At 34.0% G+C, this 57,671-nt stretch carries 53 protein-coding genes and 1 pseudogene (1 of these 54 running past the window's edge); 46 read left to right on the top strand and 8 right to left on the bottom strand.

Going from position 1 to position 57,671, the window contains the following annotated elements; genetic code table 11:
* Positions 1-229 carry the beginning of a DNA polymerase III subunit gene (locus tag V7Z48_RS03200; RefSeq protein WP_334111948.1) on the bottom strand. 935 nt of this gene lie to the left of the window's left edge, so the window shows 229 of its 1,164 coding nt (coding positions 1-229); its start codon is at positions 227-229; the stop codon falls past the left edge of the window.
* Between the two features lie 73 nt (positions 230-302).
* Here V7Z48_RS03200 and V7Z48_RS03195 point away from each other — a divergent pair, with 73 nt between their 5' ends.
* Genes V7Z48_RS03195 through V7Z48_RS03185 form a run of 3 tightly spaced genes read left to right on the top strand, consistent with a single transcriptional unit; the run spans position 303 to position 4,084 of the window.
* Positions 303-1,490 carry a phosphoglycerate kinase gene (locus tag V7Z48_RS03195; RefSeq protein WP_334111947.1) on the top strand — a complete coding sequence of 396 codons (1,188 nt, stop codon included), beginning with the start codon at positions 303-305 and terminating at the stop codon, positions 1,488-1,490.
* 60 nt (positions 1,491-1,550) lie between these two features.
* Complete coding sequence (locus tag V7Z48_RS03190) at positions 1,551-3,089, top strand: lytic transglycosylase domain-containing protein (protein ID WP_334111946.1); 1,539 nt, start codon at positions 1,551-1,553, stop codon at positions 3,087-3,089.
* Positions 3,090-3,133: 44 nt separating this feature from the next.
* Positions 3,134-4,084 carry a DUF4837 family protein gene (locus V7Z48_RS03185; protein WP_334111945.1) on the top strand — a complete coding sequence of 317 codons (951 nt, stop codon included), beginning with the start codon at positions 3,134-3,136 and terminating at the stop codon, positions 4,082-4,084.
* A gap of 51 nt (positions 4,085-4,135) precedes the next feature.
* On the opposite strand, the gene V7Z48_RS03180 is transcribed toward V7Z48_RS03185, so the two are convergent.
* Complete coding sequence (locus V7Z48_RS03180; protein ID WP_334111944.1) at positions 4,136-4,324, bottom strand: Sec-independent protein translocase subunit TatA/TatB; 189 nt, start codon at positions 4,322-4,324, stop codon at positions 4,136-4,138.
* A gap of 114 nt (positions 4,325-4,438) precedes the next feature.
* On the opposite strand from V7Z48_RS03180, the gene V7Z48_RS03175 reads away from it, so the two are divergent.
* From V7Z48_RS03175 to V7Z48_RS03055, 25 genes are all read left to right on the top strand, one after another.
* Entirely contained in the window at positions 4,439-5,305 is an 867-nt protein-coding gene (locus V7Z48_RS03175) for a M23 family metallopeptidase (protein ID WP_334111943.1), read from the top strand.
* A complete protein-coding gene (locus V7Z48_RS03170) occupies positions 5,306-6,808 on the top strand; it encodes a GH3 auxin-responsive promoter family protein (RefSeq protein ID WP_334111942.1) in 1,503 nt (500 codons plus the stop codon).
* 28 nt (positions 6,809-6,836) lie between these two features.
* Positions 6,837-8,525: a DUF6909 family protein gene (locus tag V7Z48_RS03165; RefSeq protein WP_334111941.1), complete on the top strand. Its 1,689-nt coding sequence runs from the start codon at positions 6,837-6,839 to the stop codon at positions 8,523-8,525.
* Between the two features lie 7 nt (positions 8,526-8,532).
* Complete coding sequence (locus V7Z48_RS03160; protein WP_334111940.1) at positions 8,533-9,627, top strand: hypothetical protein; 1,095 nt, start codon at positions 8,533-8,535, stop codon at positions 9,625-9,627.
* Positions 9,614-10,636, top strand: coding sequence for a dTDP-glucose 4,6-dehydratase (gene rfbB / locus V7Z48_RS03155; protein ID WP_334111939.1), 1,023 nt, complete (start codon positions 9,614-9,616; stop codon positions 10,634-10,636). Before V7Z48_RS03160 ends, rfbB begins: the two co-directional genes overlap by 14 nt.
* Entirely contained in the window at positions 10,633-11,490 is an 858-nt protein-coding gene (gene rfbA / locus V7Z48_RS03150; RefSeq protein WP_334111938.1) for a glucose-1-phosphate thymidylyltransferase RfbA, read from the top strand. The genes rfbB and rfbA overlap by 4 nt, the downstream gene beginning before the upstream one ends.
* Before the next feature lies 1 nt (position 11,491).
* The gene (gene rfbC / locus V7Z48_RS03145; RefSeq protein ID WP_334111937.1) at positions 11,492-12,040 is read left to right on the top strand and encodes a dTDP-4-dehydrorhamnose 3,5-epimerase; all 549 of its coding nucleotides are present in this window, start codon (positions 11,492-11,494) and stop codon (positions 12,038-12,040) included.
* Entirely contained in the window at positions 12,037-12,894 is an 858-nt protein-coding gene (rfbD, locus tag V7Z48_RS03140) for a dTDP-4-dehydrorhamnose reductase (protein WP_334111936.1), read from the top strand. Before rfbC ends, rfbD begins: the two co-directional genes overlap by 4 nt.
* 86 nt (positions 12,895-12,980) lie before the next feature.
* Positions 12,981-14,105, top strand: a complete 1,125-nt coding sequence (gmd, locus tag V7Z48_RS03135; RefSeq protein WP_334111935.1) for a GDP-mannose 4,6-dehydratase — start codon at positions 12,981-12,983, stop codon at positions 14,103-14,105.
* 9 nt (positions 14,106-14,114) lie between these two features.
* Positions 14,115-15,164 carry a GDP-L-fucose synthase family protein gene (locus V7Z48_RS03130; RefSeq protein WP_334111934.1) on the top strand — a complete coding sequence of 350 codons (1,050 nt, stop codon included), beginning with the start codon at positions 14,115-14,117 and terminating at the stop codon, positions 15,162-15,164.
* Positions 15,165-15,482: 318 nt separating this feature from the next.
* Entirely contained in the window at positions 15,483-16,610 is a 1,128-nt protein-coding gene (gene wecB / locus V7Z48_RS03125) for a non-hydrolyzing UDP-N-acetylglucosamine 2-epimerase (protein WP_334111933.1), read from the top strand.
* 2 nt (positions 16,611-16,612) lie between these two features.
* Entirely contained in the window at positions 16,613-17,827 is a 1,215-nt protein-coding gene (wecC, locus tag V7Z48_RS03120) for a UDP-N-acetyl-D-mannosamine dehydrogenase (protein ID WP_334111932.1), read from the top strand.
* A gap of 25 nt (positions 17,828-17,852) precedes the next feature.
* Positions 17,853-19,322 carry an MBOAT family O-acyltransferase gene (locus tag V7Z48_RS03115; RefSeq protein WP_334111931.1) on the top strand — a complete coding sequence of 490 codons (1,470 nt, stop codon included), beginning with the start codon at positions 17,853-17,855 and terminating at the stop codon, positions 19,320-19,322.
* A gap of 2 nt (positions 19,323-19,324) precedes the next feature.
* Positions 19,325-21,247, top strand: coding sequence for a hypothetical protein (locus V7Z48_RS03110; protein ID WP_334111930.1), 1,923 nt, complete (start codon positions 19,325-19,327; stop codon positions 21,245-21,247).
* A 28-nt stretch (positions 21,248-21,275) separates the two neighbouring features.
* Positions 21,276-22,517 (top strand): O-antigen ligase family protein, encoded by a 1,242-nt coding sequence (locus V7Z48_RS03105; protein WP_334111929.1) that lies wholly within the window; start codon positions 21,276-21,278, stop codon positions 22,515-22,517.
* A complete protein-coding gene (locus V7Z48_RS03100) occupies positions 22,510-23,694 on the top strand; it encodes a lipopolysaccharide biosynthesis protein (RefSeq protein WP_334111928.1) in 1,185 nt (394 codons plus the stop codon). The genes V7Z48_RS03105 and V7Z48_RS03100 overlap by 8 nt, the downstream gene beginning before the upstream one ends.
* 371 nt (positions 23,695-24,065) lie before the next feature.
* A complete protein-coding gene (locus tag V7Z48_RS03095; protein WP_334111927.1) occupies positions 24,066-24,875 on the top strand; it encodes a hypothetical protein in 810 nt (269 codons plus the stop codon).
* Positions 24,856-25,632 carry a LamG-like jellyroll fold domain-containing protein gene (locus tag V7Z48_RS03090; protein WP_334111926.1) on the top strand — a complete coding sequence of 259 codons (777 nt, stop codon included), beginning with the start codon at positions 24,856-24,858 and terminating at the stop codon, positions 25,630-25,632. The genes V7Z48_RS03095 and V7Z48_RS03090 overlap by 20 nt, the downstream gene beginning before the upstream one ends.
* Positions 25,632-26,852 (top strand): hypothetical protein, encoded by a 1,221-nt coding sequence (locus V7Z48_RS03085; RefSeq protein WP_334111925.1) that lies wholly within the window; start codon positions 25,632-25,634, stop codon positions 26,850-26,852. Before V7Z48_RS03090 ends, V7Z48_RS03085 begins: the two co-directional genes overlap by 1 nt.
* An 18-nt stretch (positions 26,853-26,870) precedes the next feature.
* A complete protein-coding gene (locus V7Z48_RS03080) occupies positions 26,871-27,902 on the top strand; it encodes a glycosyltransferase (RefSeq protein WP_334111924.1) in 1,032 nt (343 codons plus the stop codon).
* 55 nt (positions 27,903-27,957) lie between these two features.
* Positions 27,958-30,108: a Gfo/Idh/MocA family oxidoreductase gene (locus tag V7Z48_RS03075; protein WP_334111923.1), complete on the top strand. Its 2,151-nt coding sequence runs from the start codon at positions 27,958-27,960 to the stop codon at positions 30,106-30,108.
* On the top strand, positions 30,077-31,261 hold the full coding sequence (locus V7Z48_RS03070; RefSeq protein ID WP_334111922.1) for a delta-aminolevulinic acid dehydratase: 1,185 nt from the start codon (positions 30,077-30,079) through the stop codon (positions 31,259-31,261). Before V7Z48_RS03075 ends, V7Z48_RS03070 begins: the two co-directional genes overlap by 32 nt.
* The gene (locus V7Z48_RS03065; RefSeq protein ID WP_334111921.1) at positions 31,254-31,991 is read left to right on the top strand and encodes a WecB/TagA/CpsF family glycosyltransferase; all 738 of its coding nucleotides are present in this window, start codon (positions 31,254-31,256) and stop codon (positions 31,989-31,991) included. The genes V7Z48_RS03070 and V7Z48_RS03065 overlap by 8 nt, the downstream gene beginning before the upstream one ends.
* A 71-nt stretch (positions 31,992-32,062) precedes the next feature.
* Positions 32,063-33,469, top strand: coding sequence for a UDP-glucose 6-dehydrogenase (locus V7Z48_RS03060; protein WP_334111920.1), 1,407 nt, complete (start codon positions 32,063-32,065; stop codon positions 33,467-33,469).
* A 327-nt stretch (positions 33,470-33,796) separates the two neighbouring features.
* Positions 33,797-35,149, top strand: coding sequence for an undecaprenyl-phosphate glucose phosphotransferase (locus tag V7Z48_RS03055; RefSeq protein ID WP_334111981.1), 1,353 nt, complete (start codon positions 33,797-33,799; stop codon positions 35,147-35,149).
* On the opposite strand, the gene V7Z48_RS03050 is transcribed toward V7Z48_RS03055, so the two are convergent.
* Genes V7Z48_RS03050 through V7Z48_RS03040 form a run of 3 tightly spaced genes read right to left on the bottom strand, consistent with a single transcriptional unit; the run spans position 35,146 to position 38,732 of the window.
* Positions 35,146-36,312 carry a glycosyltransferase family 4 protein gene (locus V7Z48_RS03050; protein WP_334111919.1) on the bottom strand — a complete coding sequence of 389 codons (1,167 nt, stop codon included), beginning with the start codon at positions 36,310-36,312 and terminating at the stop codon, positions 35,146-35,148. The genes V7Z48_RS03055 and V7Z48_RS03050 overlap by 4 nt on opposite strands.
* A gap of 6 nt (positions 36,313-36,318) precedes the next feature.
* Entirely contained in the window at positions 36,319-37,413 is a 1,095-nt protein-coding gene (gene wecB / locus V7Z48_RS03045; RefSeq protein ID WP_334111918.1) for a non-hydrolyzing UDP-N-acetylglucosamine 2-epimerase, read from the bottom strand.
* Positions 37,410-38,732 (bottom strand): phenylacetate--CoA ligase family protein, encoded by a 1,323-nt coding sequence (locus V7Z48_RS03040; protein WP_334111917.1) that lies wholly within the window; start codon positions 38,730-38,732, stop codon positions 37,410-37,412. The genes wecB (V7Z48_RS03045) and V7Z48_RS03040 overlap by 4 nt, the downstream gene beginning before the upstream one ends.
* Before the next feature lie 84 nt (positions 38,733-38,816).
* On the opposite strand from V7Z48_RS03040, the gene purD reads away from it, so the two are divergent.
* A complete protein-coding gene (purD, locus tag V7Z48_RS03035; RefSeq protein ID WP_334111916.1) occupies positions 38,817-40,088 on the top strand; it encodes a phosphoribosylamine--glycine ligase in 1,272 nt (423 codons plus the stop codon).
* Here purD and V7Z48_RS03030 read toward each other — a convergent pair.
* Positions 40,083-40,310 carry a DUF6341 family protein gene (locus tag V7Z48_RS03030; protein WP_334111915.1) on the bottom strand — a complete coding sequence of 76 codons (228 nt, stop codon included), beginning with the start codon at positions 40,308-40,310 and terminating at the stop codon, positions 40,083-40,085. The two genes, purD and V7Z48_RS03030, sit on opposite strands and share 6 nt — an antisense overlap.
* 44 nt (positions 40,311-40,354) lie before the next feature.
* On the opposite strand from V7Z48_RS03030, the gene V7Z48_RS03025 reads away from it, so the two are divergent.
* Positions 40,355-41,281: a DUF6427 family protein gene (locus tag V7Z48_RS03025; protein ID WP_334111914.1), complete on the top strand. Its 927-nt coding sequence runs from the start codon at positions 40,355-40,357 to the stop codon at positions 41,279-41,281.
* Here V7Z48_RS03025 and upp read toward each other — a convergent pair.
* Positions 41,270-41,929 carry a uracil phosphoribosyltransferase gene (upp, locus tag V7Z48_RS03020; protein WP_334111913.1) on the bottom strand — a complete coding sequence of 220 codons (660 nt, stop codon included), beginning with the start codon at positions 41,927-41,929 and terminating at the stop codon, positions 41,270-41,272. The two genes, V7Z48_RS03025 and upp, sit on opposite strands and share 12 nt — an antisense overlap.
* Before the next feature lie 69 nt (positions 41,930-41,998).
* On the opposite strand from upp, the gene V7Z48_RS03015 reads away from it, so the two are divergent.
* Complete coding sequence (locus tag V7Z48_RS03015; protein ID WP_334111912.1) at positions 41,999-42,607, top strand: DUF4254 domain-containing protein; 609 nt, start codon at positions 41,999-42,001, stop codon at positions 42,605-42,607.
* A gap of 37 nt (positions 42,608-42,644) precedes the next feature.
* On the top strand, positions 42,645-43,673 hold the full coding sequence (locus tag V7Z48_RS03010) for a glycosyltransferase family 9 protein (protein ID WP_334111911.1): 1,029 nt from the start codon (positions 42,645-42,647) through the stop codon (positions 43,671-43,673).
* 22 nt (positions 43,674-43,695) lie between these two features.
* Here V7Z48_RS03010 and V7Z48_RS03005 read toward each other — a convergent pair whose 3' ends face one another.
* Positions 43,696-44,751 (bottom strand): ferredoxin--NADP reductase, encoded by a 1,056-nt coding sequence (locus V7Z48_RS03005; protein WP_334111910.1) that lies wholly within the window; start codon positions 44,749-44,751, stop codon positions 43,696-43,698.
* A 112-nt stretch (positions 44,752-44,863) separates the two neighbouring features.
* Between V7Z48_RS03005 and V7Z48_RS03000 the strand changes: the two genes are divergently transcribed.
* From V7Z48_RS03000 to V7Z48_RS02935, 14 genes and pseudogenes are all read left to right on the top strand, one after another.
* On the top strand, positions 44,864-45,196 hold the full coding sequence (locus tag V7Z48_RS03000) for a PadR family transcriptional regulator (protein ID WP_334111909.1): 333 nt from the start codon (positions 44,864-44,866) through the stop codon (positions 45,194-45,196).
* Positions 45,197-45,199: 3 nt separating this feature from the next.
* Positions 45,200-45,850 carry a hypothetical protein gene (locus tag V7Z48_RS02995; protein WP_334111908.1) on the top strand — a complete coding sequence of 217 codons (651 nt, stop codon included), beginning with the start codon at positions 45,200-45,202 and terminating at the stop codon, positions 45,848-45,850.
* Position 45,851: 1 nt separating this feature from the next.
* On the top strand, positions 45,852-46,577 hold the full coding sequence (locus tag V7Z48_RS02990; protein WP_334111907.1) for a hypothetical protein: 726 nt from the start codon (positions 45,852-45,854) through the stop codon (positions 46,575-46,577).
* A 55-nt stretch (positions 46,578-46,632) separates the two neighbouring features.
* Positions 46,633-48,114: a DUF5687 family protein gene (locus V7Z48_RS02985; RefSeq protein ID WP_334111906.1), complete on the top strand. Its 1,482-nt coding sequence runs from the start codon at positions 46,633-46,635 to the stop codon at positions 48,112-48,114.
* A gap of 11 nt (positions 48,115-48,125) precedes the next feature.
* Entirely contained in the window at positions 48,126-48,842 is a 717-nt protein-coding gene (locus tag V7Z48_RS02980) for an ABC transporter ATP-binding protein (protein WP_334111905.1), read from the top strand.
* A gap of 149 nt (positions 48,843-48,991) precedes the next feature.
* On the top strand, positions 48,992-51,547 hold the full coding sequence (porW, locus tag V7Z48_RS02975; RefSeq protein ID WP_334111904.1) for a type IX secretion system periplasmic lipoprotein PorW/SprE: 2,556 nt from the start codon (positions 48,992-48,994) through the stop codon (positions 51,545-51,547).
* A gap of 17 nt (positions 51,548-51,564) precedes the next feature.
* Positions 51,565-51,990 (top strand): bactofilin family protein, encoded by a 426-nt coding sequence (locus tag V7Z48_RS02970; protein WP_334111903.1) that lies wholly within the window; start codon positions 51,565-51,567, stop codon positions 51,988-51,990.
* A 327-nt stretch (positions 51,991-52,317) separates the two neighbouring features.
* The gene (locus V7Z48_RS02965) at positions 52,318-53,736 is read left to right on the top strand and encodes a T9SS type A sorting domain-containing protein (RefSeq protein ID WP_334111902.1); all 1,419 of its coding nucleotides are present in this window, start codon (positions 52,318-52,320) and stop codon (positions 53,734-53,736) included.
* Positions 53,737-54,131: 395 nt separating this feature from the next.
* On the top strand, positions 54,132-54,530 hold the full coding sequence (locus V7Z48_RS02960) for a hypothetical protein (protein ID WP_334111901.1): 399 nt from the start codon (positions 54,132-54,134) through the stop codon (positions 54,528-54,530).
* A 114-nt stretch (positions 54,531-54,644) separates the two neighbouring features.
* Entirely contained in the window at positions 54,645-55,745 is a 1,101-nt protein-coding gene (atpB, locus tag V7Z48_RS02955; protein WP_334111900.1) for a F0F1 ATP synthase subunit A, read from the top strand.
* A 19-nt stretch (positions 55,746-55,764) separates the two neighbouring features.
* The gene (atpE, locus tag V7Z48_RS02950) at positions 55,765-55,974 is read left to right on the top strand and encodes an ATP synthase F0 subunit C (RefSeq protein ID WP_334111899.1); all 210 of its coding nucleotides are present in this window, start codon (positions 55,765-55,767) and stop codon (positions 55,972-55,974) included.
* A gap of 77 nt (positions 55,975-56,051) precedes the next feature.
* A complete protein-coding gene (locus V7Z48_RS02945) occupies positions 56,052-56,546 on the top strand; it encodes a F0F1 ATP synthase subunit B (RefSeq protein ID WP_334111898.1) in 495 nt (164 codons plus the stop codon).
* Between the two features lie 7 nt (positions 56,547-56,553).
* Positions 56,554-57,090: an ATP synthase F1 subunit delta gene (gene atpH / locus V7Z48_RS02940; protein ID WP_334111897.1), complete on the top strand. Its 537-nt coding sequence runs from the start codon at positions 56,554-56,556 to the stop codon at positions 57,088-57,090.
* A 30-nt stretch (positions 57,091-57,120) separates the two neighbouring features.
* Positions 57,121-57,671: pseudogene (locus V7Z48_RS02935) on the top strand (F0F1 ATP synthase subunit alpha); the annotation flags it as partial.

Below are 57,671 nucleotides of genomic sequence, written 5' to 3'. Positions count from 1 at the left end.
CGGGATGCGAAAATTGTTTAAATTTTAAATTACAACTGTTATTCCCGTTGTTATTTTCGCCTTCAACATTATTGCAAATTACATATTGTGCGTATGCTATGGCCATTGCCAAGGTGCCAACACCTTCTTTCCCTACAAATAACTGCGCATGTGGTATCCTGCCATAATTAGCGCTGGTAGTAAGGTGATTTTTAATGTGAGTTTGCCCTAGAATATCTGAAAACAACATGACACAAAGATAACAGAAATCGACTGTTATAATAATGATGAAACACTTATATTTGTGTTTTAAATTATGGAAAATGACAACAATACACGATTTTAATTTTAAGGGAAAAAAGGCATTAATTAGAGTAGATTTTAACGTGCCACTTAACGATAAATTTGAGGTTACCGACGCCACAAGAATTTCAGCGGCTAAACCAACTATAGTAAAAGTTTTAGAAGATGGCGGTAGCTGCGTTTTAATGTCTCATCTAGGCAGACCAAAAGGCGTGGAAGATGAGTTTTCTTTAAGACATATTTTAAAAGAACTAGAGTTTCAAATTGGTATTAAAGTAGCTTTTGTTTCTGACTGTGTAGGACCTGAAGCCGAATCTGCGGCCGCTAATTTAAAACCAGGGTCCGTGTTGTTATTAGAAAACCTAAGATTTCATCCAGAAGAGGAAAAAGGTGATGAAGTATTTGCCGAACAGCTTTCAAAACTAGGTGATATTTATGTGAATGATGCTTTTGGAACAGCGCACCGTGCGCATGCTTCAACGACGATAGTAGCTAAGTTTTTCCCAAACAACAAATGCTTTGGAATATTACTTGCCCAAGAAATTAAGAGTATTGATAAAGTTTTAAATAATAGTGAAAAACCAGTTTTAGCAGTTTTGGGTGGTGCTAAAGTGTCCTCAAAAATTACCGTGATCGAAAATATATTAAGTAAGGTTGACCATTTGATCATTGGAGGAGGTATGACCTTTACTTTTATTAAAGCACAAGGCGGCAGTGTTGGCGATTCAATTTGCGAAGACGATAAATTGGATTTAGCTTTAGAAATCTTAAAGAAGGCCAAAGCACAAAATGTACAAATACATCTTCCTGTGGATGTAGTTGCAGCCAATAGCTTTTCAAATACAGCAGAAACACAGGTTGTAGATGTTACCAAAATTCCCGACGGCTGGCAAGGTTTAGATGCCGGTCCAAAATCTTTAAAAAACTTTGACACGATTGTAAACCAATCTAAAACTATTTTATGGAATGGCCCTTTAGGGGTTTTTGAAATGCCCAACTTTGCGAAGGGAACTATTGCGTTAGGTAATTCAATTGCTAATGCGACTAAAAACGGTACCTTTTCACTTGTTGGCGGTGGTGATTCGGTCGCCGCGGTTAAGCAATTTGGATTTGAAAAGAAAGTGAGTTATGTAAGTACGGGTGGCGGTGCAATGTTAGAAAGCCTAGAAGGCAGAACTTTGCCAGGAATTGCGGCTATTTTAGAATAAATATTATATTTGAGTTAATAATGTTGCATTTTGGAACGTTGTTATATAAAATTATTCATCATGAAACATTTGCCTCTGTGTATTGCTTTGTTTTTACTTTTTTCTTGTTCCGCCTATTCCCAAGCCGATGATAAGTCTCAAAAAAGAGACACCCTTGTAGACGGTAAGTTAACTGTTGATAAGCGTATTCCATCATTAAAAGATTCTATAGATATAAGAACTTTTAAGGACGACTCCCTGTCGTTGGCGTTAGATGAATTTTGGTTTAAGGAACTTTACAGTTTAGAGGCATTTGACTCTATTTACAACGATGTGAGTCAATTAAACTTTGAAGAAGTTGAGTATCCAGAATTATCAACCGATACTTTAAAAGCAAGACTTTCAAGACTTAACGCTAGAACCCCATTTAATGTAGAGTACAATCCATCTTTGGAATCGGTTATCAAGCGGTTTTTAAAAACAAGACGCAATTCGCTTCAAAATTTAATGGGCTTGAGTCATTTTTATTTCCCATTATTTGAAACAGAACTCGATAAACATGACATTCCGCTTGAAATAAAATATTTAGCAATAGTAGAATCGGCTTTAAAACCAAAGGCCAAATCAAGAGTTGGTGCCACTGGTTTGTGGCAATTTATGTTCACTACAGGGAAAATGTACAATTTAGACGTGAGCAGTTATGTTGACGAACGCAGCGACCCTATAAAATCAACAGAGGCTGCAGCAAAATACCTTTCCAAACTTTACGAAATTTTTGGTGATTGGGACTTAGCACTTGCGGCCTATAATTCAGGCCCAGGAAATGTAACCAAAGCTATTAGACGTTCCGGAGGTTATGAAAATTACTGGAATATCAGACACAATTTACCAAGAGAAACCGCGGGTTATCTTCCTGCTTTTCTTGCAACAATGTATGTTTTTGAATACGCAGAAGAACACGGTTTTAAACCCAATAAGCCTGAGTTTAACTTTTTCCAAACAGATACAGTCCATGTGAAACAAATGATTTCTTTCGATCATATTGCTGAAGTTACGGGTCTTAATATAGAAACCATTCAGTTTTTAAATCCGTCGTATAAATTAGATATTATTCCAAAAGTTGAAGGCAAGCATTACACCTTAGAACTACCTTTAGAGGCCTTGGGTGTATTTGTGGCGAATGAGGAAGCTATATATGCTTATGCTAAAGAGCAATTTGAAAAAAGAGAAAAACCACTACCACAATTTTTCGACAATGATACTAAGGTAACTTACCGTGTAAAAAGCGGCGATTATTTAGGTAAAATTGCTAGACAATACAGCGTTGGTGTTAACCAAATAAAACAATGGAATGGCCTGAGAAACAATAATTTAAAAGTTGGACAGCGGCTTACAATCTATCCCCGTGGCACTACTGCAGCTACAAAACCAGCAACAGTAACCAACACAGTAACCACAACAAACACCTCAGGAAAAAAAACTTACACGGTTAGTCAAGGCGATTCACTCTGGAGTATTGCGCAAAAATTCCCTGGTGTATCGGTAGACAATATAAAAGAATGGAATAGAATGTCAAGCAACAGCCTTAAAATAGGTACGGTTCTTGTGGTATCGCAGTAATTTTTTAAATCAATCAGTCTATGGCCAAATATTTAATTGCATGTATGTCTATTTTCCTTTTTTTCTCATGTGAAGAAGGGGAGCCTGGCAAAAAAACAGTTTCAGCATCTTCTGGAAACATTAACCATCTAAATGTAGTGACCTCTAATGATAATTGGGAAGGCAGCATCGGTGACGCCATAAGAGATATACTCGCTGCGCCATACGAAGGATTACCCCAAGACGAACCGATGTTTTCAATCAATCAATTACCACCAGAGGTGTTTAGTGGTTTTGCTGCCAAGAATAGATTGGTGTTAAAAATAGAGGTCGGGAAAAACCCTCAAACGGTTGTTGAATACAACCTATTTGCTAAACCTCAAACAGTAGTTATTGTAGGTGGCAAAAATGAAGCTGAAATTTTAGAACAACTTCAGACCAATGTAGGTACAATAGTGGATGCTTTTAAAAAACAAGAATTAGTAGAAAAGCAAGGACGCATTGGTATTTCACTTAAAGAAACCGCCAATATTGAACAGCAGCTTGGTATATCCTTAAATTTTCCTTCGGTTTATAGGTATGCAAAAAATGAAGATAATTTTTTCTGGATTAGAAAGACCTTGACTACCGGAACCCTAGATATTATGCTATATCAAGTGCCTTTAGAAAGTATACGACAAGGCGATAGTGCTGTTGTAGATATCATAAGCATTAGAAATGCTTTCGGACAAAAATATATTGAAGGTGAGAAACCTACTGCTTATATGACTACAGAAACGGCTTTTTCACCTTATGTATTCAAAGGTACTATAGATAATAAACCTGCTATAATAACCAAAGGGATTTGGCGAATGGAAAACGATTTCATGGGTGGACCATTTGTTAATTACGCCATTGAAGACAAGGCCAACAACCGTTACCTAATGGCCGAAGGTTATGTTTATGCACCATCGGTACAAAAGCGGGATTACGTTCACGAAATAGAAGCCATTTTAGAATCTGTTAAATTTAAATAAATAAAAAAACCAACTTGAACAAGTTGGTCTTTTAAAAACAGTTAAGTTTAATTATTTTTTTGCATCTTGTTTAGATGCGTCTTTGTCTTCTTTACTGGCGTCTTTAAATTCCTTAATGCCACTGCCTAAGCCTCGCATCAATTCGGGAATTTTCTTTCCTCCAAATAACAATAAAATAGCCACAACAATCAGTACAACTTGCCATGGACCCAGTGCTAAAAATATGCTTGATGCTATCATCTTTTATAAAATTTATTGATGCAAAGTTAACAATTATAGTTTAATCTAAACGTTTTCAACTAAACTTTAGCATTGCTATTATTACGCGTTTATTTTATTTAATTTTGTACAACTATGGCGAAAGTAAAGGAGAAAAAGCGATTTATTAAAAAACTATTCTCAAAGTACCGTTTGGTAATACTTAACGAAGACACTTTTGAAGAGCGCTTCGCCATCAAACTCACGCGACTCAATGTATTTGTTTTGGTCTCGCTTTCAGCCATTATATTGGTCGTTTTAACTACTTTGCTTATTGCCTTTACCACTTTAAGGGAATTTATTCCAGGATATTCTTCAACCGCACTTAAAAGACAAGCCCTAGAACTCAATTATAAAACAGACTCTTTACATCGCGTTATTTCTTTGAATGAACAATATTACGCCTCTATTAAAAAAGTGTTAACCGGTGATGTCGCAGCCGTAAATTTCAACAAAGATTCTATTATGGATGCCGTTAGAAAAGACGAATTAACAGAGATGGTGCTAAGAAGTCGAGAAGATTCTTTGCTTAGAGAAAAAGTGAGTAAGGAAGATAAATTCAATATTTTTGAAACCGAAGCCATCGCTTCAAACTTTGTGTTGTTTCCGCCAGCAAACGGAAAAATATCTTCTCCTTACAGCATTGAAGACAAACATTATGCAGTAGACATTGTGGTCCCTAAAGACACACCAGTGAAGGCAACTGCCGACGGTACGGTAATTTTTGCAGAATGGACCGCCGAAACGGGGTATGTTATAATTATAGAGCACAGACAAGAATTACTATCTGTTTACAAACACAATGCTTCTATAAGTAAAACCCAAGGCGACCTAGTGAAAGCCGGGGAAGTAATTGCCCTTGCAGGAAGCACGGGCGAATACAGCACTGGACCCCATTTACATTTTGAGCTTTGGAGCAAAGGGTATCCAGTAAATCCAACTAATTTCATCGATTTCGAATAAATGAGTAAACTCAAGTCTTTATTAGCAAAACCTTTTGCTAGATACATAGTTAGAAAAACTCAGAAATGGTCTAATAATCCCATTAAAACGCAAGAGAAGGTTTTTAAATCCCTGATCAAATCGGCTGCCAATACCAAATTTGGACGCGATCATCATTTTGAGGACATTTATAGTTTTGAAGATTTTGTGAATCGCGTTACTGTTAGGGATTACGAAGATTTAAAGCCCTATATTGATCAGGCGGTTGCGGGATCAAAAGACATTTTATGGAAAGGTAGACCTAAATATTTTGCTAAAACATCGGGCACTACTTCTGGTGCTAAATACATTCCTATAACCAAAGATAGCTTGCCGTTTCATATTAATGCGGCCCGCGATGCCATACTTCATTATGTTAATGAAACGGGCAACACAAAATTTATTAATGGTAAGATGATTTTCCTGCAGGGCAGTCCTATTTTAGAAACTAAAAACGGTATTCAATTAGGAAGATTATCAGGTATTGTCGCACATTATGTGCCAAAATATCTTCAAAAAAACAGACTACCATCATGGAAAACAAATTGCATTGAAGATTGGGAAACCAAAGTTTCGGCAATAGTAGACGAGACGATTAATCAAAACATGACGGTTATTTCTGGTATTCCTTCATGGATTCAAATGTATTTTGAAAAGTTAATTGAGCGCGAACAAAAACCTGTAGGTGATATTTTCAAGAATTTTGAACTATTTATTTTTGGTGGTGTAAACTTTGAACCCTATAAAGCTAAGTTCCAAAAATTAATTGGCCGCAATGTTGATAGTTTAGAATTGTTTCCTGCGAGCGAAGGCTTTTTCGCTTACCAAGACAAACAGTCTGAAAAAGGAATGTTATTGCTACTAAATTCAGGAATTTTTTACGAGTTTATTCAGGCTGACGAATTTTATTCAGAAGCTCCAAAACGTCTCACCATTAAGGAGGTGGAATCGAACGTAAATTATGTAATGATTATTTCCAGCAACGCAGGTTTGTGGGCTTATAACGTAGGCGATACTATTCAATTTACTAGTTTAAAGCCTTATCGTATAATCGTAACCGGTAGAATCAAGCATTTTATTTCCGCATTCGGCGAACATGTGATAGGCAAAGAGGTAGAACAGGCTATTCAAGAAGCTTCAGAGCGCCATAATGTTCAAATTTCCGAGTTTACAGTAGCGCCACAAATAAATCCAGATGCGGGATTGCCATATCATGAATGGTTTGTTGAATTTGAAAAGGCACCAAGCAATGAAGAAGCATTTATAGTTGATTTAGACAAATCGCTTCAACAGCAAAACAGTTATTATAAAGATTTAATTGTGGGTAAGGTGTTGACCAAGTTAAAATTAACAACCATTAAGCGTAACGGATTTCAAGATTTTATGAAGTCTGTTGGAAAATTGGGTGGACAAAACAAACTCCCAAGGTTGTCTAACGATCGCAATATTGCTGATGCTTTATACCGTTTACAATTAACCAAATAAATGTATATTTGCACGCTAAATATTAGAAATGACTAAGCAACGAACTTCCGGAAGGACTAGAGCACAGGAAAGTACAAATGCCATAGAACGCATGTACATAACGATGCGACATTTGTTCAATCGCGGTTTTTACAAACCTATGGGTGTTTCGGGTGATGCTTTAAGAGAATCACTCTTGTTACTCAGGCCAGAAATTTACGGTACTATTGCTGAAGAAAAAACAGAACTTGACGGGTTGCTATATGTTGTAGACAGGCTTCCCGAAGGTATTGAAGAGTGCAGATTTATAAACCTCACGAGTGATGAAGGTTATTCCAATTCTCATTTTAAAGCCATAATTCCACCAAAGAGAAGGCGAAATTGCTATAGAATTGATAGCGAACAAATGAACATTGAAATCACTAGAGGCAGATCGGAGATTTACGACATACTTACGCATCTCACATTTCTATTCATTGAGTCGCATAAAATAGCAAAAAAAGTTGTGATTTCAGACGATGGTTCAACCACTCGAGATTGGATCAAGTTAGAAGAAGCGGTAAAATCTGGTAAAAAGTTAAGCTTACAAGAGCGCGAAATAGCACTTACGCATACTGGTAATATTTTAGGCAGGACCTTTAGCGAATTAAAGCAAAGTCACACACAGTTCGCTACTAAAACAAAGCCCGAGAGATTTTTAGAAATTATATACTGGCTTGGTAAATTGGCGATTGACGAATTGGTTTATGATCAAAAACGAACGGTCACCTTCAGTCCAGTTTTACGAGAAAGACTAGGTCATCATATTCACGGTGAAATTTGGGCTGATAACATCAAAAGTATTTTAAAAAAGCAGGATATGTTAAAGCGCCCTATTCATATAATTAGCGCCAATATGCACAGTGTAATGAATACCTTATTTGCGCCAAATGCTCTTAAATCAACCTTGCCAAAACAACACAATTTTCAACTGTACGAAACTTTGAGTAATGAAGAAAATGAAGCTTTGCGCAATAAAGTAAAGAAAGAAGCGTTGCAGAAAGGAATGACGTTTATCCCCGATGCCTCTGGGACCAATATAGACGTTCAAATATTTGATATTACAAAAATTGACGCAAGTAAATTGGACATAAAGGTTGACCCAAAATTAATAAGCGAACAACAACCGGTTATTGTTGTTATGGACTATGCTTTTGGTGAGCAAGCTTATGAAACTATTGATGAGTTGTTAAAGCCTGTAAAAGCCAATGGAGAAAAAGTATATCTTAATATTGAATCTATTTCAATTATGGGAAAAGCTGGGATTTTAGATGGTAAAAAAGGAGATGTAATGATTCCTTCGGCGCATATATTTGAAGGAACGGCAGATAATTATCCGTTCAAAAACGAATTGTCTAAAAATGATCTTGAAGCTTGTGACGTAGATATTTATGAAGGCACCATGGTAACCGTTTTAGGCACCTCTTTACAAAACAAGGATATCCTTAAATTTTTTAAAGATTCTACCTGGAACGTGATAGGCCTAGAAATGGAAGGTGTTCATTACCAAAAGGCCATACAGTCAGCTTCAAAAATTAGAGGCAGTATCAATGAAAATGTAAAAGTGCGCTATGCCTATTATGCCAGTGATAACCCTCTAGAAACAGGAAGCACCTTAGCCTCTGGCGGCTTGGGCACCACTGGTGTAAAACCAACCTATGTAATAACCCGAAAAATTATAGAACAAATTCTTAACTAACATAATTATGAGTGATAAATTACCTGCGGAATCAAACAATAGTAAACCTATTCGTTCCTCAAATAACGAAGAAATAGATTTAATCGTAATTTTCAATTTAATAGGAAATGGATTTGATAGAATAGGGAGGTTTTTTAGCACGATTATTAAAGCTTTGTATGACATCATTATTCATGTATTAAAAGTTATATTTAAGAATATTAAAATCATTGCCTTTACCATGATATCTTTGGCCGTTTTGGGGTTTTTTTTAGAAAAATCACAAAAGGACATTTACAGATCGCAAATGCTTGTTAAGCCTTATTTTGACTCAAAATTTCAATTAGTCCAAAACATAAATTACTACAACGCCTTAATTGGTGAAAAGGACTACAAACAGTTAGAGAATATATTTGATATAGATATAGATGAAGCTAAAGATATTTTAAGTTTCGAAATTACACCTGGCCCTGAGACAGAAAATGACAGAATCAGAGAATATGACATGTATGTGAAGTCGATTGACAGTGTTAGGACGGAAGAATTAGATGTAAATTTCGATGATTTTATAAAAAATAGAAGTATATACAATGGAGATTTTTTTCAAATTGAAGTTCGGTCATATAAAAAAGATATTTTTAGAAGACTTGAAGAGGGATTAAACAGTACGTTTACCAATACCTATTCAATTAAAAAAATGCAAAAAAGAGATTCGTTACTATCTATAGAAAAGAAACAGATTCAAAATTCTATTAAACAAGTAGATTCTTTGAAAAAGGTTTATATGAGGGTAATGGAGGAAGAGTCTAAATCTGATAAAGGAATGGTCTCTTTTAAGGACGGAATGTCGGTTGTCTCTGAAAGAACTGTAACTAAAGAATATGAATTGCTAGAAAAGGAAATTCAGCTTCAAAAATTACTAAGTAATATAGAATCTCAAAAAGTTGAAGAGGATGTTTATTTTGACACCTTAGCTAGTTTTCAAGATGTAGGGTCACTATATCGGACTATTTGGATGAAATATGTAATAATCTTACCCGTGCTTGGATTTATAGGACTCGGTTTAATTTACCTAATCATTCGCCTTTACCAATATGTTATAAGATACGATGAAAAAGCATAAATGCATTTTAATAACCGGTGGTGCAGGATTTATAGGGTCAAATTTTATTATTGAATTCCTTAAAAAGCATCCAAGTATTGAACTTATAAATTTAGACAAGCTCACCTACGCCGGTGAGCTTTCTAATTTAGAAGATATTGAGGATTTACCAAATTACAAATTCGTTAAAGGTGATATTTGCGATCGATACTTGATTGAAGAGCTATTTAATAGGTATAAATTTGATGGCGTAATCCATTTTGCAGCCGAATCGCATGTAGATAATTCTATTAATAACCCAAATGCATTTATTCAAACCAATGTGTTTGGGACTTTTACTTTGATAGATGTGGCAAGAAACTATTGGATGTCGGCACCGCATCAACCTAAAATTGGTTGCGAGAATAATAGATTTTTACACATCAGTACCGATGAGGTTTATGGCACCTTAGGTGAAACTGGATTATTCACAGAACAAACCCCTTACGCTCCCAATAGTCCGTATAGTGCATCAAAAGCTTCATCAGATTTTGTGGTGAGAAGTTATTTTCACACTTATGGGATGAATGTTGTAACTACTAATTGCTCCAACAACTATGGCCCCAGGCAACACGATGAAAAGCTTATTCCAACCATTATAAGAAAGGCTATCAATAATGAGCCTATTCCAATTTATGGCGATGGTAAAAATATTCGAGATTGGTTGTATGTTTCAGACCATTGTAAGGGCATTGAGTTGGCTTTTTTAAATGGCCAATCCGGCGAAACCTATAATATTGGCGGCAAAAATGAAAGAAATAATCTTTATATAGCTCATAAGATCTGCGATGTTTTGGATGAGATAATCCCACAGGGAAAGCCCTATAAAGAACTTATTAAATTTGTTACTGACAGACCGGGCCACGATTTTAGATACGCGATAGATGCTTCAAAAATTGAAAATAATTTAGAGTGGAAGGCCAATGAAAATTTTGAGTCTGGAATAAAAAAAACGGTATCTTGGTATCTAAATAAATACAATAAGATATGAAAGGAATTGTCTTGGCAGGTGGATCTGGAACACGACTACATCCACTCACAATTGCAGTGAGCAAACAGCTTATGCCGGTATATGATAAGCCAATGATATATTATCCCATATCCACTTTAATGTCTGCAGGAATTAGAGAGATATTGATTATTTCAACCCCACAGGATTTGCCATTATTTCAAAAACTTTTAGGTGACGGAGCACAATTAGGATGTGATTTTTATTACGCCTCTCAAGAGTTTCCCAATGGCCTTGCAGAAGCATTTTTAATAGGTGAAGATTTTGTAGGTAATGATAAGGTTGCACTTATTTTAGGAGATAATATTTTTTATGGATCTGGCCTATCTACGTTGCTACAATCAAACAATAACCCAGATGGCGGGATTATTTATGCCTATCACGTCCAAGATCCAGAACGCTACGGTGTCGTTGAATTTAACGAAGCAGGTAAAGCTATTTCAATTGAAGAAAAGCCACAAAAGCCTAAGTCTAATTACGCAGTACCTGGAATTTATTTTTATGACAATGAAGTAGTAAATATTGCAAAACAAATAAAGCCAAGTCATAGAGGTGAATTGGAGATTACAGACATTAATAAATTTTATTTAGAAAGAGGAAAACTAAGCGTAAGTATATTAGATAGAGGTACTGCATGGTTAGATACTGGTACTTTTAATTCTTTAGTGCAAGCCACAAATTTTGTACAAGTAATTGAAGAACGACAGGGATTAAAAATTGGTTCTATCGAAGAGGCTGCTTTTAAAATGGGATTCATAAATAAAGCGCAACTAACTGCTTTAGCTCAACCACTGTTAAAAAGTGGTTATGGTACTTACCTACTAAGTTTAAAATAATATGATTATAGAACAAACAAGTCTTAAAGATTGTTTTGTATTAAAGCCCTTGGTCTTTCAAGATAGCCGAGGCTATTTTTATGAAAGTTATAATAAACACGATTTTTATAAACATACAGGATTGGGCATTGATTTTGTTCAAGACAACCAATCCCAGTCATCTAAAGGGGTTTTAAGAGGTCTTCATTTTCAAGTAGGAGATTATGAACAAGCCAAGTTAGTCAGAGTTATAAAAGGTAGCGTTTTAGATGTTTGTGTTGACTTAAGAGCAACTTCAGAAACTTATCTTAAGTATGCAGCCGTCATTTTATCAGAAGAAAATAAACATCAAATGTTTGTTCCAAAAGGTTTTGCTCATGGGTTTCTGGTTTTGGAAGACAACACTATATTTAGCTATAAGTGCGATAATTACTACAATAAAAATGCTGAAAGAGGCATTATTTATAGTGATCAAGATTTAAATATTGACTGGAATTTTCCATCAAATGACCTAATTATTTCGGAAAAAGATAAATCCCTACCAACTTTAGAAAATTATTTAAAGGAATGATCAATGTTTTAGTAACAGGCGGTAACGGACAATTGGCCTTAACCATAAAGCAACTATTTTCTTCAAATAAGGATGCTACTAATTTTATTTTTAAAACGAAAGCAGAATTAGATATTACTAAAAAAGAAGACCTTAACTTATTTTTTAATTCAAACCAAATACATTATTGTATAAATTGCGCCGCCTACACAAATGTTGAATTGGCAGAAACAAACCCTGAACAAGCGTTTCAGATTAACTCAAAAGCAGTTCAAAATCTTGCCTTGGCATGCAATGCGACAGGGGTTATACTAATTCATATTTCAACAGATTATGTTTTTGATGGCAACAGTTCTACACCTTATATAGAAACAGATATACCTAATCCCATTAATGCTTACGGCGAGTCAAAGTTGGAAGGAGAAAAGTTTGTATCAAGTATTTTAAATTCATACTTTATCATAAGAGCATCATGGTTATATTCAATTTATGGGCATAATTTTTTTAAAACGGTCATAAAAAAGATTGAAAATAAGGAAGCTATGAATGTTGTGAGCACACAAATAGGTACCCCAACCAGCTGTGAAGAATTAGCAAAATTTATATATTTCCTAATCAAAACGGACAATCAACAATTTGGAATCTATCATTTTTCACCTGTCGGTCAAACCTCTTGGTATGGTTTTGCGTATTATATTGCTAACTTTTTTAAAAGCAATGCAGTGAATCCTGTTTTATCTTATGAAACAAAAGCTGCAAGGCCAAACTTTAGTGTTTTAAATAATGACAAAATAAAACACTTGAATTTTGAACTATCAAAATGGGAAAAAAGTGTAGATACAACTATAAAACAATACCTTAGTGCCAAATTCTAATCCAGTCTTAATATACGAAATGGTTTGGTTTAAACAACAAAAGCAATACATTTGTAGATCACTAGCTCAGTTATAAATTTGAAACAATGAAAATCCAACAAAAAACAGCGCTCGTCACGGGAGTTACGGGTCAGGATGGCGCTTATTTAAGTGAGTTCTTACTGAAAAAGGGCTATCTAGTGCACGGTATAAAAAGAAGGTCATCAATGTTTAATACAGACAGAATTGATCACCTATATCAAGACCCACATGTAGAAAATCAGAACTTCTTTCTACATTATGGCGATTTAACAGACAGCACTAACCTAACAAGAATAATTAAGGAGGTACAACCGGACGAGATTTATAATCTAGCAGCTATGAGCCATGTCCAGGTGTCGTTTGAAATGCCAGAGTACACCGCCAATTGCGATGCTTTAGGGACACTGCGTATTTTGGAAGCCATACGCTTGCTTGGTATGGAGAAAAAAACGCGCATTTATCAAGCGTCAACTTCAGAGTTATATGGTAAGGTACAAGAAATTCCGCAAACAGAAACCACGCCTTTTTACCCGCGAAGTCCTTATGCCGTTGCCAAAATGTACGCTTATTGGATTACGGTAAATTATAGAGAAGCCTACGGTATTTACGCTTGTAATGGTATTCTATTCAATCACGAATCACCTATTAGAGGTGAGACTTTTGTAACCAGAAAAATTACAAGAGCAACGTCAAAAATAGCACTCGGTTTACAAGAAAAAATATATTTAGGAAATCTAGATGCCAAGCGAGATTGGGGTCATGCCAAAGATTATGTACGAATGATGTGGATGATTCTACAAGCAGACCAAGCTGAAGATTGGGTAATTGCCACGGGTACAACCACATCGGTTAGAGATTTTGTTAGAATGAGCTTTGCACATGTTGGCATTGAATTAGAATTTAAGGGCGAAGGTGTTGATGAAAAGGGCTATATAAAGTCTTGTTCCAAACCTGAATATTCATTAGAGATAGGCAGAGAAGTAGTAGCCGTAGACCCCAAATATTACCGACCAACCGAAGTAGAATTACTTATTGGCGATGCTACAAAAGCCAAAGAAAAATTAGGTTGGGTTCCGCAATATAATTTAGAAGATTTGGTTGAAGATATGATGTCTAGCGATTTGGTATTGATGAAGAAGCAGCAGTTTTTAAGAGATGGTGGGTACAGAATTAAAAATTATTTTGAATAATTATTTATAATGCATAAAAATTCAAAAATATATTTGGCTGGTCATCGCGGACTCGTAGGAAGTGCTATTCTAAAAACACTTAAAAACAAAGGATACGATAATATTGTCTATAGAACGCATACCGAGTTAGACTTAACCAATCAACAAGAAGTCCAAAATTTTTTCACTTCAGAAAAACCGGAATACGTTATTTTAGCAGCAGCTAAAGTTGGAGGTATTGTTGCCAATAATACCTATAGAGCAGAGTTTTTATATGAAAATTTGATGATTCAAAACAACGTGATTCATCAATGCTATTTAAATGGTGTAAAAAAACTACTATTTTTAGGAAGTACATGTATTTATCCCAAAAATGCAGCTCAACCGATGAAGGAAGCGGCACTTTTAACCAATACTCTAGAATATACGAATGAGCCATATGCTATCGCTAAAATCGCTGGGATTAAAATGTGCGAAAGCTACAATTTACAGTATGGTACCAACTTTATTTCAGTAATGCCAACTAATCTATATGGGCCAAATGATAATTTTGATTTAGAAAAATCGCACGTGTTACCAGCACTTTTACGAAAAATTCATCTGGCAAAGTTGTTAAATGAAAACAAAATCAATGAAGTTTTAAAAGATTTGGGCCTAGAAAATGTTCAAGAAGCAATGGAGTATCTCGCGAAATTTGGTGTAACCGCCAATAGCCTTGAGGTTTGGGGTTCTGGAAAACCTAAAAGAGAATTTTTATGGTCTGAAGACATGGCGGATGCTTGCGTATTTTTAATGGAAAATAGAAATTTTAAAGACACCTACGATTCGGATGAAAAGGAAATTAGGAATACACATATTAACATAGGAACAGGCGAAGATATTTCCATTAAAAATTTAGCCGAAACCATTAGGGAAATAGTTGGGTTTAAAGGTAATTTAGTTTTTAATACCGATAAGCCAGACGGTCCCATGAAGAAGTTAACCGATGTAACAAAGCTTAATTCATTGGGTTGGAGTTATAAGATAAACCTTGAAGAAGGTATAAAATTACAGTATGACTGGTATTTGAATCAGGATTGAATGTGATTATTTTACAAATAGGTAATAATGTTTTGGGGTATTAAGACATTGTAAATTTAAAATTTGGGTGATAAAATTAAAAAACTTAAAACTAAGCGCTGTGTTTAGGTAAAATTATTTATCTAAATAAAACCGGCTGCCAAGCACTTTAGTTATTAAGTTAAAATGAGAAAAGAAATTACAATAAATAAATCTACAAATAGAAAGCTTACGGTTTAAAGACGGACTGATTATTATACTTGCTTAACAATTATTTAATGCTATTTTTGCCCCAAACATCAATGATCAAATCTACTAAAAAGACATAAAGTTTAATTGATGAAGAAGAAAAACCTTATCATCTTTGGAACCAGACCAGAAGCAATTAAAATGGCGCCTTTGGTGAAAGAATTTCTAATAAACCAAGATAAATTCACAACCAAAATATGTATCACTGCTCAACATAGAGAGATGCTTGATCAGGTGTTGGATTTTTTTGAATTAACACCAGATTTTGATATGGATTTAATGAGGCCAAATCAAAATCTATTTTCTTTAACGGCTGATATCATAACAGGATTAAAGCCTATTTTAGAAGAATTTAAGCCTGATTATGTATATGTGCACGGCGACACCACAACCACTATGGCCGCAAGCATAGCCGCCTTTTACTCGGGAGCTAAAGTATGTCATGTAGAGGCAGGACTAAGAACTTTTAATAAACGTGCACCATTTCCAGAAGAAGTTAACAGAAGTGTTACAGGAAGCATTGCAGATTATCACTTTTCACCCACTGAGACATCAAAAAACAACTTACTAAACGAAAATATCAGTTCAAAAAATATTCTTGTCACAGGCAATACTGTTATTGATGCACTTCAGTATAGTATTACCAAGGTATCCTCAGCTAGTTTCCAGGATCAGGAAACCGAACTGGTGAAGGGAATTTTAAATCCCAAAAAGCGTCTTATTTTGGTAACTGGTCACAGACGAGAAAATCATGGACAAGGATTTATAAATATCTGTAATGCCTTAAAACAAATTGCTTCAGAGAATCAGGACACACAAATAATCTATCCGGTTCATTTAAATCCAAATGTGCAGAAACCAGTTTATGACATTCTTAAGGATGTTTCAAATATTCATTTAATTAACCCAATTTCGTATCCAGCATTCGTTTGGTTAATGAGTAAATCCTATTTAATTATAACCGATAGTGGTGGTGTACAAGAGGAAGCCCCAAGTTTAGGAAAACCAGTTCTTGTTATGAGAGATACAACAGAGCGCCCCGAGGCTGTAGATGCAGGAACGGTTTTATTGGTAGGGACAAATTCAGAAAAAATAGTTTCAAAAACGAATAAATTATTAAATGATAATGTGTTTTATAACAGCATGAGCATGTTACACAATCCATACGGTGACGGAACCGCATGTAGTAAAATAGTTGAATTTATATCAAAGTTATAAATATGAATACAAAACCCCAAGTAGTCATGATGGGCTTAGGCTATATAGGCTTGCCAACAGCAGCATTAATTGCAAAAAATAACACCTATGTTCATGGCGTTGATATCAACCCAAATGTTGTTGATACCATTAATGCGGGAAAAATTCACATCATCGAACCGGAGCTGGATGCTGCGGTGGCTAAAGCAGTGGCTAACGGATTTTTAAAAGCAGATACGAAACCAACGGAGGCTGATGTATATATTATAGTAGTGCCAACGCCATTTAAAGCTAAGAACGAGCCAGATATTTCCTTTGTAGAAGCGGCTACAAAAGCCATTATTCCATTTTTAAAGCCCGATGATTTATACATTATAGAATCGACCTCTCCAATTGGAACAACCGAGAAAATGATGCAATTCATTTATTCAGAACGCATAGACCTAAAAGACAAACTAAATATAGCCTATTGTCCAGAGCGTGTTTTACCAGGCAACGTGATGTATGAATTGGTTCATAACGATAGAGTAATTGGTGGCATCAACGAAAAATCAACACAAAAGGCTATCGAATTTTATAAGCAGTTTATAAAAGGCGATTTGCACGAAACTAATGCACGGACAGCAGAAATGTGTAAACTGGTTGAAAATTCATCGCGAGATGTGCAAATTGCTTTTGCGAATGAGTTGTCATTAATTTGCGACAAAGCCGATATTAACGTTTGGGAGTTAATTAAGTTGGCGAACAAACATCCGAGGGTAAATATATTACAACCAGGTTGTGGCGTTGGTGGTCATTGTATAGCAGTTGATCCCTATTTTATAGTGTCGGACTACCCTATGGAATCAAAAATTATAGGAACAGCCAGAGAAATTAATAATTATAAATCGTTTTGGTGTGCGGAGAAAGTACAAACCGCCAAACTTCAATTTGAGCTGAAACACGGTCGTAAACCAAGTATTGCATTAATGGGTTTAGCCTTTAAACCCAATATTGACGATTTAAGAGAATCCCCAGCAAAATATATTGTTCAGAAAGTATTACAAAATGCCAATAACGAAGAATATTTTATTGTGGAACCAAACATAGAATCGCACAAGGTATTTAAATTAACAGATTACAAAACGGCTGCTGATAAAGCCGACATTATTGTATTTTTGGTGGCGCACAAAGAGTTCAAGACTTTGAATATCCAATTAAACAAAGAGGTTTTGGATTTTTGCGGGGTTAACATTTAAAAGGATATAACCAAAAGAAGTTAATATGTTATTTAACTCAATTGATTTTGCGATATTTTTTCCCGCAGTATTCATTCTTTACTGGATTTTTGCTAAACATTTAAAAGCAAGAAATACACTGATTTTAATTTCGAGCTACGTATTTTATGGTTGGTGGGATTGGCGCTTTCTTTTTCTAATTATTATTAGCTCTTTTGTTGATTATTACGTAGGGAAATGGTTATATAGAACAGAAGATTCAAAAAAAAGAAAAGGGCTATTACTTATTAGCCTTTTTGTAAATTTAGGTTTTCTAATCTATTTTAAATACACCAATTTTTTTATTGAAACGTTTGTTGATTCGTTTAAACTGTTTGGTAGAGACCTCGAGGTATCAACTTTAAACATTATTTTACCAGTTGGAATTAGTTTTTATACGTTTCAGACCCTTAGTTACACAATAGATATATATAGAAAACAATTAAAACCTACTAGAGACTGGTTGTCCTTTTTTGCTTTTGTTGCATTTTTTCCTCAGTTGGTTGCAGGACCTATTGAAAGAGCTTCACATTTACTCCCACAATTTTATAAGACGTATAAATTTAATTATAATCAGGTTAAGTCTGGATTATTATTAATGGCGTTTGGTCTATTCAAAAAAATGGTAATTGCTGATAGACTGGCAATATTGGTTAATCAGGTTTATAATAATCCCTCTGATTATCATGGCGTAGAAATTGTGATTGCGACAGTTTTTTTCGCGTTTCAAATATATTGTGATTTTTCAGGATATTCAGACATAGCTATTGGTCTTGCTAGAACAATGGGTTTTGATTTAATGAAAAACTTTGATAGTCCGTATTTATCCAAATCTATTACAGATTTTTGGCGACGATGGCATATTTCCTTATCAACTTGGTTTAGGGATTATGTTTATATCCCTTTGGGCGGCAGCCGTAACGGAAAGTATAAAACGTATGTCAACCTGTTTATCGTGTTTTTAGTAAGTGGCCTTTGGCATGGAGCCGCGATGACTTTTATTATTTGGGGAGCTATCCACGGGTTTATTATTGTTTTTGAAAAGGCGTTTTACAAGCAACGCCTAGAACTTTTCCAATTATTAAAGATTAATAAAGACAGTTTTCTTAACAAAATAATATTTATACCTCTTATTTTTATCATTGTTTGCTTTGCTTGGATTTTTTTTAGAGCTAATAGTTTTGGAGATTCAATAATTGTTGTAAAACACCTTTTTGTAAATAACTTCTCAAATCTTTCCAACGACAAAATATATGAGCTAGGTTTAAATAAGCCCGATTTTTTACTTTCAATTAGCCTCATAGTTTTATTGGTTTTATTTGAATGGACCCATAAAAAGCTAAATATTCAAAGAAGGTTAAGTAATCAGTTTATAGCTGTGCGTTGGGCAACATATTTAATGATAGGTTTTGCAATAGTACTATTTGGAATTTATGGAAATGACCAAGTTTCTGAGTTTATTTATTTTCAATTTTAACCATGAAAAAATTATTTTTTAAAAGCATTGCCTTATTTGTTTTACTAGTTTTTTTAATAATGGTATTTAATGTTGCAGTCAACACCATTATTTCTAACAATGTTGATTTTAGTATAAACGATCATACAAAGTATGTGGTTTTTGGCCATTCTCACTCAGAAAGCGCTATAAATGATTCATTAGTTTCAAATTTAGAAAACCTGTCAAAATCTGGAGAATCATATTATTACATGTATCCAAAGGTTAAGAACGTGATAAACCAAAACCCCAACATCGAATATGTATTAATCGATTTTTCAAACAATCAAATCGATAGCGCGATGGATGATTGGATTTGGGGCGATAATTATCTTTCAAATAGATATTTAACTTATGCGCCATTTATTAGTAACACAGCTCAATTAACAATTTTAAAAAATAATTTCTTTGGTTTTTTGGAGTATTTTCCAGTTTCTTTAAAGAGAAATTTTAAAAGAGTTATTGATAATGAGTACTATTTTTCAAAATTTGAAAAGTTAGGCGGCTATAATTATCTTGTTAGGGATAAAACCGATTCATTAATTAATGCCGTAGGCAATAAAGCATATAAGCCAAATTTAAACAATGAGATCTCAAATTCAAATATTGAATATCTTGAAAAAATTATTTCATTTTGTGAAGCAAACAATAAGAAAGTCATTTTATTTAGAAGTCCTCAACACAAACTAAATCCGGAGCTTAGAAATGAAATAAAGTTTAAAGAGATATTGCAAACAAAGTTCTCCAACTTAGATTTTCTTGACTTTAATGACTTTCCACTCGACAACATAGAGTTTGGAGATTTTGGGCATCTTAATTTTAGAGGAGCCAAAATATTTTCCCTTTGGTTAGATTTAAGAATTAAGGAAGCGTTATTAGAAAAATCAAATAAAAATGAAATGGTTAAAAATCAAATCAAACAATTTGGCCTTCAAGATAGAACTAATTTAATGTCTTACTACGATCAAAAACTAGTTGAAAACAAAAAATTGTTAATGAACAATATTTTATCTAAAGGAAATTCATTTGACACTAAACATACATTTTTAGAAGGTTTTAAGTCGAACAAGTTGTTTTTTTATTCCGATAATAATTTTAGGTATATGGCAATTGAATTTTCTGGTGATAATCCTATGGAATTGCTAAAGGACAAATCTTTTGGAGTACATGGGATTATTTACGACAAGGATTTTGATTTACTCCCTAGTTGGGTTAAAGCTAAAAAGTCGAATAGACTCACTTGGAAAAGTGATTTTGAAATTTATAACATAGAAGACAAAAGCTATATGTTTTTAACATTAAAAAAGGATTGTGAAATAGAAGATTTTAAACAATTAAGAATTTTTTTAATGGATGAAATCGAATATAAAGGCACTATTGGTAATCCAATGGAAATTGAACATTACAGCTTTAAAAAGGGATTATTAAATAAAAATGAGAATTCAATAAACGAAGTTACTTCAAAAATGGAAAAACTACTTACTACTGCAGTTCGAAAGAAGCTTAGTTTGCAGCTACAACATGTATTTTCAGAAGAACTTAAAAGTGTTGCTTTAATACCCTTTTCGGACGAATCTAATCAATATATAGCAATAGAATACACTAATGAGTATCCTGAAGAATTTTTGAAAGACAAAGCTTTGGGGATTCAAGCTCTAGCGTATGATAAGGATTTTGATTTATTACCCGATTGGGTGAAGCAAAAGGACGGTGCTAAATTTCTTAGTTGGAAATCTGATCCTGAAAGAGAAAGCTTTAACGGTAAATACTATATTATTTTAACGCTAGATAAAAAATGCAAAATAGATAAATGGGAACAATTGCGAATTTTTCTTATTAACAGAGATGAATATAAAGGAACAATCGGGCAACCACTTGAGATAAACAATGTTGAATTTAAAGGTTAAAGACATTCACAACACATCACACCTATTGTTGAAAGAAAACTTATCAAAAGTGAGGTTTTTATCACTATTGATGGCCGTTTTCTTTTTGCCAATACATATTAATTTAAATAACATTTTCCTGTTAATCTTTATCATTACTAGTGTATTTATCGCATCATTAACCCCCAAGATGGCGTTAGAGAATATAGCTAAAAATAAAACCTTGTTATTTTTTATTTCCATTCCTTTTACCTTAAATTTTATGGGGCTTTTATATACTGATGAATTATCTCGTGGGATAGATTATACCGTTAGAGCCCTACCCTTTTTTCTAATACCATTAATCGCTATTTTAAGCCCACAAGTATTTGTAACTAATTACAAAAAAATGGGTTATGCTTTGATTTTAGGTTGTTTGATTGTGGCTATTTGGAGTTGGTTTTTTTCTGTTCAATCACTTTTAGAGGAAGGAAGGCCATTTAAGGAATTGTTTGGGCCTCTTTATTCTAACCATAATTTGTTAAGGAATTTGGATATGCATCCTACATACCTATCCATTTTTATTTACTCAGCGATAGGTTTTATAGTGTTAGAATTTGGACATTTTAAAAAATTCAAGAAAATATTTTACGGTATTATAATTTTTGTATTGCTGGCCTTTATGATTCATTTACTATCCAGAGTTGCAATATTTTATTTTATTTTTTCAAGTTTAGTATATTTTATTTACAAAAAGTATTGGGTACTATTAGCGGGATTTGCAATTATTTTCATACTTGTTTTTGCGTATGCCTATAGTACACCTCAAAATTATTTAAGGGATAGACTTATTTACAACCTAAATTTATTCGAGAAGAAAACGCAATTCAGTAAAAAAGATGACCGTTTTGACAGACTTTCTGCATCATATGAAATTTTTAAAGAAAGACCAATTATTGGCTATGGAACAGCTGCCGAAAGTAAGTACAGAAGAGCCATCTTCAAAAGAAACAAAGACACTGTGGCTTATAATGAGAACTACAATGCCCATAATCAATTCATGGAATATTTGAGCACTTTTGGAATAATAGGAGCTTTGGCTTATTTGCTGTTTTTCGGGAGGTTGTTTTACCTTGTTTACACAAATAAACAAGTATTTTTAGGGTTTTTACTCACGGGGGTTTTTTTAGCATGTGTAACCGAGTCTGTTTTTGAACGATCATGGGGTGTAATCTATACTTCATTTGTGATTGCTTTTATTGTTTCTTTTATATTGCATAACAATAGTCTAAAACAAAATCAAGTTGCTTAAAAAGCTAAAATCAAACAAGAAATATTTAGTTTACGGCTTATCTATAATTTTTAGTCGTGGCCTTGAATATTTCGTTTTGTTTTATGCTGCGAAGTATTTATCGAAGCAAGACTATGGAACCCTTGAATTTTATAAAAAAATTATAGAGTTAGGCGCTGTAGCTTTGGCATTTGGTTTACCTAGCCTACTGTTAAGCTATACGCGAAGTGTTGGTAGTAAAATCAACTTAACATTTTTGTCTTTTTTATTTATTTCTGCACTGGCTTTGGCGGTTGCGCCTGTGCTTTATTATTTCAACTATCAGTTTTTACTAGTTCCAATTCTGTTTCATGCAGTGTTTTTTAATAATGGTATATTGCCTGTATATTTTATTACCAATCGTGGAAGTACTGCGGCAGCCATATATAAATCAGTAATATCTATTGTATTTTACAGCATAGTTTTCACAATATTATTAGTGTCCGAAAACAAAAGTTTGGCATTCGTAAACGTGAACTATTTTATTTTACCCTTGGGCTTGCTGTATCTATTTAAAGTTTTTTGGAATGCAGATATTTCTAAGCGCTTTTTATGGAAATATTTTAAATTATTTCAAAAATTATTATTGAGTTCTTTAACCTTGGTGTTGAGCAATTTTGCGAACATTATGTTTCTTTATACCGATATTTTAATTATCGAGCTAATCTCATCTAATTCCAAAGTGGATATTGCAGATTATAGTTTTGCATTAAACTTATGCAATATGCTCATATTAATACCGTTAACTATGGTTCAGGTTGAAATAGAGACAATTAAAAAAACCAAAATGGTTAATGCGCTTAATTCAAAAATTCTAAAAAACATAACAATGTTTGCGGTTGTTGTTATAATAGGATACTTGTTTTTAATAAACACTTTTTACCAGAATTTCCAGTCTACATTATGGTTGTTTTTCGTAATATTAGTTGCAAAAGTGTTTCAGGCACATGGCGTTTTACTTGGATCGTATCTATTGGTTATTAAAAAATTCAGGCTTAATCTTTATATCAACATTTTTGCTCTTTTCTTTAATATCATAGCGAGTATTCTTCTGTTTAAATTCTTTGGTCTTATCGGAATTGCACTCGCCAGTATATTATCTTTATCTGTTAGATATGCTTTATTAAGATATTTTTCTAACTATTTTGGAGCAAAATGAAGAAGATTATTTCTATAACTGTTACTGTTTTTTTTCTATTAATTTTAGTAACAGATCTACATTATAAATTTCTTAAAAGAGAAGCTATAGAAAGTTTCAAGTTTACGCTTGTTTCAAAAGCTACAATAGGTTTAATATTGACAGTTTTTGTAGTTATGCTAAACCCTATTAAAAAGCATATAAAGAGTTATACTGTACTTATATCTCTTATTATTTGTGTCGGTATATCGAATTACTTTTCATATAAATCAGGAGCAGATATAAATCAAGCTATTTATATTCAAGCGCAATATCTGTTTGGCATTATAGTGATGTTTTTTTTCTTAAATAACTTTAATTTTTTGGATTTTAATTATTTGGAAAAAGTTGTGATGGCATTCATAATTATAAATTTCACCTGTATTTTAATCGGCTATTTTTATGATTATAATTTATTTAAAACTTATATGACAAGATTTGGTTATAACGGCATTTTTAAAAGCACCTCTGAAGCATCGTATTTTTACATGTTTACATTTATTTTGTATTTAAATAAAAAACAAAGTGTAAAACAACATTTTCTGCTGGCACTTATTATAGTATCTTCTTTAATGGTGGGAAGTAAAACACTTTACTTTTATTTATTTGTATCATTTATTTATATGCTTGTATTGTTTCTTACGCGACGAGTCAACCTTAAACCTGCGGCTTTATTTTCAATTATTTCTGGAATGTTTATAATTTCTGGATTTGTCATCATGAAATTTATTTTGCCGCTTAACTATAGACTCTATGCTCTTTACCAAGAAGATGGTTTTATTACCTTGTTTTTTTCTTTAAGAGATAAGCTATTGTTAAATGCAATTGAAATTATTGAGCAACATTACAGTTTGATAAATTACCTTTTTGGAGGCATGGCATTTGTTCCAAAAACCACTGAATTGGGCATTGTAGACCTGTTTATAACCTTCGGTGTGATAGGAATTATTATATATTTTTATTTCCTCAAGTTAAACTTTCCTAAATTGAATAATTCTAACGTGAAAGTTTTAGGAACAATTATTTTAGCCTCGATAGTACTGCGCGGCAATTTCTTTTATTTTCCCTCGGTTATATTCTTGTCTTTGGCTATTTTTGCGTTGATATTAAATCAATCAAAAAAAAAATTAATTCCAACAGGTTATGAAAGTAATTGCATATAGTTTTATTTTATTATTTGTTCTTCTTTCTTGTAAAAATGAAAATGCGGCAAAAACTATTAAAGAGAGCGCTCAAAACGCAGAGACAAAACAAGCATCTCTAAACGAATCTATGGTTTTAGAAATGAAATTGTTGTCAAGACCTTCTGAAAATATTGAATTAAAAAACCTTGATTTCAATAATGATGTGGCCACATTTTTTGGTAATCAAGAAGATTCTTATATAAAAATTCCTGAAGTAAACTTAGATCTCAGCAATCCTTTTAATGTTAGTTTTTCTTATAATACCAATAGTGAAGATGGTTCTAAACCTCAAACTTTCATTGCGTTTGTAGATAAATATTCTTCACCAGCAAGAACAATCCCATTGTATATTTACACAGCAGGTAAGAGAATTACTGGTGTTTATGGTGATCAAACCTTGTGGGCCAATAATTATGATAGAACTCAAGGAGAATCAAAGACATATTTTGATTCCTATCAACTTAGCGCAAACGAGTTTTATTTTATATCGATTAACTTTACAGGAAACACTTTAGAAGTCTATGTTAATTCAGAACTTTATACTTCTTTTAAAAACATTAATCCTCACGGGTTAAAATTCGAAAATGTGATAATTGGATCCTTAACTCAAGGTTCAGATTATGTGTCTCCGTTTAAAGGCATGCTCTATGGGCTTAAAATTTTTAATAAATCACTTTCGATGGCTGAAATCGTTGAGGTTTATAACGCACAACCCTACGTAGATGCCGTTAACTAATGAAAACAACTTTAAAGGTTAACCTTTTTAAACTTCACTTTAATGTTATTGTTGTTTTACTAGTAGTAAAGTTGTTGTTTTCTTATTTGTTGGTAAGGCTTAGTTATTTTCAGAGGCATTTAAAAGGTAATAGCGAATCATATAATTTTTTAGGGGTACCAACTGAGTTGTCAAACAGCATAGAGTATTTATTATTACCTGTTTTAATCTTGTTCGTTTTTTTTTATAGAAAATGGGCTAAATTCAGTGTTAGAATTATACTGTTTTTAGTAATAATGGCGGTCTTAAATATTATAACGGGATTAATTAATGATGTATCGTTTCTCGGATCCCTTACTTTTACTTTAAAAATTTTTTCGCCTATTCTCCTATTTTGTTCTTTAGTTATATACCACAATAAAACAGACTTGGACTTGAAAAAATTATTAATAAGGTTTTTCAAGCTTTGTATATTTTTAACAATAATTGCAATTTTTCAGTTTAACCCAACCTTTAATAGGCTTACTAATTATCTTCCTGTATATTTTGATAGCATTCATACTCACAATTATATTTTAGTGAGCATTTTTATAGGAGTCAGTTACTTTATATATCGCAACAATAAAAGTTATCAATTAATCTTATTTTTTGCAATTTCATTTGCTTTTTTACTTATCGGTTATAATGTTAGAACGGCACTTATTATGTACTTAATTTATATTATTGCAATGTTGTTTTTGGTTTCAGATTTATTTAAGTATTTGTTAGTTAAATTAGCAATTTTTGTTCCTCTTTTTATCATTTTAGGGTTTTTTGTGAAGTCTGAAGTAGATTTAACGGAAGTTTCCTCAGGACGAACAACTATGTATGCTGATAAGGTAGAACAACTTTCAACTTATAATTTAAAGGATTGGCTTTTTGGAAGAGGCTACGGTTCAGACCTGATCTATACCGATGTATGGTGGTGGGATAAAAAAGGAGCTCACAGCGATTTTATTACTTTTGTGGTTGAAAATGGAGTTATTTATTTGTTAATATTTATAGTTCTTTTTATGTATCTTATAAGTTTAACTAAAAAGATTAACATTATATATACTATTACAATTTTATCTGCTTTGTTTTCGGGAATTATTAGTAATGGTGTCTTAGTGCGGCCATTGGCAAATTACGTGTTGTTCATGGTATTAGCGTATATATATATTGATATCAAACAAAGGCAAAACTTAAATTATCAACATTAAAATTAAAGCAAGATAGTCTTGAAAAAAAATATTTTACTCATAGGACCTTACAGCGCTGTTGGTGGTGTGAGTATTCATATAAAAAGACTCTCAAATTTACTTGCAAGTAATTTTACTTGTTTATACGTGGATGAATCACCTATTAAAGAAGACGAAAATGAGGTCTTTAACCTAAGGAGCCTTAATTTAATTAAGTATTTTAAATTAGTCAATAGATCAGATTACGTCCACATTCATTCTGGCCTTTGGTGGTTAAGAGCGTTTCATGTTTTAGTGTCAGGATTTTTATTTGGAAAAACAACAATTCTAACAATTCATTCTTTAGGTAAATCTAGGGGAAGAATTTCTTTGTTTGCAACTAAAGTTTCTGCATACTTGGCTACTCAAACAGTTGTTGTTAGTGAAGAAATATACGCAATAATCAATTGCAGAAAGGCTTTAATAAAACCAGCATTTATTCCGCCAAATATGAAAGAGGAAGATGACCTGCCATTTGAGGTATCACAGCTCCTAGACAATAATAAGTCAAAAAAAATTATAATCGGTAATGCATTTAAATTATCAATGTATGATGGATTAGATCTTTATGGGCTAGACTTACTGTTAGAATTAGCAATCAAAATCAAGCAATTTTCCCTCAACTATAAAATCATTTTTGTTGTTGCATCAGTATCAGAAAACGATTCATTATTGATAAAATATAAGTTACTTATAGAAAAAAATACTTTGGAAAGATATTTAACAATAATCCCTTACAAAATCTCGTTCGTAAGATTAATTTTAAGAAGTGATTTGGTTGTGAGACCGACGTGTTCTGATGGGGATGCATTGACCATTCGAGAAGCACTATTTCTCGGAAAACCGGTAATAGCATCAGATGTAGTAATTCGTCCCGAGAATACAATCCTTTTCAAAAACAGAGATGTAGACGATTTGTTTTTAACCGTCACAAGAGTTTTAGGAAATTTAAACGATGAATCTAAGGGGCTGAATGCAAATAAACATAACTTTGAAATACTAAAACAAGGTTTTATCAGCATTTACAAATAAAACAATTAATTAAGTTATTTGTAGGACTTGATTATAAAACCTAAAAACAAAAAATATGCAACAACTCACCCAAAAACTAGGATCCGGCGATATGGTTATTCAAGAAATTCCATATCCGCAATTGGGAAAAGGCATGGTCATTGTCAAAAATCATTACTCCATAATAAGCGCGGGTACCGAAGGCTCAACTGTTCAAGCTGCTCGTAAAAGTTTAATTGGCAAGGCAAAAGAGCGCCCACAACAAGTGCAGCAAGTTTTCGACACCCTTAAAAAGCAAGGTCCGCTACAAACATATAGAGCTGTAATGAAAAAACTTGATGCCTATTCGCCTTTAGGTTACAGTTGTGCAGGTGAGGTCATTGAAGTTGGCGAAGATGTCTCAGGTTTTGAAGTTGGCGACTACGTAGCTTGCGCTGGCGCGGGCTATGCCAATCACGCCGAAGTTGTTTCTGTTCCAGTAAATTTATGTGTAAAGCTAAATCAAAAAACAAATTTAAAAAATGCAGCCTACAACACTTTAGGAGCTATTTCTATGCAGGGTGTTAGGCAAGCAGATTTACGACTTGGTGAAAGTTGTGTGGTAATTGGTTTGGGGTTGTTAGGGCAGTTAGCTTGTTTAATTTTAAAAGCGTCTGGCGTAAATGTTATTGGTATAGATATTTCTGAAAATGCAGTTGAACTGTCAATTAAAAACAAGGTTGTTGATGCAGCTTTCGCTAGAGCCACAAATGGATTAGAAGAAAAGATTAACAATTTAACTAATGGAATTGGTGCAGATGCAGTTATTATAGCTGCCGCAACAACTAGTTTAGACCCAATTAATTTTGCCGGTGCAATTACTCGAAAGAAGGGTAAGGTAGTGATTTTAGGTGCTGTACCAACAGGTTTTGATAGAGATCCTTATTGGTATAGGAAAGAATTAGAATTAAAAATGGCATGTTCCTATGGTCCAGGCCGATACGATTTAAATTATGAGGAAAAGGGATTAGACTACCCTGTAGCCTATGTTCGTTGGACTGAAAAACGAAATATGGAAGCTTTTCAACAATTAATTGAAACACAAAAAATAGATATAAATTATTTAACAACACATACTTTTAAATTTGACGATGCTCCGCAGGCTTTTGATTTGGTGGTTAATAGAGCAGAACCTTTTATTGGAATAGCCTTAGAATATGACAATTCAAAAAAACATTCTAGAAGAAAGATAGTCTTAAATAGTGTTCAAACATCCGCTACTTCTGAAGTTAATGTCTCATTTATTGGTGCAGGTAGTTATGCACAAGGTAATTTACTACCCAACATTCCACAATCTTCAAAAATCAACAGAATTGGAGTAATAACAAATACAGGAACAAGCTCAAAAAGAGTTGCAGAGAAATTTGCCTTTAGCTTTTGTGCTTCTGATGAGGCCGATGTTTTAGACTCAAATACCAATACATTATTTATTGCTACTAGACATGATTCTCACGCTGATTTCGTAATTAAGGGATTAGAGCACAACAAAAATATTTTTGTAGAGAAACCTCTTTGTTTAAAGCAAGATGAATTAGAAAAAATTAAAAAGGTGCAATCACGTGTTCAGAAACCAATAATGATTGGTTTTAACAGACGATTTTCACCATATTCACAAATCATAAAGAAAAAAATTGGTAACGGACCAATTTCAATGATTTACAGAATTAATGCAGGTAAAATACCTGCCGATAATTGGATTCAGGACCCAACTATTGGTGGGGGTCGCATTTTAGGAGAAGCATGTCATTTTATTGATTATTTAACTTTTTTAAACGGAAGTTTGCCAAGCAAGGTTAGTGCATTAGCATTACCAGACCCAAATAGCTTAAACGATACCGTAAACATCTTAATTCAATTTGAAAATGGTTCAACAGGGGTTATTGCTTACTATGCTAATGGGTCTAAAAACTTAAGTAAAGAATATGTTGAAATTTTTTCTTCAGGCACAACAATCGTGTTAAACGATTTTAAATCGGTTAAAATATTCGGGAAAGGAAAAACATTTTCTAAAAGCTCACTAAATCAAAACAAAGGACAAAAGGAAATGATGACTCAGTATTTCGATTCATTATTAAACTCAGGTAATCCACTAATTCCAGTTCAAGAAATATTCAGAGTTACAACGGCATCATTTATGGTTTTAGAATCGCTAAAAAATGGAGGGAAACAAATCGAAATCATTGATTAAAAGTTCATTTTTAAAACTCAAAACCTACTGTGAGAACGCGTCCTTCAAAGGCTGGGATCCATACGACGGTTTGAATAGCTGGGTTATTCAAAAAACTCCATTAGGTAAATCGAGATTTTTAAGACTTGCATGGATTCAACTCTTTAAAAGAAACCCCATTAATCTCAGAGTGGTTTTTGGTATTAAAAAAGACTATAACCCTAAAGGATTGGGATTGTTTTTAATTGGCTATTGTAATCTTTATAAAGTTGAAAAAAAGCAAGAATATTTAGAAAAAATAAATGCGTTAGGTAATGAAATCCTTAGGTTAAAATCAAAAGGTTATGCAGGAGCTTGTTGGGGTTATAATTTTGATTGGCAAGCTCGAGCATTTTTTCAACCTAAATATACGCCTACGGTGGTGGCTTCCACATTTATTGGAGAAGCCCTTTTAGAAGCTTATGACATTACCAAAAATCAAGCCTTTTTAGATAATGCCATAAGTACAGCAGACTTTATATTGAAGGACCTTAACAAGTCCTATGATGACGACAAGGATTTCACTTTATCTTATTCGCCATTAGACCAAACTCAAGTGTTTAATGCGGGTTTGCTTGGCGCGAAATTGCTTTGTTTAGTCTATAAGCACACCAAAAATCAAAATCTATTAGATCAAGCAAAAAAAATCGTGTCTTATGTTTGTAAAAAACAAAAAATTGATGGCTCGTGGGCTTATGGAACCTTGCCTTTCCATCAATGGATTGACAATTTTCATACAGGGTATAATTTAGAATGTATTAAAGTGTATCAAAATATTTCAAACGACAATTCGTTTGAGAAAATTCTTCAAACAGGAATGAACTATTATTTAAATACCTTTTTTACTGACGAAGGAATATCTAAATATTACAATAACAAAATGTATCCTATAGATATTCACGCGCCATCTCAGTTGGTTGTAACCCTGTACAAATATGGAAATTTAACTGAACAAAAATTACTTGTTGACCAAGTACTCAGTTGGACAATTAATAATATGCAATCTTCGAAAGGGTATTTTTATTATCAAAAAAAGAAATACTTAACCTCCAAAATACCATATATTCGGTGGGCACAAGCATGGATGTTCTATGCCTTCAGTTATTATTTTCTAGAATTTCATAAAGATGAATAAGGTAGACATACTTAACACCAAAGTCAATAATTACACAATGTTGGAAACACTTCAATTAATTGAAGGGGCCATCAACAATAATAAGCAAATCCACCATGTTGTAGTTAATGCTGGTAAAATTGTTGACATGCAAACCGACCTACAACTTCGCAAGAGCGTAAATGAATCCGATTTAATAAATGCCGATGGGCAAGCGGTGGTTTGGGCCTCAAAACTTCTAGGGAAACCTTTAAAAGAACGTGTCGCAGGGATAGATTTAATGATTAATTTAGTACAATTGGCTCACGAAAAGAACTATAAAATTTTCTTTTTTGGGGCTAAAGAAGAAGTCGTTAAAAAAGTTGTGGAAACTTACTCTAATAAATTTTCGCCAAATATTGTCGCTGGTTATAGGAATGGCTATTTCAAAAAGGATGAAGAGCATAATATTGCAAAGCAAATATCAGACAGCGGTGCTAATATATTATTTGTTGCCATAAGTTCACCAACCAAAGAGCACTTTCTGTATGAAAATAAAAGCTTATTGCAAAACGTAAATTTTGTTATGGGAGTAGGCGGAAGTTTTGATGTAGTTGCAGGGAAGGTAAGGCGCGCTCCACTATGGATGCAAAAATCAGGACTAGAATGGTTCTATAGATTCTTGCAAGAGCCAAAACGTATGTGGAAACGATATCTGGTAGGTAACACAAAATTTTTACTTTTGGTTTTTAAAGAAAAGTTTAAACGCTAATTTGCTTTTATCTTAATCTGTTTGCTGAAGCTGATATTTGTGTTAACTTTACCCACTGAAAATTTAAACAAATGAATATTAAATCAATATGCTGTATTGGGGCGGGTTACGTTGGTGGTCCAACAATGGCTGTAATTGCGCAAAAATGTCCACATATCAAGGTAACGGTTGTAGATATAAACCAAGCGAGAATTGATTCTTGGAACGATAAGGACTTAACTAAACTCCCGGTTTTTGAACCCGGATTAGATGACATTGTTAAAGAACGAAGGGACAAAAATCTCTTCTTTTCAACAGACGTTGAACAATCAATTAACGATGCCGAAATGATATTTATATCTGTAAATACGCCAACTAAAACCTATGGAAAGGGAAAAGGTATGGCGGCCGATTTAAAGTATATTGAACTTTGTGCGCGTCAAATAGCGAAGGTTTCTAAACACAACAAAATTGTTGTTGAAAAATCAACGTTACCTGTAAGAACAGCTTCAGCTATAAAAAACATTTTAGATAACACAGGAAACGGTGTGGCTTTTCAAATTTTATCAAATCCTGAGTTTCTTGCTGAAGGAACCGCAATTTCAGATTTACTATCACCAGATCGCGTCTTGATTGGTGGCGACCCAAGTAAAGAAGGTCAAGAGGCAATGGAGGCATTAATGAGTATTTATGCAAATTGGGTTCCAAGGGAGCGTATTTTAACCACTAATGTGTGGTCTTCAGAATTGTCGAAGCTTACCGCCAATGCATTCTTAGCACAACGCGTTTCTTCTATAAACGCCATCTCCGAACTATGCGAGAAAACAGGTGCTGACGTCGCTGAAGTATCAAAGGCCATTGGTATGGATAGTAGAATTGGTTCTAAATTCTTAAAAGCCTCTGTTGGGTTTGGTGGCTCTTGTTTTCAAAAGGACATTCTCAATCTTGTTTATATTGCTAAAACATATGGCCTTGATGAGGTTGCTGATTATTGGGAACAAGTGGTATTGATGAATGAACATCAAAAGCAACGTTTCTCGGATAATATTGTAAGCACGCTATATAATACAGTTGCTGGTAAAAAGATTGCATTTTTTGGTTGGGCCTTTAAAAAGGACACCAATGACACCAGAGAATCCGCTGCCATTAAAGTTGCTGATAATCTTTTAAATGAACAAGCAAACATCTCTGTTTACGACCCTAAGGTTGCAGAGGAACGTATTTATGCAGATTTAGAATATTTAAATTCTCGTAGTGAGGATGAGACTAGAAAGTTACTGAAAGCTCAAAACGATCCTTATAAAGCATCTAAAGACGCACACGCGATTGCCATATTAACCGAATGGGACGAGTTTAAAAATTACGATTGGAAACGTATTTACGACAACATGTATAAACCGGCTTTTGTTTTTGACGGCAGAGGCATTGTTGATGTGGAAGCACTAGAAGCAATTGGCTTTAGTTGCTACAAAATAGGCAGTGGTCGCAATAGGGAATAATACCAGTATTTAATGTTATTAGGATAGTAATTATTATTGTTCCTTTTTACCTAGAATGACAAATTTCACTTTATGTTTTCAAATTAATTAAAGACCATATTTGTTGTTTAATATTTTGTCTGCATATAAGATTGCCCAAACCATAAACAGAATAGAATTCATAGTTTTCTTGAAATTATTAAAGATCAAATTACACAATGATTGTAAAATTAATTGAAATGTTTATCTTCGATTAGCTGATACATTTAAACCTTTAACCCTTTCAATGAATCAGTAAAAAACTTAACTCAACTAATTAATTAGATATTTTAAATAATAATCGTGAGCTTGTTCAAACACGGCAGATATTCTGGATTTTTAAGGCCAATTTCATATGGAATTGATTTGCTGATAATCAATATTTTAGCTCACGAATTTTTATTTGATGATTTAAATTCTTTTATTTTTGCGGTTTTCATATCTTTTTCATGGGTTATCTTATCTCTTGGATCTCAATTTTATGAAGTTTATAGATATACGCGAGAAGTTCGCATTTTGTCACTTGTTTTAAAACAATTTGTACTTTTTTTATTAATTGTATATGCGTTTTCGGGCTTTTTTAATGAATATGAATTACCGCCTATAGCAGTTGTAAAATATGCATTGTCAGTTTTTTTATTTATATCACTTTTTAAATTTTCAATCTATTATTTACTTCAAAAGTATCGTACTGAGTTTGGCGGGAACTACAGAAAAACCGTTATTTTCGGTTCAAATAAAAAAACTTTGGCTCTTGAGAAATTCTTCAAACAAAAACAAGAATATGGCTACGCCCACCAAAAAACCTTTGACGTTCGTAAAATTAGTGATGCAGAATTTGAACAGTGTTTTCGATTTATATTAGATAATGGTGTTGATGAAATCTACTGTTCAATTTCAGAACTATCTAACAATCATATAAACGACATAATCGATTTCGCAGATAATAATTTAAAAATTCTAAAATTCCTTCCAGATAATAAAGAGATCTACAGCAAAAAACTTAAATACGAATATTACGATTACATTCCAATTTTGTCTATGAGAAATATTCCCTTGGAGGAACCCATTAATCAATTAATCAAACGTAGTTTTGATGTCTTTTTCTCTTGTATCGTTATTGTATTCGTACTGTCGTGGCTCACCCCTATTATTGCATTTCTTATAAAATTGGAATCTCGCGGCCCTGTATTTTTCAAACAGGCTAGAAATGGATTTAATTATAGGGAGTTTGATTGTTATAAATTTAGATCTATGACGCCCAACAAGACAGCTAATTTACACCAAGCAACAAGAGGTGACCAAAGGATTACCAAGGTTGGTAAATTTATTCGTAAAACAAGTATAGATGAGCTACCTCAGTTTTTTAACGTGTTCTTTGGCGATATGTCGGTTGTAGGTCCACGACCGCACATGGTGAGTCATACTAATATGTATGCCAAACGTATTGATAAATTTATGGTACGCCATTTAGTTAAACCTGGCATTACAGGTTTGGCTCAGATAAGTGGTTACAGAGGAGAAGTAGAGAGTGATAAGGACATTATTGGGAGGGTAAGATATGATATTTTCTACATCGAAAATTGGTCAATTTTATTAGATTTAAAAATTATTTTCAGAACATTCCTAAACGTCGTCAAAGGCGAAGAAAAAGCCTATTAAACAATATCTATTAACTCCTTTAGCTGTTTGCTAAAATCGAAATGCAAGTTACTGGTTTCACGCAATTTTTGTTTCATTTCTAAGTCCAGAATGGTTAAGGTAAGATTGTTTATTTTAGAATTGAGAGCCTCATAATCACCTGATTCGGCAACCCAGCCCAATTCAAAGCGTTTTATAATCTCTTCACCTTCACCTCCGCCAAAATACAGAATGGGCAGACCAAGTTTGGCGTATTCAAATATTTTTGAAGGCACACTCCCGTAAATTCTGTTTAGTAACGGCACAATGGTAAGGTCATATTTTAACAGCTCATGGTGTAATTCGTTTCTGGATAGTTGTCCGTGGTAATAAATATTTTGTTTCGTAGTGTGTTTTAAATAAGCAGTTATAGAATCTTTTTCTTGTCCAGAGCCGTAAATATGAAATTCAATATTGCTGGTATCAATATATTCACACAACTTTAAAATACCTTGTGCAACTCCTAACAAACCTGCGTATACCAATTTAATTTTTCTGTTAATTTTGATAGGCTCTTCAGGTAACGGAGGCAATATAAAATCTGGGAAGTTGCGATAAAGAAAGCAGGTTTGTTGAGGCACTATACTTTTCACATGCTGAATAATTTCGTTACTTTGTCCCAGAATCAAGTCGGCTTTACGATAGTTAAAGCGTTCTATTTTTTCTAAAATATCAAAGCTCAAACCTTTTTTCATTGCCCTTAATTCTAATCCAGCTAATGGCCACAAGTCACTCACGTTTAAAATTAATTCACGCTTCTTTCTTCTTAAAAAAAACATAGAAGTAAAGGCAACAAGTAAAGGCGGTGATTGCACAATTACTGTCTTTGGAATTTTATTGCTTATAAAAAACCAAATCAAACTTATGCTGTAAGAAAGCATAGAAAATAGTCTCACAAACTTATTTTTTGAATTACTTGGATAAATCCACAGGCGATTCACCTCAACTCCATTTTCAACTTGCTTTTTTTTGTTTTTTGTTTTGTAAGCTTTAAATATCTTTCCTGTTGGATAATTCGGTAGTGGCGTAGCTAAGGATACTTTAAACCCATTTAGTGCCAAACCTTCAGCCAAATGACAAATTCTATTGGCGGCAGCCCCGGTTTCTGGCGGATAATAGTGTGTAATTATTAAAACAGGTTTCAAATGGGCTTACAAGTTATATAGTTCAATTAAGTAGTTTACAATTCTTTCCGAAGCATTTCCATCCCACAATTCAGGGATTTTACCTTCTTGCCATTGCCCTGAGAATAATCTGTCGAAAGCATTTTTTATATTATTCGCATCAGTGCCAACAAGCATATTGGTTCCAACAGTACAAGTTTCTGGTCGCTCAGTATTTTCACGTAAGGTCATACATGGCACATTCATAACGGTTGTTTCTTCCGTAATTCCACCTGAGTCGGTTAGCACCGCAAGTGCATGTTTCACTAAATAGTTAAACTCTAAATACCCCATGGGCTCCACTAAATGTAAATTTTCAAAACTTATTTTTAATTGCTCCATCATTTTTTTAGTTCGGGGATGCACGGGAAAAATTATTGGAAGTTTTGCGCTTGATTTTACAATTTGCTCAATTAAAATTTTCAGCTTTTCAGTTTCATCTACATTACTTGGTCTATGCAGCGTCAATACTAAATAGCCTTTTTCTGCAAGGCTTAAATTGTTCCAAAGTGCTGGTTGTTGAAAACGTTTTTCGTTGGCGCGCAACGTATCAATCATTACATTACCTACGAAAAATACCTTACTATCATCAACACCTAGTTTTTGAAGATTATGATTGGCATGTTTAGAGGTGGTAAAAAATAAATCGGTTAAACTATCGGTGACAATTCTATTAATTTCCTCGGGCATTCTCATATCTCCTGAACGGATACCTGCTTCAACATGTGCCACATCAACACCTGCTTTTTTGGCCACAATAGTGCAGGCCATGGTTGAAGTAACATCGCCAACTACCAAAACCAAATCACAGGGGTTTAGTTCTAACTCCTTTTCGAAAGCCTTCATGATTGCGCCAGTTTGTTCAGCTTGTGTACCGCTTTTCACTTCAAAATTGGCGTCGGGATGCGGAATGTTTAATTCTTCAAAGAAGTGACCGCTTAAATTTTTATCGTAGTGTTGACCAGTGTGTATAAGTCTGTATTGAATATTAAATCCTTCATTTTGTTTTGCTTGAACGACATGAATGATGGGTGCAATTTTCATGAAATTTGGTCTTGCGCCCGCAATAATGGTAATTTTCATAAGGTAGTTTTAAGTTGTGATGAAAATTGTTTCAATTTTCCACGGCTGCTTCGGTTTAAGTTTGAGGTTTGTTCAAACAAAATTACCAAACCAGGCTCTAAATAGCGTTCCATTTCAATTTTAATTTTTTCTTCTTGGGCAGCTTCAAGTGGCTGCCGACAGGTGTAGGTGATTTTGAAAGTATCTATTTTAAGTTGTTCAATTACAAATTCTTTTATATTACCATCATCTTCAATTATACTTTTGGTGATGTAATAAAAAGTCAACCCAGCAGCTTTTTTTCCACTGGGTAAAACGGCAATATCGTTGGTTCGGCCTATTAGTTTTTTAAGTGTTGGTTTTTTAAGACTACCATCTTCCGATAAAATACCAATGTCCCCAATATCGTAGCGTATAAAGGGATGCGCTTTGTTGAATAAGGACGTGATAACGATTCTTCCTTCCTGTCCGTTTGGTAGCAAATTGTCGTTTTCGTCTAAAATTTCAACATATAAGGTTTCGCTATTAATTTGCCATTGCCTGTTGGGGTTTTCAAAGGCTATTAAATCCAATTCCGATGCGCCGTATTCGTTGATTACTGGAACGCCAAATACCTTTTCCATAAGTTTTTTGTCGTCTTCAAATAGCATTTCTGAAGTTACAACACAAGCCTTTAAAGTCGGACAAATGGTTTTAAGATGAAATTTACCGCGCTCCAGAAATTTGGCAAATTGAACAATAGCACTCGTGTAGCCATTTATATAATCGAAAGAAGTAGTTCTAAATTTTTTAAGATGTTTGGTAAAGGCTTCGTCACTTAAATCGAAAACCGAAAATCGTTGGCGACCACTCAAAGCATCTTTTATTTTTTCCTTGGTAAAACCAGCAAAATCTAGAGGAATACCATAAAATCTGGCTTGTTTGGAGCTATTAAAATCAATATCATACCAACTAAATCTCTGTTGGATAACGGCCCAGGTTAAGGCATGGCAAAATTTGTCTTTAGCAAAAATAAACGGGTCACCTGATGATCCAGACGTTTTATTGATGTAGGAATTCACTGATTTATGTCCGGTACTCAATCTATTTTGTAACGGTTGTTGTAAATCGGATTTTGTCATTACAGGAATGTCTTCCCAATGATCAAAATTGTTTTTCCCGTTTGTAAATTGAATGTAAAATTGGTTATTTTTTAAGTGAAAATCTAATATGTCCTGTTTTTGTTGATTTAGGAAATCACCAAAGTCGTCTTCGGTTTTTGCATTAATGCTTTGCAAATACCGCCGTGCCTTTTTTATAGGAAAACCTTTTAGTTGAAGAGTTAAATCAAATAGTTTCAAGACTTGTTGGCTTTATCAATGTTTTGGTAAATTAATTATATTTTAAGCCTAAAAGCAATTATTTTTGCTTAAACAACAAAAATTATGCGCATTTTAATTCTCGGTTCTGGTGGAAGAGAACACGCTTTTGCATGGAAAATTAATCAGAGTAATCACTGCACAAGGCTATTCGTAGCTCCAGGAAACTCTGGCACATCAACCATAGCCGAAAATATAAATATTAGTATAACCGATTTTGAAGCTATTAAAAGCTTGGTTATAGATCAAAATATTGACATGGTAATTGTCGGTCCAGAAGACCCTTTGGTTTTGGGAATTCACGATTTTTTTCTTAATGACCCTCAGCTTAAAAACGTGGCCGTTATTGGTCCAGAAAAAGCCGCCGCCCAATTGGAAGGGAGCAAGGAATTTGCCAAAGCTTTTATGATGCGCCATAATATACCAACAGCAGCCTATCAAGCGTTTCACAAAAACAATATTGAAGAAGGCTATGCCTTTTTAGAAACTTTAAAACCGCCATATGTTCTAAAAGCCGACGGTTTAGCGGCCGGCAAAGGAGTGTTAATTTTAAACGAATTATCCGAAGCCAAATCAGAACTAAAAAAAATGCTTCTCGACGCCAAGTTTGGAGAAGCCAGCAGCAAAGTAGTAATTGAGGAGTTTTTAGATGGAATTGAGCTGAGTTGTTTTGTGCTAACCGATGGTGAAAACTATAAAATATTACCAACTGCAAAAGATTACAAACGAATTGGCGAAGGTGACACCGGTTTAAACACTGGCGGTATGGGTGCTGTTTCTCCGGTGCCATTTGCCGACAATATTTTAATGCAAAAAGTAGAAGAACGTATTGTAAAACCAACGGTAGAAGGTCTAAAAAAAGACAATCTGCCCTATAAAGGTTTTATTTTTATTGGTTTGATAAATGTTAGAAATGAGCCGAAGGTAATTGAATATAATGTGCGCATGGGCGACCCAGAAACCGAGGTTGTGTTGCCAAGGCTAAAAAATGATTTGGTTGAAATATTTCAAGCTATTCACCAACAAACATTAGATGAAATATCTATTGAAATTGACAGTCGTGCAGCTACCACCGTTATGCTTGTATCGGGCGGTTATCCTGAAGCTTACGAAAAAGGTAAAGAAATTAAAGGAATTGACGATGTAGAAGATTCTATTCTATTTCATGCTGGCGCAAATCTAGTAGATGGAAAAGTTCTAACTACCGGTGGCCGCGTTATGGCAATTACAAGTTATGGAGACACTTACGAAGAAGCCATAAAAAAATCTTATCAAAGCATTTCAAAATTGTGCTTCGATAAGATGTATTTTAGAAAAGATATTGGATTTGATCTATAGAAAAGAATGTGCTGAAATACTTTTGTTTTCAGCTTCAGTTTTATTGAAAATTTTCAACTGTTTCATCCAAAACATAAAGAATGAAAATCCGATAAGTATAAACATCCAAGTTGCTGCATTTGCTGCCCACCAACTTTCCAATTCTAAAGCTCTAAGGGCGTCAAAAGGGGCAAACAAAACGTTGACAAATAAATCTTGAATGGCATAAAAGAAATCCTTCATCTTTTTATATTTAAATTTGTGAAGCAAATATACAAACAATAAACATGTTATCAAGTTTTTTTAGTAAATCTAAACCTATTCATCTGGCAATTATTTGCTTCTTGTTAACTTTAGTTTTTGTGTTGGTGAAAATGCCGTATTTTTCTGAAAACAGCAGTTCCCTCAATTGGTATGGCAAGCAAATAGTACTTTTAGGCCTGAGTTTATTCACCCTATTTGTACTTGATTTTTTGGCAAGCCGAAACAAACTCACTAAGAAAAACAGCTATAAATTATTGTTTTTTGCATTGTGCGTAATCGCCATTCCAAAGTCATTATTGAACTCCGATATTTTGGTAGCTAATGTTTTTTTGTTACTCGCCATTAGACGATTGGTAAGTTTAAGGTCTCAAAAACAAATTATGAAAAAGCTCTTCGACGCTTCCTTTTGGATTTGCGTTGCAAGCTTGTTTTATTTTTGGGCCATTTTGTTTATAGCATTAGTGTTTGCGGCATTGTTTTTATTCAAAATAAATATACCGAAGTATTGGTTAATTCCTTTTACGGCGGTTATTACGGTGCTGATTTTGTTTACTTGCTACGCTTTGATTTTTAATATGGACTTGGTTTCTTATTTTGAAGAAAAACTGGTTTATAGTTTCAATTTTACAGGAATTGGTAGTAAACGGACCATGTTTGCTTTATCCCTTATGTTGGCCTATTATGTTTGGGGATTATTTTTTTATTTTGGAAAGATTAGTCAAGTTTCCCGAAGTTTAAAGGCGCCTTTTTATCTGATTTTTTTATCTTCAGTAATCGCGATTTTACTAACCATTTTAGTTCCTAATAAAACAGGAGGCGAATGGTTATTTTTCTTCACACCTTTTGCAATAATAATTACTAATTATTTAGAAGAAATAACAGAAAAATGGTTTAAGGAATCTTTGATTCTTGTATTTTTAGTAGTGCCGTTTTTAGCCTTATTGTTGTAGTTTTTCGCCATATGCAAGATCGCCAGCATCACCTAATCCTGGAATAATATATCCCTTATCATTTAATTCTTGGTCTACAGACGCAATCCACAAGTGCGTGCTGGAGTCGAAATACTTTGCAATAAAATCGATGCCTTGTTGCGCGCCTATGGCACAAACCAAATGCACTTCTTTGGGTTTTCCGAAGGGCATTAATGCTTCAAACGTTGCAACCAATGATTGCCCCGTTGCCAGCATCGGATCGGCCAAAATAAGTGTTTTGCCTTCAAGATTCGGGCAGGCTAGATACTCAACCAAAATCTCGAAACTCTCAGGTTGTTTTTGATGTTGCCTGTAAGCTGAAATAAATGCATTTTCGGCATGGTCAAAATAATTCAGTAAGCCGTGATGCAATGGTACTCCAGCGCGTAAAATGGAACACAAAACAATTTCGTTTTGCGGCTGTTCCATTTGGCAAAACCCCAACGGTGTTTCTACTTCTGAAGGTGCATATTTAAGAACTTTACTCATCTCATAACCCAATATTTCTCCAATACGTTCAATATTACGTCTAAAACGCATTCGGTCTTTTTGCTGTGTTACAGACCTAATTTCAGCAATAAAGGTATTTAGAATGGAATTCTGTTCAGAAATGTTATGTGTTTGCATAAGGCTTGACTTAAATGAGTCGTAAATTTAACTATTTACAAGTATATTTGTGTTTTAAACTTTATCATTATGTTTTCTACCAAAGCCAATACAATATTTCAAGACGTTATTAAAACCTATCATATTAAAGACAGCGTAGACCAATCTTTCAAGAATATTTACAACGATAAAACACATTTGTTGGAGCATTTACTTTACAGAAAATGTTGGATAGATACCGTACAATGGCATTACGAAGACATAATCCGAAATCCAAATATCGATCCAGTGGCGGCTTTAAAATTGAAACGACAAATTGACGCTTCTAACCAAGACAGAACGGATATGGTGGAATATATTGACAGTTATTTTTTAAGTCTATACACCGATGTAAAACCAAAGGAAAATGCTACTATTAATACCGAAAGTCCAGCTTGGGGCATAGACCGGTTATCAATTCTAGCTTTGAAAGTATTTCATATGGAACAGGAAGCCACTCGTGTTGATGCTACTGAAGCACACAGATCGGCTTGCCATCAAAAATTAACCATTTTGTTAGAGCAACGTACCGATTTATCAACCGCTATCGATACTTTATTAGAGGATATCAAAAATGGCGACAAGTATATGAAGGTGTACAAACAAATGAAAATGTACAACGACGAGGAGCTGAATCCAGTATTGCGTTCGCAGAAATAATCCCCGCGGAAGCAGGTTTATCATCAATTAAATTGCAATGTTCAAACCAAAGCACATTCTGATAATTAGATTGTCGGCCATGGGAGATGTAGCTATGTTGGTTCCCGTTTTAAGCGCTTTACGATTGCGGTATCCCGATTTAAAAATTTCGGTACTTACCAAAGGTTTTTTTGCGCCATTCTTTAGGAATATTGAAAACATCAATATTATAAACGCCGATTTGAAAGGAAGACATAAAGGTGTATTGGGACTTTTGAAACTTTCTAAAGAACTAAAAAAGCTGAATATTGATGCTGTAGCCGATTGTCATAATGTGTTGCGCAGCAAAATTTTGAAGGTGTTTTTATCAGGATATCCATGCGTGCAAATCAATAAAGGTCGCGCAGAAAAAAAAGCACTCACAAGCGGTGAGAAATTCCAACAACTCAAAACTACGCATCAACGTTACGCTGATGTTTTTGGCCAATTAGATTTTCCTGTCGATTTGACAAATCCTGTTTTTCCAAAAGCTGCCGATTTAAATCCATCTACAAAATCATTAATTAATTCAGAAAAAAAAGATTGGATAGCCATTGCGCCATTTGCGGCTTTTGAAAGTAAGAGCTACCCATTAGATCAAATGAAAGAAGTAATATCGAAACTTTCAAAAGAGTATGCAGTTTTGCTGTTTGGAGGCGGTGAAATAGAAATAGCACTCTTAAACTCGATTGAACAGAAAACCGAAAATGTTACCAACTTAGCCGGCAAACTTTCGCTTTCACAAGAAATGGATGTGATTTCCAATTGCAAGTTAATGATTTCCATGGATTCTGGTAACGCACATATCGCAGCCATGCTTGGTGTAAAAGTGTTGACTTTATGGGGCGTGACACATCCCTTTGCAGGCTTTTTTCCATTTAATCAAGATATTGGAAATGCTTTATTGGCAGATAGAACTTTATACCCAAAAATACCGACTTCGGTATATGGCAATAAATTTCCAAAAGGTTATGAGCATGCGATAGCTTCGATTTCTACTTCCACTATTATCGAAAAAGTCAACAGTTTATTGACTAAAAATTACTAAAAGCAAAAGTGCTCGTCAGTAATTAAATATCATCATAATCTACAAAAACAACTGGGCTTGTCGGTTGTGCTTGACACGTGAGTATCAAGCCTTCGGCGACTTCGCTTTCAGTTAAAATATTGTTTTGTCGCATTTTGGCAGTCCCTTCAGTCAGGCGCGCCACGCAACTACTGCAAATACCACCTTGACAGGAATAAGGCGCGTCTACATTTTGTTTTAGGGCAGCCTCTAAAATGGTTTGAGATTGCGACATTGTAAATTCAGTTTCCTCATCGTCCACCAGTATTTTTATTTTAGTCTCACCCTCTACACCTTCGGTAATGGGGGTTTCAGTAATGGCCGAGGCTGTAAACAGTTCAAATAAAATTTGTTTGGGTTTGATGTTATTTTCAGTCAAAACCGATTTCACGGTTTCAATCATTTCCTCAGGTCCACAGAGATAAAAGGATTCAATCGTTACATCTTTGTACTTATTTTTTAAAATGAGGTTCACGGTACTTTTTTCAATGCGTCCAAACAAGGCATTTTCTGCTCTTGCTGCACTGTACACATATTGAATATGAAGTCTGTTTCCGTAACGCGATTTCAATTGCTGAAGTTGTTCAAAAAACATGGTTTCTTCAGGAGTTTTATTACCAAAAACCAGAATGAAATTACTAAAAGGCTCGTCTTCTAACAGGGTTTTGGCAATACTTAAAATTGGTGTGATGCCACTGCCAGCTGCAAAAGCCGCAATGGTTCTGGTTTTATCAGCATGTGGTTCAAAAGTAAAACGGCCATTAGGCGGCATAACCTCGATTGATTCACCTACTTGCATTTTGGTATTCGCATAATTTGAAAAAGTGCCGTTTTCAATTGCCTTAACCGAAATACTCAAATCACCACTTCCAACAGACGAACAGATGGAATAATCGCGTCGTAATTCGTTACCATTGATGGTTGTTTTGAGGGTGATATATTGGCCAGCTTTAAATGAAAACTCTTGTTTTAAGGCTTCGGGAATTTCAAATGTTAGTTTTACAGATTTATTTGTAAGACGCTCAATTGCTTGAATTTTTAAGGTGTAAAATTGTGACATAGCAAATTTTTACTGCAAAAATAAGGAAGGGATTGTTTTATTTAGATAAATAAAAACTTAAATTTTACTTAAGACTTATATGCATAAGAAATTTATGTATATTTGTTTTGTCATGAGTAATTCAAAATTATATAAGGGAAGTTTAAATACCATTATTTTAAAGTTGTTAAGTCAGCATGATAAAATGTACGGTTATGAAATTACGCAGAAAGTAAAGGCCTTAACAAAAGGTGAGTTAAATATTACAGAAGGCGCTTTGTATCCTGCATTGCACAAACTCGAAGCCGGAGGATTGTTGGATGTGGAAGTGGCAAAAGTTGACAACCGCATGCGAAAATACTACAAACTCACCGAAAGCGGCACTAAAGAAACTGTTATTAAAATGGAGGCTTTGGCCGATTATATAAATACCATGCAGGCACTTTTACACCCTAAATTGGCCTAGGATATGATGAAGTTGAATCCTACTGAAATAAAGTTTATTGACACCTATTTAGAAAATTCTGAGGTGAATTTTGCCGATATTAGAATGGAGATGGTAGACCACGTCGCTTCCGATATAGAGTCTGAAATTAATGCTGGAGACTCCAGATCATTCTATGATATTTTCAAAGATTATATGCTGGCAAATAAAGCCACACTTTTAAAAAACAACAAACAATTTATTAAAGCAACGGACAAAAAATTGATAAAATTAGTATTTAAGACGATGTTGTCGTGGCAAAGCTTCGGGTTTTATTTAATATCCTTTATGTTTCTCTATATATTGGCAATCAACTTGAATCAACAAAAACTTCATCAATGGTTTTCAGTATTACCGTTAATTACATTTTTAACACTTGGCGCATTATATTTTGGTTATTTCAGAATTTTAAAACTAGATCGATTTTCAGCAATTGAACGCATGGGATTTGTTTATTTTATGTGTTTTCATGCGTTTCATTTGGTATCAATGATTACCGAAAATGCTTTTGAAAAGCTAGATCAGCTCTATTTACTGTTGTTTGTTAATTGTGGAATGGTTATCATGTTTAGCATATTATTAGTTACAGTTAGGTTAATTCAAGAATACAAACGAAACTATAAAATGGTTGCCTAGTATGTTTAAGCTTTCAGAAAATCAAATACAGCAGCTTTATAAATTTACTGAACAACATTATGTGGAATGGTATGATGTACAAACCGAGTTGGTAGATCATTTGGCCAATGGTATTGAACATCAAATTGGTCTAAATCCAGAATTGAGTTTTGAATCTGCTTTAAATAATGAGTTTAAAAAATTTGGCGTGCTTGGTTTTTCTGAAGTGGTAGAGCAAAAAACCAACGCTCTGAACAAGCATTATAGGCGATTGGTGTTGCAGAGTTTTAGAGCGTATTTTAAACTTCCTAAAATCTTATTGACTATTGTTTTGGTCTTGGCATTATGGCAGATTTTATACATTTCTGATTTTAATTTTAAAATGTTCATTATAATTGGCTTTCTGATTGTTTTTCAATTTATTTTGATTCGTTATTTATACATTAAATCTCGAAAAAATAAAAAAATGGTAAAACTAACAGGCAAAAAACTGCTCATAAATAAAACCTTATTAGGCTTAGGTGATTTACTGCAAATTGCTAATACATTTTTAGTATATCCCATTTCTTTTGCGAGCATTCACAATAGTGATTTTTTGTTTTTAGAAAATCCCATTTATCAATTTACAATTACCGCTTCGATGGTATTCTTAACTATTATTCTTTTTGTTAGCATAAAAGTTGTCCCCGAAAAACTTCTCCATATTGTAATTCAACAACATCCACAATATAAATCTATGCTTTTGTAACATTTTCTACTACAAGTATACCAATAGTTGTTTTAATGTCAATAATTCTACAAGTATGACGATTAAGCATTTTTTAAACCTCGAGTGGAAGCAGTTTTTCAGATCTTCACATTGGCAAAAAAGCATTGCATTAAACATAGTTTTGGTGTTTTTTGCTTTGTATTTTATGCTATCATTTTTGGTTCTAGGGTTTGCAGTAGTGCCACTACTAGTAAAATTTGCGCCAGAGCAAGAGGTGTTTGTTGTGCTAAACAGTTATTTGTTTTATTGGATTCTCGCCGAATTATTTATTAGATTTTTCTTTCAAAAACTGCCAGTTATGTCGGTTAAACCTTTACTTACTTTAAATGTGAAACGCTCTAAAGTGGTGCATTACGTTTTAGGGAAATCGGCGTTATCATTCTTTAATATTTTGCCCTTATTTGCAACCATTCCCTGTGGTATCATGCTGATGGTAGAAGGTTATTCAGTTAGTCTGGCTTTAGCTTGGATTGTAATCTTACTGTTAATTTCGTTAACTATAAACTTTATCAATTTTATTATAGAAAGCTATTCGGCAGAATCTGAATTGTCGTTTTTACCAATAGTAGTGCTTTTAAGCTTGTTGTTTGGGCTCAATTACTTCAACATCATCTCATTTACTAGCATTATTGGAAGCGGTATCATCTATTTGGCTAACAATCCAATTTTTATTTTAGTGTTATTGGCCTGTTTGATATTGGTATATAACTTCAATTTTAAAATCCTTAGGCAAAAACTGTATTTAGATAGTTCATTAAAATCAAAAGTGCAAGAAGTTAATGCGGCAAACCTAGCATGGACCGAACGCTTTGGAGATATTGCACCCTTTATGCAGCTCGATTTAAAACTAATTTGGCGAAACAAACGCACTAAGTCTTCAGCCTTATTAATGGTGGTTGGGCTTTTGTACGGTTTGTTTTTTTATCCTCAACCAATGTATGCAGACATGGTTTACATTTTCCCCTTTATAGGCATTTTTGTTACGGGCATATTTTTAATCAACTTCGGCCAGTTTATTCCAGCTTGGGACAGCGGATATTACAAATTGCTGATGAGTCAGAATATAAAATACGAGCAGTACCTACGCTCTAAGTTTGTGCTGATGTCTTTGAGTGTAATCGTAATGTTTGTGTTAAGCATTCCCTATGTATTTTTTGGTTGGAAAATTTTAGTGGCACATTTTGCGGCTGCTATTTACAATATTGGTGTTAACACACATGTGATGCTTTATGGGGGTTCTTTTAACCGAAAAAAAATAGACCTTAATCAGCGCGCAGCATTTAATTATCAAGGCACTGGCGCGGTACAGTGGATTATTGGAATTCCGTTAATGATACTGCCCGTGTTGATATTTGCACTGTTTTATTTGCTGATTAATTTTGAAGCCGGTATTGCTGTGCTAATTTTATTGGGGGTTTTAGGCTTAGTATTTCACAAAAAATTGATGAAATATATAACCCAACGATATATCAATTCAAAACACGTTATGATTAATGCATTTAGTCAAGAAAATTAATACCACAAATTATGATTTCAACCACAAACCTTTCAAAATCATATAACGGCACAACCGTTTTAAAAATAGACCAATTAGAAATCCCAAAGGGTCAAAGCTTTGGTTTGGTTGGTAACAATGGCGCAGGAAAAACCACTTATTTCTCATTGCTTTTAGACTTAATTAAACCAACAACCGGTAGTATAACTTCCAACGAAATTGTGGTTTCAGAAAGTGAAGATTGGAAACCATTCACATCGGCATTTATCGATGAAAGCTTTTTAATTGGATACCTAACTCCTGAAGAATATTTTTATTTCATCGGCGATTTAAGAGGTCAAAACAAAGCCGACGTGGATGCAACTATTTCAAAATTTGAAGATTTTTTTCATGGTGAAATATTAAATCAGAAGAAATACTTACGAGATTTAAGTAAAGGGAACCAGAAAAAAGTTGGTATTGTAGCGGCACTTATTGGAAATCCTGAGATAATTATTCTAGATGAACCTTTTGCAAATTTAGATCCAACAACCCAAATTAGACTTAAAGGCATTATTAAAGATTTAGCTCAAAAACAAGGTGTAACAGTTTTAGTGTCTAGCCATGATCTGCTTCATGTTACAGATGTTTGCGAAAGAATTGTTGTGCTTGAAAAAGGTGAAGTAGTTAAAGACCTCGAAACCAACGAGGCTACATTAAAAGATTTGGAAGCACATTTTTCTGGCGCTTCAGCCGTTGAATTGGAGTAGTTTTTGGGGTTTTTTAATTGATTTAAGGTGTAAATGTTAATCTGTAAATTGAATTTTTCAAGTCATAATTGAAAAAGATGCTTATTTTTACAGCAAAACATACTAAAACAGGTTACTTTTAGTTATATAAACACCAATTAATATCTACATTGAAATCATCATTAAAACTCATATTGTGTTGTTTGTCTCTTATTTTGGCGGTGCAAAGTTGCTCTCGTAAAAAAGACAAATGGCTTAACCGTAACTTTCATGCCATGGGAACGAAATACAATGTGCTTTATAATGGAAACATTGCGCTACAAGCAGGTATTGACGGTGTAAACGACGCCTATTCCGAAAATTTCTGGGAGATTTTACCAGTGGAACGCATGCAAGTTACCGACGAAATTCAAAAACCAGGCGAATCTAAAAATGCCGACTTTGAACGTGCCGAAGAAAAAGCCATTAAAGCCGTGCAAACGCACGATATGGTAATTAAAGGCAAAGAAAAAAATCCTCAAATTGATGAAGCTTATTTGCTTTTGGGACAAGCCAGATATTACGACCAGCGTTTTATTCCAGCGTTAGAAGCATTTAATTATATTCTTTTTAAATATCCAACCAGCGATAAAATTAATACAGCCAAAGTATGGCGTGAAAAAACTAATATTAGGTTAGACAATAACGAACTGGCTATTAAAAACCTAAAGCAACTTATTGACGAAGAGCCATTAAGTCAACAAGATCTAGCAGACGCCACCGCCATTATGGCTCAGGCCTACATGAATATGGATGCTAAAGAATTGGCATTAGAGCAATTAAAAATCGCATTAAGTAACACAAAGAGTCACAACGAAAGGGCGCGGTATTATTATATTTCGGCTCAGTTATATGAAGAATTTGAGCAAATAGACAGTGCCAATGTTAACTATGATAGAATCATAGAAATGCACCGAAAAATTCCTAGACCATTTTATATCAACGCCCATTTATCTAAAATTCGACTCACGGATTTGGACAATTATAACCGTTTAGAATTTCAGGAATATATTGAAGACCTTGAAGAAAACCGCGAAAACCGTCCGTTTCTTGGTAAAATATATTATCAAATTGCTCAATACTACCAAAACATTGAATCTGATTCGATAGCGGAAGTTTATTATAACAAATCCTTAAGGTCACCTACTACCGAGCAAAAGTTAAAAGCTTTAGATTACAGCATACTAGGCGACATGAATTTTGATCGTTCACAATATAAAATAGCTGGCGCTTATTACGATAGTACCTTAGCAAATTATGAACCCAATACAAGAATTCATAGACTTTTTAAACGCAAAAGAGATAATTTAGAGGATGTAATTTTTTATGAAGACATAGCCCAACGCAACGATAGTATTTTGAATCTCGTTTCACTTTCGGAAGCCGATAGACTTGCTTTATTCACCGAAATGGTTGAGAAAATCAAGCAAAAAGATGAAGCCTTAAAAAGGGAACAAGAAGCTTCTAAACGCGATAATACAGGAATTACCCAATCTATAGCCGGAGCACCTCAAGGCAGAGCAGCTGTAGATACAGAAAAACAAGAAAGCAGCTTTTACTTCTATAATCAAACTTCGGTTGCCTTCGGAAAAAATGAATTTTTAAAAATTTGGGGAGAACGAAGTCTAGAAGACAATTGGCGTTTATCAACTAAAGGCGGCGGAGCAGCTAGCAGTATTTCTGCTGAAGACGAACTGGCCGCGAGCGCAACTGATGAAGAGCGTTACGATGTGAATTTTTACTTGTCTAAAATCCCTTCAGAAGAACGAGAAATAGACAGTATTGCTAAAGACCGTAATTTTGCCTACTACCAACTAGGCATTATTTATAAGGAAAAGTTTAAAGAAAATTTGCTTGCTAAAAATAAACTTCAACAATTACTTGAAAACAATCCAGAGGAACGTTTAGTCTTACCAGCCAAGTATAACCTGTTCAAGATTTACGAAGAGCTTAATTTAACTGATGAAGCTGCTATTGCGAAGGCCGATATTTTATCTAAATACCCAGACTCTAGATATGCTGAATTATTAAGAAATCCACGTGCAGCCTTAGGTATTGACGAAAATAGTCCAGAGAACGTTTACGAAAATTTATACACCTTGTTTAATGATCAAAAATATGCCGAGGTAATTACCAAGTGCGAAAAGGCGACTTTTGATTTTGACGGTGGCGACATGGTGCCAAAATTTGAAATTCTAAAATCAGCAGCAAAAGGCCGATTAGAAGGATTTGAAGCATATAAAGAAGGCGTGAATTATGTGGCACTAAATTATCCAAACACCGATGAAGGCAAGCGCGCTGCTACACTCATGCAAACTGCCATTCCAATACTTGAAAAAAAGGAATGGAAAAACGAAGAAGAAGCCACCAATTTTTATGTTGTTTATCAAATTGAAAATGCCGCAGACCAAGAAATCGAAGATTTTATGGCCTTGTTAGACAAAAAGGTCGCGGGAATCAATTACTACAATCTTACCACTTCAAAAGACGTTTACAACAGAAACACTACCTTTGTGGTAGTACATGGTTTAAAAAGTATAAATGGCGCAAAAGGGTTTACACAAATTTTAAATGATGATAAAAAGGAAAAGCAGAAAATAACCAAACCATATTTTGCCATCTCCTCAGAGAACTACGCCATTTTGCAACGACATAAAAACCTGAATGCTTATTTAGAATTACCTTAATTATAAGATTTTAATACATGTTTTCCTCTAATTCAAAAAAACCAACAGCCATGGAAGTAACCACTCAACAAAACATAATTGCTGAAGGAACCACAATAATCGGTGATATTGTTAGCGAAGGACCATTTAGAATAGATGGTAAAATTGAAGGCAATATCAAAACGAACGGAAAAATTGTAGTAGGGAAAAGCGGATTTATAAAAGGCACTTTAGAAGGCGATACAGTCGATTTTGAAGGTAAATTTTCTGGGAAGCTAATCCTTTCGGGGACACTTTCGTTAAAATCCACTGCGCATATTGAAGGTGAAGTTATCGTTAGCAAGCTTGCGGTAGATCCCGGCGCAACCTTTAACGCTACGTGTAGCATGAAAGGTGCTGTGAAGGCCTTAAATAATGAGAATTTAAAACAAACTACGAATTCAGGTTCCGAAAAAACAGCTTAAAATTGCTTATTTCAATTTGTTGTTTGATAATTGTATAACACTGCAATAATTAACACGCATTTTTCTTTATTATTTTTTTTAAAAGTTGATATTTTAAAAGACCGTTCTTTAAAAATTGTTGCTAAAAACCAAACACTTCTTCAAAATATATAGGTCTCTCTTAAGTTCATTTTATTGACCAAATCTGATATTTCACCTCTTTTTTGATAAATTTTATTGTATCCTGGGCAATTTGCTTGTATTGTGTGATTTGAAATTCTCAAAGCAGCATGATGACATTTTCATTTTCATCCGATAAGATATATAACTATAAAAAATTATTAAAAGATGAATAGAAAATTACTGTTATGTCTATTGCCAATTTTGAGTCTTGGTCAACCCGGAAGTCTTGATACTTCCTTCGATCCCGGGACAGGAGCTAATAATTGGGTATGGAGCAACGCGATTCAAAGCGATGGAAAAATTCTTATTGGCGGAGATTTTACTTCTTATAGCGGAACGGCATCAAACCGACTTGCACGACTTAACGCGGACGGAAGTCTTGATGCTGATTTTGATGTGGGAACTGGTGCGAATAATAGAGTTCAGATGATAGCAACGCAAAGCGATGGAAAAATTCTTATTGCTGGATATTTTACTTTATATAACGGAACGGCAATAAACCGCATTGCACGTTTAAATTCAGACGCAAGCCTTGACACTTCCTTTAATTTAGGAACAGGTGCAAATTTACCAGTCTTCGCACTTACTATTCAAAACGATGGAAAAATTCTTATTGGAGGGCAATTTACATCATTCAATGGGACAGCAATAAACCGAATTGCGAGAATTAATGAAGATGGAAGTCTTGACGATACTTTTGACCCTGGATTAGCAGCGAATTTTCCAGTGGAGACAATCTCTGTTCAAAATGATGGAAAGATAATTGTGGTAGGAGGTTTCACTATTTTTAATGGAATATCAAGAAACAGGGTTGTAAGACTAAATTCAGATGGTAGCGTAGATGATTCTTTTAACCCTGGTATTGGGGCGAATGCATGGATTTATTCGTGCTCTATTCAAAGTGATGGGAAAATTATCCTTGGAGGAGAATTCACCTCTTTTAACGGAATTGAAAGAAACCGTATCGTACGTCTTAATTCTGATGGTGGCCTTGATAATGATTTTGTTCCTGGAACAGGATCTAACGATTGGGTTTATAGAACACTTATTCAAAGTGACGACAAAATTATTATTGGCGGACCTTTTACTTCTTTTAATGGAATTTCAAGAAGCCGTATTGCACGACTTAATTCAGACGGCAGTCTAGATAATTTATTTGACCCTGGTACTGGAACAAGTAATACCGGTGCTATAAACTGGGTTTTTACTATTTCCATTCAAAACGATGAAAAAATATTTATTGGAGGTGCTTTTATTTCTTATAACGGTACAACCAGAAACAATATCGCGCGTATTTTTACAGAAGATAATTTAGGAATAAATGAGTTGACAAACGATACTAAAAAGTTCATTCTATATCCCAATCCATTTAGCGATGTTGCTACATTAATCACAAAAAGTGAATTAAATAATGCAACATTGACACTTTACAATTCTGCTGGGCAAATTGTGAAGGAAACAAAAAACATTTCAGGACACACAACTCTTTTAAATCGGGATCATTTGCCTGCCGGATTGTATTTCATTAAAATGTCTTGTGACAATCAAATATTGATAACTGATAAAATTTTAATTGTAGATTAAATGGTTGTGGAAACATAAAGAGACTTTGTAATTGCATCTCAATAAATGAAAGTAGTAAAATTCAATTAAAGTAAGTATATCAGTTGAATTATTATGACAACAATTCAGTTTTAAAAAGAATTGCAAAAGCTTATATCTGTTTTTCAATTAATTCATCATAATTTACGATTCTCTGCAAAAGGGGGTAAATAAATATCGTAAATCATTTTATAGAACCATATCCGAAATTTAAGTTAAGACCTCTGGGTAAAAAGTATAAATAATATTGAAATAATTACCGGTTCAATAAATTATAAGCTTATAATATTATGGCAAGAGTTAGTATGTGAAATGCGTTTATTTGAGATTCGTTATCTATAAATTGTATTTTTGCAATTGCAACTCAAATATCTGAAATGAATCCCGACTTTAAAAAACGCCAGTTAAGCTTTCTTCTTCAAATAATTTCAATTTCAGTTTTGCTTTTTACGGTTCATCAATATATACTGCATTATTTTGCCAGTTCGGTTTTTTTATTTTTTCCACTTTGGCATATTTATATTTTTCACATTTTGGTTGCAATGGTTATTTATACCATTATTAACTATCGATATTCTAATGGTAAAACCGAAATTTTCACCTTATTTATGGGTATCACTATTATTAAAATGATTTTAGCAATATTGTTTTTATTACCGTTATTACTTTCGGATTTCGTCAGGAAACAACCAGACGTTTTCAATTTCTTTATTCCTTATTTTATCTATTTGTTTTTGGAAGTGTTTTACGTGACAAAATTTCTTCAGAAAAAGTAAAAACAACACCCCTTTTTTCAACCTAAAACAATGCGAAAATATATGTTTGTCAATTCATTTTATGTATGTACATTTGCAGCGAATTTAAAACGAGGTATTTTTAATCAAAATATAATGGCGTTAAACACCTTAAAACATTTATTTTTATTGGCCTTTTTCATGGTTTTTTCCACAGCAACTTTTGCTTTAGAAAGCTCAGATGAAAAGGAGAGTGAAAAGTTTGATCCTAAAGAGATGATCATGCATCACGTGAAAGATGCTTACGGAATGCATATTCTTACCTTAAATGAAGGTAAAGAAAATGAATCGCATGTCACTATTCCACTCCCAATCATTTTATGGTCCGACAATGGTTTAACAACGTTTATGTCTTCAGAATTTCATCATGATTACAATGGTAAAGTTGTGGTTGAAAAGAACGGTAACAAGTTCGTTAATTTTCACGAAAAAATTTACCAATTAAACGAAGGAGAAACAGCATTGAGTTTTGATGAAGAGCATCATCCGTTAAACGCAGGTAAGCCGTTAGATTTTTCGATTACCCGAAACGTATTTATGATGTGGGTTTCTGTATTAGTTCTTTTATTAATTTTCATCACCACAGCAAAAAAATATAAAAATAACAACAGTAAACTTCCAAAAGGTATTGCTGGCTTTATAGAGCCATTGGTGCTGTTCGTTAGAGACGAAATCGCCAAACCAATGATAGGTGAGCATAAATACCATCGCTTTATGCCTTTTTTACTCACCATATTCTTTTTTATTTGGATTAATAACATTTTTGGACTTATTCCAATTTTAAATGGTGCGAACTTGAGTGGTAATATTGCATTCACCATGACCATGGCTTTGTTTACATTTGTGATTACAACATTTAGCGGTAATAAAAATTATTGGAAACATATTTTCTGGATGCCAGGTGTGCCTGTTCCGATGAAAATATTTTTGATGCCTATTGAAATCGTTGGGATGTTTGTAAAACCAATTTCACTAATGATTCGTTTGTTCGCCAATATCACTGCAGGGCACATTATTGTTTTGGCATTAATGTCGTTGATTTTCATTTTTGAAACTGTATGGGTTTCACCGGTATCAGTTTTATTTTCATTATTTATTATTATTATAGAAATTGTTGTTACAGCAATTCAAGCCTATATATTTACAATATTGTCAGCCCTTTATATTGGTATGGCAACGCAAGAAGAGCATCATTAATTAATTTAAATTTTATATTATGACTATTACAGGAATTGCAGCTTTAGGAGCTGGTATCGCAGTGATTGGAGCTGGGATGGGTATTGGACGTATTGGTGGTTCAGCAATGGATGCCATGGCTCGCCAGCCTGAAATCCAAGGTAAGATTCAAACTTCTGCGCTTATTCTTGCAGCTTTCGTTGAGGCGGTTGCATTATTTGGCGTGGTAGTGGCCTTATTACAAGGATAATTATCTAAATGAACACAGAAGTAACGGTTGGTTGCTTCTGTGTTTTTAATAAAATTTAATTAAAAAAAAACAAAGAAATGGATTTAATAACTCCTGGTCTCGGCTTAGTGTTTTGGAGTGCGATTACTTTTTTAGTGTTGTTGCTAATACTAAGAAAATTTGCATGGAAACCAATTCTTGGCGCCGTTAGCGAAAGAGAAGAAGGCATTAAAAGCGCCTTGGCCTCTGCTGAAGATGCACGTAGAGAAATGGAAAACCTCCAAGCCGACAACGAACGCATTCTAAAAGAAGCCCGTGCCGAACGCGAATCAATGCTCAAAGAAGCAAGAGAGATAAAAAATAAACTTATAGCTGACGCGAAAGAAGAAGCACAAGTGCAAGCCAACAATATGATTGCCCAAGCACAGGCTGCAATTATTGGTGAGAAAAAAGCGGCTATGGCCGAACTTAGAAATCAAGTGGCCAGCCTTTCAATTGAAATCGCAGAAAAGGTTGTCCGTGCCGAGTTAGCTAATAAAGAAAAACAAATGTCGTTGGTAGAATCAATGTTGAGCGACGCAAAACTAAATTAATTAATACATGTCAGGATCAAGAGCAGCAGCACGCTATGCAAAAGCACTTTTATCATTAGCTTCCGACAAAGGTTTGGCAGAAGCAGTTCATAATGATATGACGCTTATTGCTGCTACTATAGAAAAGAGTCACGACTTAAGAGAAACGCTTTTAAGTCCTGTAGTAAATGCGTCTGATAAACAAGCGGTGATAAAGCTTGTTTTTAAAGATGTAAGTGCACAAACCACAAGCTTGTTTGATTTGTTATTTACAAATAATCGCATCCCAATCCTGTCGCACATCGCAATAGCTTACAACAAACAATACAATAAAAAAATAGGTTTAGAGCAAGTTACTGTTACAACAGCAACCGCTCTTACACCAGAACTCGAGGCTAAAGTATTAGCCAAAGTAAAAACCTTAACACCTAATAAGGTGATAATTGAAAATGTTATAGACGAAAACATCATTGGTGGTTTTGTCTTACGCGTTGGAGATGTTGAGTACAATGCTAGTATAGCCAATCAGCTTGCTAAGCTAAAACGAGAATTGACATTAAATTAAAATAATAGTTATCTACATAAATATATTAAGATGGCAGAAGTAAAACCAGCTGAAATTTCAGCAATTTTAAAACAACAACTTTCAGGTTTTGAATCGAGCGCTTCGTTAGATGAGGTTGGAACAGTACTTACCGTTGGCGATGGTATTGTTAGAGCCTACGGACTTTCAAATGCACAATACGGCGAATTAGTGGAATTTGAAGGCGGTTTAGAAGGCATCGTTCTTAACCTAGAACAAGACAATGTGGGTATCGTATTGTTAGGTCATTCAAAATTAATAAAAGAAGGATCTACTGTAAAACGAACCGAAAGAATTGCCTCTATCAATGTTGGTGAAGGTATTGTTGGACGTGTGGTAGATACTTTAGGAAGTCCAATTGACGGTAAAGGTGCTATTGAAGGAACCACTTACGAAATGCCACTAGAGCGTAAAGCACCTGGTGTAATTTTCCGTGAGCCTGTAACGGAACCGCTTCAAACGGGCATTAAAGCAATTGATGCTATGATTCCTGTAGGTCGTGGACAACGTGAGTTGGTAATTGGCGACCGTCAAACTGGTAAAACAACAGTTTGTATTGACAC

The organism is Paucihalobacter sp. (genome assembly GCF_036825875.1).
GTDB lineage: Bacteria > Bacteroidota > Bacteroidia > Flavobacteriales > Flavobacteriaceae > Paucihalobacter.
Note: the sequence above shows the minus strand (reverse complement) of the source record. Positions and strands in the feature narration are given on the sequence as shown.

Bases quoted from the DNA above. Each gene is read 5' to 3' on its own strand.
- V7Z48_RS03195 (WP_334111947.1), top strand. From the start codon at position 303: ATGACAACAATACACGATTTTAATTTTAAGGGAAAAAAGGCATTAATT.
- V7Z48_RS03190 (WP_334111946.1), top strand. From the start codon at position 1,551: ATGAAACATTTGCCTCTGTGTATTGCTTTGTTTTTACTTTTTTCTTGT.
- V7Z48_RS03185 (WP_334111945.1), top strand. From the start codon at position 3,134: ATGTCTATTTTCCTTTTTTTCTCATGTGAAGAAGGGGAGCCTGGCAAA.
- V7Z48_RS03180 (WP_334111944.1), bottom strand. From the start codon at position 4,324: ATGATAGCATCAAGCATATTTTTAGCACTGGGTCCATGGCAAGTTGTA.
- V7Z48_RS03175 (WP_334111943.1), top strand. From the start codon at position 4,439: ATGGCGAAAGTAAAGGAGAAAAAGCGATTTATTAAAAAACTATTCTCA.
- V7Z48_RS03170 (WP_334111942.1), top strand. From the start codon at position 5,306: ATGAGTAAACTCAAGTCTTTATTAGCAAAACCTTTTGCTAGATACATA.
- V7Z48_RS03165 (WP_334111941.1), top strand. From the start codon at position 6,837: ATGACTAAGCAACGAACTTCCGGAAGGACTAGAGCACAGGAAAGTACA.
- V7Z48_RS03160 (WP_334111940.1), top strand. From the start codon at position 8,533: ATGAGTGATAAATTACCTGCGGAATCAAACAATAGTAAACCTATTCGT.
- rfbB (WP_334111939.1), top strand. From the start codon at position 9,614: ATGAAAAAGCATAAATGCATTTTAATAACCGGTGGTGCAGGATTTATA.
- rfbA (WP_334111938.1), top strand. From the start codon at position 10,633: ATGAAAGGAATTGTCTTGGCAGGTGGATCTGGAACACGACTACATCCA.
- rfbC (WP_334111937.1), top strand. From the start codon at position 11,492: ATGATTATAGAACAAACAAGTCTTAAAGATTGTTTTGTATTAAAGCCC.
- rfbD (WP_334111936.1), top strand. From the start codon at position 12,037: ATGATCAATGTTTTAGTAACAGGCGGTAACGGACAATTGGCCTTAACC.
- gmd (WP_334111935.1), top strand. From the start codon at position 12,981: ATGAAAATCCAACAAAAAACAGCGCTCGTCACGGGAGTTACGGGTCAG.
- V7Z48_RS03130 (WP_334111934.1), top strand. From the start codon at position 14,115: ATGCATAAAAATTCAAAAATATATTTGGCTGGTCATCGCGGACTCGTA.
- wecB (WP_334111933.1), top strand. From the start codon at position 15,483: ATGAAGAAGAAAAACCTTATCATCTTTGGAACCAGACCAGAAGCAATT.
- wecC (WP_334111932.1), top strand. From the start codon at position 16,613: ATGAATACAAAACCCCAAGTAGTCATGATGGGCTTAGGCTATATAGGC.
- V7Z48_RS03115 (WP_334111931.1), top strand. From the start codon at position 17,853: ATGTTATTTAACTCAATTGATTTTGCGATATTTTTTCCCGCAGTATTC.
- V7Z48_RS03110 (WP_334111930.1), top strand. From the start codon at position 19,325: ATGAAAAAATTATTTTTTAAAAGCATTGCCTTATTTGTTTTACTAGTT.
- V7Z48_RS03095 (WP_334111927.1), top strand. From the start codon at position 24,066: ATGGCATTCATAATTATAAATTTCACCTGTATTTTAATCGGCTATTTT.
- V7Z48_RS03090 (WP_334111926.1), top strand. From the start codon at position 24,856: ATGAAAGTAATTGCATATAGTTTTATTTTATTATTTGTTCTTCTTTCT.
- V7Z48_RS03085 (WP_334111925.1), top strand. From the start codon at position 25,632: ATGAAAACAACTTTAAAGGTTAACCTTTTTAAACTTCACTTTAATGTT.
- V7Z48_RS03075 (WP_334111923.1), top strand. From the start codon at position 27,958: ATGCAACAACTCACCCAAAAACTAGGATCCGGCGATATGGTTATTCAA.
- V7Z48_RS03070 (WP_334111922.1), top strand. From the start codon at position 30,077: ATGGAGGGAAACAAATCGAAATCATTGATTAAAAGTTCATTTTTAAAA.
- V7Z48_RS03065 (WP_334111921.1), top strand. From the start codon at position 31,254: ATGAATAAGGTAGACATACTTAACACCAAAGTCAATAATTACACAATG.
- V7Z48_RS03060 (WP_334111920.1), top strand. From the start codon at position 32,063: ATGAATATTAAATCAATATGCTGTATTGGGGCGGGTTACGTTGGTGGT.
- wecB (WP_334111918.1), bottom strand. From the start codon at position 37,413: ATGAAAATTACCATTATTGCGGGCGCAAGACCAAATTTCATGAAAATT.
- purD (WP_334111916.1), top strand. From the start codon at position 38,817: ATGCGCATTTTAATTCTCGGTTCTGGTGGAAGAGAACACGCTTTTGCA.
- V7Z48_RS03030 (WP_334111915.1), bottom strand. From the start codon at position 40,310: ATGAAGGATTTCTTTTATGCCATTCAAGATTTATTTGTCAACGTTTTG.
- V7Z48_RS03025 (WP_334111914.1), top strand. From the start codon at position 40,355: ATGTTATCAAGTTTTTTTAGTAAATCTAAACCTATTCATCTGGCAATT.
- upp (WP_334111913.1), bottom strand. From the start codon at position 41,929: ATGCAAACACATAACATTTCTGAACAGAATTCCATTCTAAATACCTTT.
- V7Z48_RS03015 (WP_334111912.1), top strand. From the start codon at position 41,999: ATGTTTTCTACCAAAGCCAATACAATATTTCAAGACGTTATTAAAACC.
- V7Z48_RS03010 (WP_334111911.1), top strand. From the start codon at position 42,645: ATGTTCAAACCAAAGCACATTCTGATAATTAGATTGTCGGCCATGGGA.
- V7Z48_RS03005 (WP_334111910.1), bottom strand. From the start codon at position 44,751: ATGTCACAATTTTACACCTTAAAAATTCAAGCAATTGAGCGTCTTACA.
- V7Z48_RS03000 (WP_334111909.1), top strand. From the start codon at position 44,864: ATGAGTAATTCAAAATTATATAAGGGAAGTTTAAATACCATTATTTTA.
- V7Z48_RS02995 (WP_334111908.1), top strand. From the start codon at position 45,200: ATGATGAAGTTGAATCCTACTGAAATAAAGTTTATTGACACCTATTTA.
- V7Z48_RS02990 (WP_334111907.1), top strand. From the start codon at position 45,852: ATGTTTAAGCTTTCAGAAAATCAAATACAGCAGCTTTATAAATTTACT.
- V7Z48_RS02985 (WP_334111906.1), top strand. From the start codon at position 46,633: ATGACGATTAAGCATTTTTTAAACCTCGAGTGGAAGCAGTTTTTCAGA.
- V7Z48_RS02980 (WP_334111905.1), top strand. From the start codon at position 48,126: ATGATTTCAACCACAAACCTTTCAAAATCATATAACGGCACAACCGTT.
- V7Z48_RS02970 (WP_334111903.1), top strand. From the start codon at position 51,565: ATGTTTTCCTCTAATTCAAAAAAACCAACAGCCATGGAAGTAACCACT.
- V7Z48_RS02965 (WP_334111902.1), top strand. From the start codon at position 52,318: ATGAATAGAAAATTACTGTTATGTCTATTGCCAATTTTGAGTCTTGGT.
- V7Z48_RS02960 (WP_334111901.1), top strand. From the start codon at position 54,132: ATGAATCCCGACTTTAAAAAACGCCAGTTAAGCTTTCTTCTTCAAATA.
- atpB (WP_334111900.1), top strand. From the start codon at position 54,645: ATGGCGTTAAACACCTTAAAACATTTATTTTTATTGGCCTTTTTCATG.
- atpE (WP_334111899.1), top strand. From the start codon at position 55,765: ATGACTATTACAGGAATTGCAGCTTTAGGAGCTGGTATCGCAGTGATT.
- V7Z48_RS02945 (WP_334111898.1), top strand. From the start codon at position 56,052: ATGGATTTAATAACTCCTGGTCTCGGCTTAGTGTTTTGGAGTGCGATT.
- atpH (WP_334111897.1), top strand. From the start codon at position 56,554: ATGTCAGGATCAAGAGCAGCAGCACGCTATGCAAAAGCACTTTTATCA.